This window comes from Bacillus sp. SYZHCR11 (assembly GCF_057196865.1).
In genome coordinates this window covers 917,604-975,274 of sequence record NZ_JBXUND010000002.1, presented here as the reverse complement: position 1 = coordinate 975,274, position 57,671 = coordinate 917,604, and the positions used below count along the sequence as shown (strand labels likewise).

The window sequence follows — 57,671 nt, the reverse complement described above, 5'->3', positions numbered from 1 at the left end:
AGCCGGAGGAAAGAAAAAGTGAAGAAGGTGACTGCTGCGGGACGGAATGTCGAAGAAGCAGTTCAATCAGGCCTTCAGGAACTTCAACTGACGAAAGATCAAGTAGAAATAACGGTGGTGCAAGAAGAATATAAAGGGTTTTTGGGTATTTTCGGAAAAAAGAATGCGATCGTAGAACTGGAAGAGAAAAGAAATCCTGTTCAGGAAGCGAAAGCGTATTTAGAAGAAATCATCCATTCCATTGCCGGGCCTTCTGAGATTGTTACGGAAGAAAACAAGAAAACAGTCTGTTTTCACATTAAAGGTGAAAAAGCGGCGCTGCTTATTGGCAAAAGAGGACAAACACTCAATGCCTTGGAAACATTGACGCAGCTTGTTTTGAACCGCGGCTCCGGCCAGTATCGCCAAGCCGTTGTCGACGCTGAGAATTATCGGCGGAAAAGAAGAGAAATTCTGGATCAGCTGGCAAACAGGCTGGCCAAGCAAGTGTCGAAAACGAAAAAAGAGGTGCATTTAGAACCGATGCCGTCAGGTGAAAGAAAAATCATCCATGACGCGCTGTCAAAGCATCCAAATATCAAAACGTTTTCTACCGGTGAAGGCCGGTACCGCCATCTCGTTATTTCCCATAAAGATAGCAGAAAACCGAAGTCCGGGTAAAATCGGAACTTCGGTTTTTTTATTGGTAAAAATGGCTCTATTCCTGAGCAGAATCGCATTTTTTGCGTTTAAGTTTTTTCTTTTTCGGTCTATGCTGTTGATAAAAAAGGTTTTAGGAAATAAAATTAATTGTTATTCACATGTGGATAAGTTAAAGTAATAAGGGATGAATTTCTGCTTTTGTGGATAACGTATCTTCCACTTCAAACCAAACTATGTTATCTTTTAATTTTGGCATAAATAAATTTTTTATATAGATGGAAACAGAGATAAAGAGAGGTGAACAGCATGGATACAATTGCAGCGATTTCAACTCCGATGGGTGAAGGCGCGATTGCGATCGTTCGGCTGAGCGGCCCGGAAGCCGTAAAGATCGCCGACAAAATGTACAAGGGTCCGAAAGGCAAAACGCTCAGTTCGGCAGAATCGCATACCATTCATTACGGGCATATCGCGGACAGTACGACGGGACGGATTATTGAGGAAGTCATGGTGTCTGTTTTAAGAGCGCCCAGAACATTCACAAGGGAAGATGTCATTGAAATCAACTGTCACGGGGGTATTGTGACGGTTAATCAGGTGCTCCAGCTTGCTTTAAGAGAAGGTGCGAGACTGGCAGAACCCGGTGAGTTTACGAAGCGCGCATTTTTAAACGGACGGATTGACCTTTCACAGGCGGAAGCGGTGATGGATCTGATCAGGGCCAAAACGGACCGTGCCATGAATGTCGCCATGAACCAGATGGAAGGACGGCTTTCCGCGCTTGTCCGCCGTCTGCGTGATGAGTTGTTAGAAACACTTGCCCATGTTGAGGTGAATATAGATTATCCGGAATATGATGACGTCGAAGAAATGACGCATCAGCTTTTAGTGGAGAAGGCAAGCGGCGTGAAGAAAGAAATCGAGGCGCTGCTCCGTACGTCTGAGCAGGGGAAAATTTTGCGTGAGGGACTGTCTACCGTGATCATCGGCCGTCCGAACGTCGGGAAATCCTCTCTGCTTAACAGCCTTGTCCATGAAACGAAGGCGATCGTAACCGATATTCCGGGAACGACGCGTGATGTGATTGAGGAATATGTCAACGTGCGAGGCGTGCCGCTTCGGCTTGTCGATACCGCCGGAATCCGTGAGACAGAAGACATCGTCGAAAGAATCGGTGTGGAACGGTCACGGCAGGTTCTGAAGGAAGCGGATCTCATTTTGCTTGTGCTTAACCACAGCGAAGCGCTTTCTGAAGAAGATGTGAAATTGTTTGAAGCGGTTGAGGGAATGGACGTCATTGTCATTATGAATAAGACGGACCTTGAGGCTAAGATTGACGCTGAGCGCGTCAAGGAACTGGCGAAAGGCCGGCCTGTCGTCACGACCTCATTGCTGAAAGAAGAAGGCATTCAAGATTTAGAGGAAGCGATTCAGTCGCTATTTTATACAGGAGCGATCGAAAGCGGAGATCTCACCTATGTCAGCAACACCCGTCATATTTCGATTCTGCATCAGGCAAAGCAAGCGATTGATGATGCGCTGAACGGGATTGAACAGGATGTTCCGATTGATATGGTGCAAATTGATTTGACAAGGTGCTGGGAACTGCTGGGCGAAATCATCGGTGATGCCGTCCACGAAAGCTTAATTGATCAGCTCTTTTCACAATTTTGTTTAGGTAAATAAAAGGGAGGAAAAAACCATGGGGTATGAAGCAGGCCAATACGACGTGATTGTCATCGGCGCCGGGCATGCCGGTGTTGAGGCTGCCCTCGCATCCGCGCGCCAGGGAGCCAAAACGCTTGTTTTGACGATTAATCTTGATATGGTTGCGTTTATGCCATGTAATCCGTCTGTCGGCGGCCCCGCGAAAGGGATTGTCGTCCGCGAAATTGACGCACTCGGCGGAGAAATGGCTAGAAATATAGATAAAACTCATATTCAAATGAGAATGCTGAATACAGGAAAAGGTCCGGCCGTACGGGCGCTGCGTGCGCAGGCGGATAAATTCCAATATCAGCACGAAATGAAGCATACGCTGGAAAAAACACCGAATTTGACACTTCTTCAAGGGATTGCCGAGCGTTTAATCATTGAAGACGGAGAGTGCCGCGGTGTCATTACGCAAACCGGTGCTGAATACAAGGCAAAAACGGTCGTGCTGACAACCGGAACGTATTTAAGAGGGCGGATCATTCTCGGGGATCTGTCTTACTCAAGCGGTCCGAATAACCAGCAGCCGTCTATTAAACTTTCTGAGCACTTAGAGGAGCTCGGTTTTGATCTCGTCCGTTTTAAAACGGGCACGCCTCCTCGTGTCTCAAGCGATTCCATTGATTACAGCAAAACAGAAATCCAGCCGGGGGACCCGGTTCCGCGCGCTTTCTCATATGAAACGGTTGAATACATTACCGATCAGCTGCCTTGCTGGCTGACTTACACGAGTCCTGAGACTCATGAGATCATCGACAGCAACCTGCATCGTTCGCCGATGTATTCCGGTATGATTAAAGGAACGGGACCGAGATACTGCCCTTCGATTGAAGATAAAGTCGTTCGGTTTAATGATAAACCGCGCCATCAGATTTTCCTTGAGCCGGAAGGCAGAAATACGCAGGAAGTATACGTTCAGGGTCTATCCACGAGTCTTCCTGAGGACGTGCAGCAGCGGATGCTGGCGACCATTCCGGGACTGGAAAAGGTGCAGATGATGAGAGCCGGATACGCGATTGAGTATGACGCGATTGTACCGACGCAGCTCTGGCCTACACTGGAGACGAAAAAAATCCCTAACCTGTACACAGCCGGTCAAATTAACGGTACATCAGGTTATGAGGAAGCAGCCGGGCAAGGAATTATGGCAGGGATCAACGCAGGCCGCAAAGCGCTTGGAAAAGAAGAAGTGATCCTCAGCCGTTCCGATGCTTATATCGGTGTATTGATTGATGATTTGGTAACGAAAGGAACCAATGAACCGTATCGTCTGCTGACTTCACGGGCGGAATACAGACTGCTGCTCCGTCACGACAACGCGGATCTTCGCCTGACGGAAATCGGCCATGAGATCGGCTTAATTTCTGATGAGCGCTATGAAGCGTTTGAGAAGAAAAAAGCGGCGATCGAGGCAGAGAAAAAACGTCTCTGGTCTGTTATTATCAAGCCGTCTCCTGAGAATCAGGAATATATCCGTTCACTCGGCGGAAGCGAGCTGAAAGACGGAGTGCGCGGCACAGATTTAATGAAACGTCCGGAAATGAACTATGAAACAGTGACAAAACTTGCGCCTGCAGATTCTCCGGTTCCGCAAGATGTGGCGGAACAAGTGGAAATTCAGGTGAAATATGAAGGATATATCGAAAAATCCTTGCAGCAAGTGGAAAAGCTGAAGAAAATGGAAAACAAAAAAATCCCTGATCGGATTGATTATGACGCCATTAAAGGAATTGCTACTGAAGCCCGTCAAAAGCTGAAAGAAGTGCGTCCTTTATCAGTTGCTCAAGCGTCCCGTATTTCCGGCGTCAATCCGGCAGACATTTCAATCCTGCTGGTATACCTGGAGCAGGGCCGTATTGCCAAGGTAGCTGAATAGAAAGGATGACGGCATGAATATAGAGGAATTTACATCCAGTTTAGCGGAGAAAGGGATTTCCCTTTCTGACCGCCAGCTGGAGCAATTCGAGTTGTATTACCGGATGCTCGTGGAATGGAACGAAAAAATGAATCTGACATCCATCACTGAGAAAAAGGAAGTTTATCTCAAGCATTTTTATGATTCGATAACGGCGGCATTTTATATTGATTTTGAAAAGGTCACCACTCTTTGTGACGTCGGCGCCGGCGCCGGTTTTCCAAGCCTGCCCGTCAAAATCTGCTTCCCGCATCTGCATGTCACCATCGTCGATTCACTGAATAAGCGGATTACGTTTTTGGAAACTCTCTCTGATGCTTTACAATTAGAGCATACGACATTTGTCCATGACAGAGCGGAGACATTCGGACAGCGGAAAGACGTACGGGAAAGCTTCGATCTCGTGACGGCCCGTGCAGTGGCGCGTCTGTCAGTCCTGAGTGAGCTTTGTCTGCCGCTGGCCAAGAAAAACGGTATATTTGCGGCACTAAAAGCTGCAGCCGCTGATGAAGAGCTGAAAGCGGGGCAAAAGGCGATTAAAGTATTGGGAGGAGAGCTTGAACAAGTTCATTCCTTTACACTTCCCGTTGAAGAAAGTGAACGGAACATTATGATCATTCGCAAGACGAAAAGCACTCCGAAAAAATATCCGAGAAAACCGGGTACTCCAAATAAATCGCCAATTGAAGGGTAATTTAGACAGCCTGATGTGACAATTCCATCATATTTTCTGCAAAATTGATGAAGATACAGCAGGAAAAACCATGAGAAAATAGAATTATAAAAATGGCAGTTTTTAAAGGTGGTGTAGGTACATGAAGCATTCATTCTCTCGTTTCTTCGGGTTTGGTGAGAAGGAAGAGGAACCGGAGATAGCTGAGCATGATACAAACAAAGAAGAGATACTCGAAATACCGGTACATGCTATCGTTCCCAACCGTTTTCAGCCACGCACCATTTTCTCAGATGAAAAAATCAAAGAGTTAGCAATGACTATCCATACACACGGCATCATTCAGCCGATTGTTGTCAGACATACAGAAGATGAAGGACAATATGAGCTCATTGCGGGTGAAAGGCGCTGGAGAGCGGTACAGACGCTTGAATGGGAGAAGATTCCCGCAATTATTAAAGATTTTTCTGATACGGAAACAGCATCTGTCGCTTTGATTGAAAACCTGCAAAGGGAAGAATTGTCCTCCATTGAGGAAGCTCATGCGTACGCAAGGCTGTTAGAACTTCATGATTTAACACAGGAAGCCTTGGCGCAGCGCTTAGGAAAAGGCCAGTCAACGATTGCGAACAAGCTCCGATTGTTAAAGCTCCCGGAACCCGTCCAGGATGCGATTATGGAGAAAAAAATTACGGAACGTCATGCAAGAGCACTGATTCCGCTCAAACAGCCGGAGTTTCAGGTCACATTGCTTGCGGAAATCATTGAGAAAAGCTTAAACGTCAAGCAGACAGAAGACAGAGTGGTGAAAATGCTTGAACAGAATAAGCAGAAACCAAAGCCGAGACGCAAAGCGTTCAGCAGGGATACAAGAATTGCGATGAATACGATTCGTCAGTCACTGTCCATGGTGGAAGACAGCGGCGTCAGGCTGAACACTGAAGAAGAAGAATTCGAAGAGTACATCCAGCTTACCATTCGGATACCTAAATAAAAACTCTCCTGATCAGCAGGGGAGTTTTTATTTTAATCAAAAAACTATTTTGAGATAATAATAGATTTATTGTGCACTATACATTACATATGTAAAATTTTATCTTTTTGTGTCGTGAATTGTCTTTTTACAGTCAAAAAAGTCACTTTATCGGAGAACTTATATTAGAAAGTGTCTTTTTCGTTTACATTTTTTTCACTTGCTGATAAACAAATTATGAAAAAAATAAAACGCTTTACTCTTTTTTTGATAAGATAGAAACAAGACAGTACATGTTCATGTGAAGGTAGGTGACATCGTGGGAAAAATCATAGCAATTACGAACCAAAAAGGCGGAGTCGGGAAGACGACGACTTCTGTTAATCTGGGGGCTTGCTTGGCTTACATAGGTAAAAGGGTTCTTCTTGTTGATATTGATCCGCAGGGCAATGCAACGAGCGGATTAGGGATTGAAAAAGCCGATGTGGATCATTGTGTGTACGACATTTTAGTAGATGATGCAGATGTTACAGATATTATTAAACCGACTTCAGTAGAGAACTTAGATGTCATTCCGGCCACGATCCAGCTTGCGGGAGCGGAAATCGAATTGGTTCCGACAATCTCACGGGAGGTCAGGCTGAAAAGAGCATTAGAATCTGTGAAACAAAATTACGATTACATGATTATTGATTGTCCTCCGTCTCTCGGGTTATTAACGATTAATGCGCTTACCGCTTCAGATTCAGTCGTTATCCCGGTTCAGTGCGAATACTACGCTCTTGAAGGATTGAGTCAATTATTAAATACAGTTCGGCTTGTGCAAAAACATTTAAATACCGACTTAATGATAGAAGGAGTGCTTCTGACGATGCTTGATGCCAGAACGAATCTCGGCATTCAAGTGATAGAAGAGGTAAAGAAATACTTTAGAGATAAAGTGTATCAAACCATTATTCCTCGCAATGTCCGTTTAAGTGAGGCGCCGAGTCACGGCAAGCCGATCATATTATACGATCCGCGTTCGAGAGGTGCGGAAGTATATTTAGATTTAGCAAAGGAAGTGGCAGCGAATGGCTAAAGGCGGGCTCGGAAAAGGGATTAACGCGTTGTTTAATCAGGTTGATTTGTCTGAAGAGACAGTGGAAGAAATTAAAATCAGTGATTTACGCCCCAATCCTTATCAGCCAAGAAAACAATTTGATGATGAGTCATTAGCTGAACTGAAGGAATCCATCATTCAGCATGGCATTCTTCAGCCCATTATCGTGAGAAAATCATTGAAGGGCTATGATATTGTAGCCGGCGAACGCCGTTACCGCGCCGCAAAACTTGCCGGTAAAGAGACAGTGCCGGCTATCGTGCGGGATTTATCTGAATCGCTGATGCGGGAAATCGCTCTTTTGGAAAACCTTCAGCGTGAAGACTTATCACCGCTTGAAGAAGCTCTGGCATATGACTCACTGCTGAAGCATTTGGATTTAACCCAGGAACAGCTCGCTAAACGGCTCGGGAAAAGCAGGCCTCATATTGCCAACCATTTAAGACTGCTGACGCTGCCGGAAAGCATCCAGAACCTCATTGCAGAAGGTACGTTATCCATGGGACACGGCAGAACCTTGCTTGGCTTGAAAAATAAAAACAAGCTTGAACCGCTTGTGAAGAAAGTGGTTGAAGAACAGCTGAACGTCCGCCAGCTTGAGCAGCTGATTCAGCAGTTAAACAACAATGTTCCACGTGAAACAAAGAAAAAAGAACCTGTTCAAGATGTTGTGTTAAAAGAGCGGGAATCGTATTTGCAAAATTACTTCGGAACAACAGTCAATATTAAGAGACAAAAGAAAAAAGGGAAGATTGAGATTGAGTTTTTCTCAAATGAAGATCTTGAACGTATCCTGGAACTATTGTCCGAAAGAGAAGCGTAAAAACCATCTTTTTAAAAAAAGATGGTTTTTTATATACGTCTTGTCAGCTTATGAAACGGACTGAGCCGTTCCTGCCGGCCTTCTGATTTATCTGTCAGCTGTAACCCCTCTGCTAAAACATTTGCCATGCTCATAACAAGATGAAGCCTCGTATTCTGCAGGACAAAATACTCCATAAACCCGCTGACATTGACGATTCCATTGATATGGACGTCACCGATTTCAGGAAGGTCTTTTTGAACACCTGCTCCGGGCTTCAGCGGCCCATCGCCGATTTGAAATGAGCCTACGCTTTTGACGCGGCCTAAACAAGCATCAACCGCTATAATAAACGGATTTTTATGTAGATGTTGAATATCTTTCAGCTTGTCTTTCATATTGACGGCGTGAACAGGATCTGACAGCGTGCCGTAAACGTGCAATCTGCCTAAATTCATTTTTTCTAACTTTGTTCCTACGAGCGGACCTAATGAATCTCCGGTCGACCGATCTGTACCGATACATACGGTGACTAACGGTCTGCCGGCTGCTTTACGTAAAGATGAAGTAAGGATTGCTTGTATTTGATTCGCAGCAGAAGAATCCGTATGAGAAACATATTGTTTTGCCCGTTCTTGAGAAAAAAGCCCGCCTTTTCGATTCATAAGGTTCACTTCCTTGTCATGTCATACGAGTATTACATTGTTGTTTTTGGTGATGTATGGTTGTTTACAGTATATCCAGCGCTGCCTTTTTTTATGCTTATGTCATGATCAGCATGCCGGTTGTTTGAAAAGAGCGGGATAGAAAAAAAGAACCCAGAGCAGTTGTTCTCTAAGTTCATGAAAGAAGTAAGACCATTTGATCTACATCAACATATTGCTGATGATCTAATTTCAGCGCTCTTTTTTCTGCAGAGAAGAGGATAAATCCTAACTGAGCGCAGAGTTTTTTGCGGGTTCATTTGTTGAAGTAACAGAGAGATGGAGCTGTTCTGTGTCTTTCATCTTTTTTGCTTGGCTGATGGCTTCCGTCATTAAAGCTTTTCCCGCGCCTGACCCTCGGTGTTTGGGGGAAATATACATAGAACCAATAACCGCAATGTGTCTTAGTTTAAACAGCGAATGCTTGGAGATCTTGAGGATTCCTATCAGTCTGTCTTGTTCAAAGGCGCCAAGCAAGATGGCATTGCCGGCTTCAAGCCTGGCTTTGAATTTTTCGGACGGCCTCATAGCTGACGGCGATTGCGTCCGGGTGATCTTTTAAAGCTTTGAGCCTGAATCGGAGTAAGGCTGGGTATCACTTGCGATTAAACGCCGGATGTCCATGATTTGAGCGCCTAACTTAAATGAAGTTTCTGAATAGTCAATCGTCGTTATCATACCATATTTGTCCCAATTGTATGAATGTTTGCCGCTGTCACTCAATATAGTAGCAATATGCGGAGATGATCAGAAATTTTATGAGGTGATGAGGGTGTGGAGAGCCGGGATGAAGTGGATGCTGCTCATATTAAGCAGCCAGATTGGGGCCGGGTATGCAAGCGGGCAGGAAATATGGCAGTTTTTCGGTGTCGAAAGCGGACTGGCTATTGTATTGTTTACAGTCATGTTTACGATTTCGGCTTATATTGTGTTGAAGATCAGCTATCGGGTTCAATCAACGCACTTTTTACCTGTGCTTGAGCATCTGATGGGGCCGGCTCTTGCTAAAGTCTATGATATGCTTATTATGTTTTATTTGTTTTCAATGACGATGGTTATGATTGCCGGCGGCGGTGTGACGCTGCAAATGTACAAGCTGCCGTTTTGGATCGGTATTTTTCTTCTTTGCATTGTGACCGTGGGTTTATTCTTTTGGGATATAAAAGGGATATTATCTCTGAATAGTATTTTGATACCGATTCTTGTAGCGGGGCTGTTATATGCATTGGTCTTTTTTCAGACAACGCATCATTACACGTGGACGATAGACTTGACCCGCCAGTATAATTGGCCGGCAAGCATTACCTTCACGTCCTTAAACATTCTTTCTGTTGTTGCTGTTCTTTCTTCAATCGGGAAAGATATGAAGGGACTGGGAGAAGCCAAAATCGCAAGCGTTGCAAGCGGGCTGATTTTCGGTATGATTTCATTTGTTTACAATGAAACGCTTGTACAGCTTTCAGGCAGTCTTACACAATATGAGATTCCTCTTTTCGCCGTCCTTGAAGGCGCTCCTTATCCGTTATTTCTTTGTATGGCCGCCGTGCTTTTTTTAGCCATCTATACGACAACGGTGACCGGTCTTTTCGGGCTGTCCAGCCGCATGCTTGCATTTGTGAAATTGCCGAGATGGACGCTCGTATCTCTTCTTTTAGCTGTGATGGTGCCTTTTACGACAATCGGTTTTTCAGATTTGATCGCCATTTTATATCCCATTTACGGGCTTTTAAGTCTTTATTTGCTGGTATGTCTTCTTCTTTACCCTATTTTAGGGAGATGGAAAAAAGTATAATGCTCATTTTGAGTGCGGCCGTTGCTCTTATCCTGTTTTTTTTTGTACAATAAATAAAGCAGTCTATGGAGAGAGGTGAAGGGTCTTGGCGGATAAAGACTTTGGCCTGAATGATATTGTTGAAATGAAGAAACCGCATCCTTGCGGTGAAAACAGATGGAAAATCATTCGGATGGGAATGGATATTCGGATCAAATGCACGGGTTGTTCCCACAGTGTCATGATTCCGAGAAGAGATTTTGAGAGAAAGCTGAAAAAAGTACTCGTCAAGCATGAGGAGCCTACATCATAAGGGCTGGCGCTCATGCTTTTTCATATAGAGGAGAGGAAGAGGCCCGATGAGCAAAGTGCATCAGTCAGCGTGCCCGCTGAATTGCTGGGACAGCTGCGGCTTTTTGGTGACAGTTGAGGATGGAAAGGTGACGAAAGTAGACGGAGACCCGAATCATCCCATTACGGAAGGGAAAATTTGCGGCCGGGGCAGAATGCTGGAGACGAAAACGAATGCGCCGGAACGGCTTCGTTTTCCTTTAAAAAAGAAAGACGGCGAATTTGTCCGCATTTCCTGGGAGCAGGCGTTAGATGAAATTGCTGAAAAAATGGCGGTGATTAAGGAGACGTTGGGCACTGCCGCAGTGCTGCACAGTCATGACTACGCCAATAACGGTCTTTTGAAGGCGCTCGACCAGCGTTTTTTCAATGGATACGGCGGTGTAACCGAGATTGCGGGCAGCATTTGCTGGGGTTCCGGCATTGAAGCGCAGCGCTGGGATTTCGGGCGTTCTTACGGGCATGGACCGCTTGATATTTATCACAGCAAGCATGTGATCGTATGGGGCAGAAACGTGTCCCGGACGAATATGCACCTCTATCATCATCTGCAGCAGGTGAAGAAAAAAGGAGCGACACTGACGGTCATTGACCCTATTTTTAACCCGACTGCAAAGCTTGCCGACCGGTATATATCCGTCAAACCCGGCATGGATGGCTGGCTTGCGGCGGGTGTTTTAAAAATATTATGCCAAACCGGCAGAACCGATTCTGATTTTATTCAAAAGCATTCGGTCGGTTTTGAGGAAATAGACAAGCTTCTGCAGACGATTTCTTTTGAGGAGATTATTGAGAAAACAGAAACGTCTTTAGAAGCGCTTGAATATCTTGCCGATTTATATGCTGACGGTCCCGCCTCCACTTTTATGGGTCTTGGGATGCAGAGATATAAAAACGGGGGCGGGACGATACGGTGGATTGACGCTTTAGCTGCGGCGAGCGGAAATGTCGGTATCAAAGGCGGCGGCGCCAACTTCGGAAATGTGCAAGTCGGTGAAAGCTTTGCAAAGGCCGAGCTCACTCGTCCTGATTTGAAGAAAAGTTCGAGAACGTTTTCGATGATGACTCAAGCTGAAGAGGCGCTGAATGCAGCCGACCCGCCGATTGAGATGATCATCGTGACGTGCGGCAATCCGCTGACACAGGTGCCGAATACAAAAAAAGTGAAGGAAGCGTTTGAAAAAACGCCGGTCACAGTGGCCATTGATTCGGTCATGACCGATACGGCGAAGCTCTGTGACTATGTGCTGCCGACGGCCGTTGTTTTCGAAGAGGAAGATATTTATTATTCCAGCATGTATCATCACTATGTTCAATATGGTAAGAAGCTTGCGGAACCGCAGGGAGAGGCAAAATCAGACCGCTGGATCTGGACGGAACTCGCAAAGCGTCTCGGATTCGGGGAGCTGTTTGATTACAGTGCGGAAGATTTCTTAAAAATGGGGCTCTCTTCTTTGGAGAAAGAAGGAATCACCCTTGAGCAATTAAAGGAAAAAGGACATATGCCGCTTCCGGTTAAACAGGTTCCGTGGAGTGATTTTCAATTTTTAACCCCGAGCGGAAAATTTGAATTCGTCTCGTCACTGGCAGAAGAGAAAGGATACAGCGGCCTCCCTCAATTGGAAGTGCCGGAGGAGTCCGTTTATCACGACGCCGGACTGGCCGGGAAATATCCGTATACGCTGCTGTCCATTCACCCGCAGCGCTCCAATCATTCACAGCACGTGCCGTTTATTGAAAAGCTCCAGCAGATTCAGGTGGACCTGTCGCCGGATATCGCCGAGGAGCTTTCACTTCAAGACGGAGATACGGCAGAGGTATACAATGACCGCGGCCGTCTGCGCGGCAGGGTGAAAATCATGAAGCAGGCTCACCCGAAGACGGTGAATATAGATGAAGGCATGTGGGCGGCATTCGGAGGCTCCGTCAACATGCTCACAAAGGATTCAAATTCCGATAATGGAATGGGAAGTACGCTTTTTGACTGTCTGGTAGCGGTTAAAAAAGGATAATCTAAGGAGAGAGAGGGCGGGAAATGCTTTTTTCTCAGCTTGTCTTTTCCTATGAACCTCCTTATAATTGCTCTAGGTTTACAATACGTTTATACGATGATGGTTTGATATAGAGGAGATGAAAGAATGGCTTTAACTGCTGGAATTGTCGGTTTGCCGAATGTCGGAAAATCGACGTTATTTAATGCAATTACCCAGGCTGGTGCCGAATCAGCCAACTACCCGTTCTGTACAATTGATCCGAACGTGGGAATCGTGGAAGTGCCGGATGAACGTCTGCAAAAGCTGACTGAATTGGTGAACCCGAAAAAAACAGTGCCGACTGCGTTTGAATTCACTGATATCGCGGGGATCGTAAAAGGCGCATCTAAAGGTGAAGGACTCGGAAATAAGTTTCTTTCTCATATCCGTCAGGTTGATGCGATCTGCCACGTTGTACGTGCATTCGCTGATGACAATATTACGCACGTGTCAGGGAAAGTCGATCCGATTGACGATATTGAAACGATCAATCTTGAATTGATTCTTGCCGACATGGAGACAGTCGAAAAACGCATCACGCGTGTAAGCAAGCTTGCGAAGCAAAAAGACAAAGAAGCGGTTTTTGAATTTGACATTCTGTCTAAATTGAAAGAAGCTTTCGAACAAGAAAAGCCTGCCCGTTCCGTTGAATTTACGGAAGAACAGCAAAAGCTTGTGAAGCAGCTTCATTTGCTTACGTCAAAACCCGTGCTTTATGTGGCGAATGTAAGCGAAGATGAAGTGGCTGATCCTTCAGACAATGAATACGTTGCGAAAATCCGTGAGTACGCCGCGGGTGAAAATGCCGAAGTTATCGTCGTCTGTGCGAAAATTGAGTCTGAAATTGCTGAATTGGAAGGCGAAGAAAAGCAAATGTTCCTTGAGGAGCTCGGCATCGAAGAATCAGGTCTTGATCAGCTGATTAAAGCGTCATACTCTCTTCTCGGCCTTGCGACATACTTTACGGCGGGCGAACAGGAAGTGCGCGCATGGACATTCAGAAAAGGCATGAAAGCTCCTGAGTGTGCGGGTATCATCCACACTGACTTTGAACGCGGCTTTATCCGCGCTGAAACGGTTGCTTATGAAGACCTTTTGGCAGGCGGCGGAATGTCCGGAGCGAAAGAAGCCGGAAAAGTGCGTCTGGAAGGTAAGGAATATGTAGTCCAAGACGGAGATGTCATTCATTTCCGATTTAATGTATAGGACACAGTTGTAAAGGGACAAGAGCTTTGGTATAATATAAACTTGTGAGTAATAGAATTATTGCTCCTTGCCCATTATAGGGCCGCTTAGACCAAAAGGAGGTGCAAACAGATGAAAAAGTACGAAGTTATGTACATTATCCGTCCGAACATTGACGAAGAGTCAAAGAAGGCAGTTATCGAGCGTTTCAACAACGTATTGACTTCTAACGGAGCGGAGATCACTGGAACAAAAGATTGGGGTAAACGTCGTCTTGCTTACGAAATCAACGATTTCCGTGACGGTTTCTACCAAATCTTAAACGTTCAGTCTGAAGCTGCAGCGGTTGCTGAATTCGACCGTTTAGCTAAGATCAGTGACGATATCATTCGCCACATCGTTGTTAAAGAAGAAGAATAAGCAATTTGAAATATATAATGTTAAAAGGTGGTCTTTCATATGCTTAACCGAGTTGTATTAGTCGGAAGACTGACAAAAGACCCAGAGCTTCGTTATACGCCAAGCGGTGCGGCTGTCGCCACGTTTACTCTTGCTGTGAATCGTACATTCACGAACCAGTCCGGAGAACGTGAAGCCGATTTCATTAATTGTGTCACTTGGAGAAGACAAGCCGAAAACGTTGCAAACTTTCTTAAAAAAGGAAGCCTTGCCGGCGTAGACGGCCGACTCCAGACAAGAAATTATGAAAATCAGCAGGGACAGCGTGTCTTCGTGACAGAAGTCCAAGCTGAAAGTGTTCAATTTCTTGAGCCTAAAAACAGCGGCGGTTCTGGATCAGGCGGATACAACGAAGGAAACAGCGGCGGAGGCCAATACTTTGGCGGAGGCCAAAATGATAATCCGTTCGGCGGAAATCAGAACAACCAGAGACGAAATCAAGGGAACAGCTTTAATGATGATCCATTTGCCAACGACGGCAAGCCGATTGACATCTCGGATGATGATCTTCCGTTCTAATAGATTATCGCTATATTCATAACGAGAAAGGTGGGAAATGACAATGGCAGGAGGACGCAGAGGCGGTCGTGCGAAACGCCGTAAGGTTTGTTACTTCACTTCTAACGGCATTACGCACATCGATTACAAAGATGTAGATCTTCTTAGAAAGTTTGTTTCTGAGCGTGGTAAAATCTTACCTCGCCGTGTAACTGGAACAAACGCGAAATACCAACGTAAATTGACTATCGCGATCAAACGCGCACGTCAAATGGCTTTACTTCCATACGTAACTGGCGAGTAAGCCGAAAGAAAAGAGCAAGAGCCTGCGGGCTCCTGCTCTTTTTTTATATCAGCCCCCCTCCATTCTGCCGAAATGTTTCACATGAAACATGGAAGTGCTTCTTACACCTTTGTTATCTTGCTCCTCTATTCAAATACGCGTACTTATGCAATGAATTTGTTTATACTGAAGAACAGGGGGTGGCTGAGATGGAGACAGACAGAAATATCCTGACTGATGAAAAGTGGAGCGCAATCATACGCAATGATGCTTCTTATGACGGGGCATTTTATTATGCAGTAAAGACGACGGGGATTTTCTGCCGGCCTTCTTGTAAATCGAGAGTTCCGAATAAAGAAAACGTGCTGGTGTTTGATACGGCTGATGCAGCGCTTGATAAACATTTTCGTCCCTGTAAAAGGTGCCGGCCGAACGGTCTTCGTCTTCCTGATGAAGAATGGATTGCTCAAATCATTGAGTACATTGAACGCCATTATCACGAATCTCTGACTCTGAGTGTACTGGCCGAAATGTGTCACGGCAGCCCTTATCATTTACAGCGGACATTTAAAAAAATCAGGGGAATATCCCCGATTGAGTATATACAGAACATAAGATTGGCGAAGGCGGAACACCTTTTAAAGCATACTGATATGACAGTCATGGAGATTGCTCTGACGGTCGGAATTCCAAACACAGCGCATTTTGCCACTCTTTTTAAAAAGAGAACCGGGAATTCGCCCACAGAATACCGAAAAACTGCCGGAATGGGACAGGGAGGTTCAATATGAGTAAAGAGACAATGGTCTATTGGACACTTTTCACACGGAATGATTGGAGCCTGTATACAGCCGCCACATCTAAAGGGCTTTGCTTTATAGGTTCAAATCATGGAAGCTTTGAAGAGCTTGAGCAGTGGGCAAAAAAATCACTGCCGCAATACCGATTGGCACGTGATGATGAGAAGCTGGCGTCTTACACGGCAGAGCTGTCCGAGTACATCGAAAATGGCAGATCAGCTTTTTCAGTGCCGGTGGATCTTTACGGGACAGAATTTCAGCTTGCTGTATGGAAAGCGCTTATGGACATACCGTACGGCGAGACATACTCCTATTCGGATATAGCAAAAATGATTCAGAAACCGGCAGCCGTAAGAGCCGTGGGCGCCGCAATCGGGAAAAATCCGGTATTGATTACAGTTCCGTGCCATCGCGTCATCGGAAAAAACGGAAAACTGACCGGATTCAGAGGCGGTTTAGAAATGAAAAAGCAGCTGCTGGCATTAGAGGGCGGAAACATTGAAACACTGGAATGCCGGCTGAGCCGGACAGGGGGGAACACATGAAACTGATTTCTTGGAATGTAAACGGCTTACGTGCCGTGATGAAAAAGATAGATATCAATACTTACGTTCAGGAAACGAAAGCCGATATTTTATGTCTGCTAGAAACGAAAGTACAGGACGGACAAGTATCATTACAGCTTGAAGGGTATCATGACTATTGGAACTACGCGGTGAAAAAAGGCTACTCAGGCACGGCTGTTTTTTCGAAAGAAAAGCCGCTTCACGTGTTTTATGGACTGGGAATTGACGATCATGATCAAGAAGGACGGGTGATCACACTTGAATTTGAGAACCTGTTCGTCGTCAACTGTTATACGCCGAATGCCAAACGCGGATTAGAGCGAATTGATTACCGTCTTCAATGGGAAGCCGATTTTAAGGAGTATCTGCAGAAGCTTGACCGGAAGAAGCCCGTGATATTATGCGGCGATCTGAATGTCGCACACAGGGAGATAGATTTAAAAAATCCGAAAGCCAACCGGAAGAACGCCGGTTTCTCGGATCAGGAGCGGGAAGCGTTCAGCGCCCTGCTGAACACCGGGTTTACCGACTCATTCCGCTATTTATATCCTGATCGGGAAGGCGCCTATTCCTGGTGGTCTTACAGGACGAACGCACGTGAGAAAAACATCGGCTGGCGGCTTGATTACGTCATTGTTTCAGACAGACTGAAGCCGCGGATCAGCGAAGCGGCCATTTGCGCCGATATCATGGGTTCTGACCATTGCCCTGTTGAAATGACAGTGGATTTATGATGAGATAGCAGTAAGAGAAATCCACTCTTGCTGCTTTTTTATCACCAAAAATGGAGGAGCACATGGCAAATATAAAAGAGATTGCGAAACTGGCGAATGTGTCGGTGGCTACCGTATCACGCGTATTAAACCGACACCCGTACGTATCTGAGGAGAAAAGGCGTCTTGTGAATCAAGTGATGAAGGAGCTGGATTATACCCCTAATCGAACCGCCATTGATCTGATTCGAGGAAAGACCAATACAATCGGCGTGATTTTGCCGTACAGCGACCATCCCTGCTTTGACAAAATTGTAAACGGTATCACGAAGGAAGCGTTTGCCCATGATTACGTGACAACCCTTCTCCCCACCAACTATGACCCCGCTATAGAGATGACCTATTTCGAACTGCTGAAAATGAAAAAGATTGACGGACTGATTGTCACGTCCCGCGCGAATGAATGGGAAACCGCTGTGCCTTATCTGGAGTACGGTCCCATTGTCGCTTGTGAATATACGCAACATCAAGAGATTCCCTGCGCTTATAATGACAGGCAGGCAGCTTACAGAGAAAGCTTTTTGTATTTGAAAAACCGCGGGCATCAAGATGTTGCTTTTACATGTGTGCGGGAAGCGGAAAAAAGCCCGAGTACGGCCGACAAGGTAACCGCATATAAGGCGGTTTTCGGCTCTCTTGATGAAACCCGCATTCTGATCGGATGCCATGATATGGACGACGGAAAGCGGGCAGGTGAACACTTCTGGGGTTTCGACAAGGCGCCGACGGCCATTTATGCGCACAGTGATGATGTGGCTGCCGGCTTGTACCAGTTTGCGAAAGAACAGAAATGGGACGCGGAGATCATCGGCGAGGGAAACCTGAGCGTCAGCCGGGCATTGAATATCCCATCTCTGGAACTTCATTTGGAACGGGTCGGAAGGGAAGCATTTTTGCTGTTTTTGCACGGAGAAACGGTTAAAAAACAAATTATGCATCAATTTCAGCGGAAAAAGTCTTGAGCTGAAATGGGTTTCATGCTTTATAACTAGATTGAGAAAAAAAAGGAGGCGGACATATGCGAATTGAACATGCGGCCATATGGGTGAAAGATTTAGAACGGATGAAAGAATTTTATGAGAAATACTTCGGCGCCAAGGCCAATGACCTTTATCATAATGAGAAAAAAGATTTCAAATCGTATTTTCTTTCGTTTGACTCCGGATGCAGGCTGGAACTTATGAAAAAAGGCGGCATTGATGAAGCTCCGTCACAGAATATGACCGGATGGGCGCATCTCGCATTTTCTACAGGCAGCAAGGAGCGGGTGAATGAATTGACGGAGACGTTTAAAAATGACGGATTTCAGGTTGTAAGCGGCCCGCGCGTGACGGGTGACGGATATTATGAGAGCGTGATAGAGGATGGGGAAGGCAATTTGATAGAAATCACAGTGTAACAGTGCGGGGGAACCCGCACTGTTTTATTGATTAAATTTGCTGTGCATTAGTTTTCGGACCGAAGAGGATTAACAAAACGGAACATAGAAGCCAGCAGCCGCCGATGAACAAAAAGACGCTGATGTAGCCGAGCTTAACGGCAATAAATCCGACGAGCAGGGAGCCGAATATATTGGAAAAACGGCCGAGCCCGTACGCCAGCCCGCTCCCGGCCGAGCGATATTCCGTAGGATACGGCTCCGATGTATATGCGTATAAGTTTGAGGTGAAAACCCGTTCCGTGACATTGACGACAAATCCAAACACAATAATCATGACGGGAATAAACGTCATGCCGTATAACAGTCCGGCAATGGCAGTCAGAAAAGCGCTTGCGGCCAGAATCCATTTCCTTTGGAACGTCTCGGATATCATGGAACCGAGCAATGCGCCAAGCGGTGCGCCGACAGAGTGAAGCACATTGTACCACAGCGTTTTTTCCATGGTGATGCCGTTGCTTTTCAGCAGGCTGGGCACCCATGAAGCAAAGCCGTAAAAGCCAAAGGTTTCAAGAATCCATACCGTTGACAGGATGATGGTGATCTTTAAATTCCTGCCCTGAAACAGCCCTAAGTAGCCTGCGTGCTTCACTGTATGTACTTCTGCCGCCTCTTTTGGCGCGGGAAGCGGGCCTTTTTCTTTCTCTATACGTGCTTCAAGACGGTTCATAATGGCGTTTGCCTGATCATATGCGCCCCGATTTTCGTGCCAGCGCGGCGATTCCTCAAGCCGGCGGATAAAAAAGAAATAAATGAGACCGGCCGCCCCCCATACGAATACGAGCCGCCACCCCCATGAGCCTAAAGGAATGACAAAAGCGGAAACAACGTTTGTGACGGGAACGCCGATCAGTCCGATCATGGCGCAAAAGGAGATGTATTTTCCCCGTACGGATGATGGAAAAAATTCCGCCAAATAGCTGTTCGTCACAATCATGGCGGCCGCGACGCCGAGCCCGGTCAAGAAGCGGAAAATCATTAAGGACGGAATGTCCCATGCCAGTGCATTCAGAAAAGATGAGATCGAAAAGACAAGGACAAAACAATTCAGCGCTTTTTTCCTGCCGATCCGATCGGACAGTCTTCCGCCGATGGAGGCGCCTAAAAACATGCCCAGGAAGGATGCCGCCGTGATGTCGGCAATGACGGACAGCTTCACGCCCCAATGCTCAATCAGCGCCGGAGCCACGTTGCTGAGCGTAAACAGATCAGCGAGATCGAAAAAATAGATGATTCCGAGAGCGGTTAATACTTGATAGTGCACACGCGAAATGGGGAGACGGTCTAATCGGTTCGCTACATTTGAGAATGTCTGATGTTTCATAAAAAACCCCCTGACTTAGCAATTGTAATCAGAAAATACTGTAAATTCATCTGACGAATACATTATAAAGGTCTTTTTTTGGCAAAAACAGAGTGTAAATAACCAGAGCCAAAGGAAACGGCATAGCGCTTTCTTCTTAAAATATATAACATTTTCTATATCTGTTTCTGTTTATATTGTAAAATGTTGAAGGAAAGGAAGTTGATGCATAAATATGAATACGTTTGTACGGCCCGCAGAGGGAAGAAATAGTGTATCGAGATATCTTCTTTCTCTGTTGCTCATTGTGGGTTTGTTCTTTTTCGGAAGCATACTGACCGTGTTTTATATGTTTCTCACGTCCGCTTTCAATCCTTCACTGACGATAAATTGGGATGAGGCGGCATTAAGTGACCCGCTGGCGGATATTTATTTACAGCATATCGTCTATTTCATAGCGATTCCGGGCATTTGGATAGCGGTTCGTTTCATTATGAAGCGGCGGTTTTTATCCATCATTACACCGAATCAGTCGCTGAACTGGAAGAGAATTTTCTTTGGATTCGGCACATATGTTGTGCTGATGTTTGTCGCGGGGCTGATTGATTTTTTAATTCATCCGGATCGTTTCACGCTTCAGGAATTCCATGCTTCGCGTTTTCTGCTGCTGTTAGCGGCGGCCGTCTTGTTGGTGCCGATTCAAACCTCTGCGGAGGAATTTCTCTTTCGCGGTTTTCTGCTTCAGTTTGCCGGAAAATTGACGGCAAACGCGGTGGTTCTGACGGTCATTATCGGCGGATTATTCGGCGCACTTCATTTCGGAAATCCGGAGATGGAAAATGGAGCTCTCTGGGCGGGAATCGGATATGTTACCATCGGCATGATCTGGACCTTTATCACGATTAAAACGGGCAGTCTGGAGATGTCCCTTGGCGGTCACGCTGCCAATAATATGTTTTTATTTATCTTTCTCACAGAGGATCATTCGGTATACGGCGGCATTCCGTCGATATTTACAACAGCAGCCGGCGGCTATGAAATATACGATTGCATATCGACTCTGGTGATCAACATCATCTTCGCATGGCTCGTATTCCGTTTTGTGAAAAAAGAAAAGCAGCAGGCCGCCTAGGCTCTGCTGCTGATTTGTAAGGTGTTCATCGCTTCATCAATATCCGTCGTCGGCCTCCGGCAGGCGAAATTCTCACAAATGTAGACCGTTGTCTTCCCATCGATCATTTGATAACCCGCGGCAAAGTCAGAAATGCCGGCAAGCTCATCCGGATGTTCTGCGGCGAGAATCGTATAGGCGGGAGTGAAATGCTCCTGAAGCGCCTCAATGAAACGTTTTCTGTCCGGGTCATCTTTCCTTCCGAACAAAACGATTTCTTTTTGGGGCATTGTGTGTGCCAGTACGCTTTGCATGAAGAAAGCGCTGCTGCTCGGATAGGCCTCTATTTCCCGTTTGAACACGGAAAACATCGCTTCGGCTTTTTCAATCAGTGATACATCACCCGTCAGGCGGCCGAGACGAAGCAGCTGTACGGCAGCCGCGCTGTTTCCGGAAGGCACGGCTCCGTCATAAACTTCTTTTTCCCTGACAAGAAGAGTCTCAGCATCATTCCCCGTAAAGAAAAAACCTCCGTGCCGTTCATCCCAGAACAGCTCCAGCATGCTTGTACATAACGTTTTCGCTTTCTGCAGATAAGACGGATGAAAACCCGCTTCATACAATTCAAGGTAACCCCAGATGAGAAAAGCGTAATCATCGATAAACCCTTTGTTTTTCACTTCGCCCTCGCGGTATCGGACCATGACGCGCCCGTCCGGCATGAGGTGACGTTCGAGAAAGCGGATCGCTGTTTCCGCCATGCTGAGAAAGTCAGGCTCGTGAAATACCTTTGCGGCTTTTGCCAGCCCGGCAATCATGAGCGCGTTCCATGAGGTCAGCACTTTGTCATCTGTATGCGGATAGCTTCTGTTTTCACGCGCTTCCAGCAATTTTGTTCTTGCCTCTTCAAGGCGTTCGGCCAGCTCATGTCCGGTGAGGCCGGTCTCTTCGAGGATGGCCTCACGCCGCGTGAAAATGAGGTGCGGGATGTTTTCGCCTTCAAAATTGCCTTGATCTGTGATGTTATACACCTTGCAATAAAGCGGGCCGAGTTCATCACCGAGAAGATTCATGATTTCTTTTTTGGACCATATGTAATATTTCCCCTCACGGCCTTCGGTATCAGCATCTAAAGCTGAGAAAAAGCTGCCGTCTTCATGCATCATTTCTCGCTGAATAAACGTTACGATCTGCATCGCAATCTGTTTGTAGCGCTCATTACCCGTGACTTGATAGGCTTCCGTATAGGCAGTCAGGAGAAGGGCGTTGTCATACAGCATTTTCTCAAAATGCGGCACGAGCCATTCATTATCAGTCGAGTAGCGGGCGAATCCGAACCCGATGTGATCAAAAATTCCGCCGTTCGCCATGCCGTCGAGTGTCTTGGTTACGCCGGCCAAAGCCTGTTCCTTGCCCGTATAGCTGTAGTAGCGAAGCAGAAACATGAGCATATGCGGCATCGGAAATTTCGGAGCCTGGCCGAATCCGCCGTACACCGTGTCAAACCCGCCGGCCAGCTGGCGATACGTGTCATGAACCGCCTGTTCGCCAAGCATGCCCTCAGCCGGGTGAATCTTGACTTCAAGATGAGCGGCGGCGTTTTCGGCGATATCCTCGACATGCTGCCGGTCATTCGCAAACGTTTCGGACAGATGTTCAAGCACATCGATAAAGCCCGGACGGTTAAATTTGCTCGTCTTCGGAAAATACGTCCCCGCATAAAATGGCTTCTGATCTGGTGTGACGAACACGTTCAGCGGCCACCCGCCCTGCCCCGTCATCAGCTGGCAGATTCTCATATACACGGAATCCACATCAGGGCGCTCCTCACGATCAACCTTGATGGCTATGAATTTATCGTTTAACATACCGGCAATCTCTTCGTCCTCAAAGGACTCGTGAGCCATTACGTGACACCAATGACACGTCGAATAGCCGATGCTGACAAGAACCGGCTTGTTTAAGCGTTTCGCTTTTTCGAAGGCTTCTTCTCCCCAAGGGTGCCAGTTTACGGGGTTGTGGGCGTGTTGGAGCAGATAGGGGGACTTCTCCGTGATTAAACTGTTGGGTTTACTATTGTTTGGCATGGGCTCACCTCTTTCATAAAACAAATGATCATTTCGAATTTATTTTTCCATAATTTAATGTATTTTATTCTTTTATGATTTCGTGAAAGGCTTCATTAAGTATAGAAGAGGAATTCTTATAAACAATTATATCCTTTCGGGTAAATGATGTTTATACATCTCGATAGCATTTTTATGTTCTTTTAAAACTGCAATTGTTTTTGGATGTGGTCTTATATAAATCAAAGGATAGTCGATTTCATCAAATTCTTGTCGAATTGGGAATGCTAATCTCTCTTTATCAAGTGAAAATTGAGCGTCAATTCCTATTTTATTACCGCGAGAATCTAATCGAATCCATTTTTTAAGTGAATGAAAAAATACAGCATTTAATGCGTGAATACAATATCCCTTATCTGGCGTGTTAAACAACATTAAACGCTGATAACAAAAGCCTGTCGGTATTCCTTCTGAGCGCAATAGGGCAGCTAATAGGTTTGACTTTGCATAGCAAATTCCCTCTTTAAAGGTTAATACTTCTGAAGCATTACAAGTTACTCGCTTTGATTGAATATCCCAAGTATGGGATATTTCATCTCGAACAAATTCATAGGCTATTTTTACTTTTTCTATTTCTGTCTGCAAAGGATTGAAAAGTTCATTTGCAAGTGCACAAATAATAGGATTAGAATAATCAACTTCATTTAATTCAAGTAAATAATCATCAAAGTTTTTAGATTCACATGTCAAATTCATTTCTTCACTCCCCTCCCCACATTTTAACGAATGATACTACAGTATAGAACATGATTGGAAATATATTAAGAAGAAAATAAGAGATTACTTAAAAGCATAGTTTGAATATTTATAAAGTGTATATGAACAGGTGTAACACAAATTATGATTAGTTCTCTGCCTTAAAAATATGTAATGGCACCAATTTTTGGTCTTAACCACACTGAATGTTAGGTTCTCTTAGAGCCTTCACAAAAAATGAATTAGTTAAATCAGGAAAATTTGAAAGACCCAAGACATTGTTTATAAATAAGATAATGGCAAAAACAGCTATCACTATAATCATTATCATGTTTTTAAATGGTTCTTTAACGCGCACCATTGCCAAAGTTCCGACTATAGCAAAAATTAGAATCAGAAGTGAACCGAATGCAATCCAGCTTGTATCCCAATAACCGATAATTAAAGCTGCTAATTCATAGACACCTGTGAACACACGAAACCATTGTGGTAGTCTCAGTATATTAAATTCTTCGATAGCCGTTTATCGCCTGTCAATTTTCTGAAACTTGTCATAAGAAACATAAATATAGAGAACGTTTGCATAACAATCATGACAATATGCATATTTAACATCTCCTTGTGATCATTAATAGATATTAGAATAGTATTATGATTTACAATGATATCCCTTACTCTGGAATCCGTGCGTACGAGACCTGCTAAGAGGGCAAAAATCAAATTATGCCCATAAGTTTGCACTTACTAGTACCGTAGGGTATATGCGGCTCCAATACGAAGCTTGTAATATCCCCCATTCAATTAAATACATCTGTCGTACTGTCATCGCTTATTCTTTCTCGCCCTCTGCTGCCTGTCACTGATAGATAAAAAATTTTACTTATGTCCTAATGTCCGGTTATTATAAGAGTCATGCCACCAAGTGCATGTCAGGAATTCAATCCATGTGATAAATGGTTAATTTTAAAACTTGTTGAACCGGAATGCAAAGAGTGACAAGTCAAAGATATATAAGAAAGTTTTAAGGAGATTAGAATTTTCTAATCTCCTTAAGCATCGACCATTTTTTTTGCAATTAGCTTAAAATCTTTTTCACTTATTTCAAAATGTCCAAATCGAAAAGAATACCCCCAACGCTGCTCGTCTTTAATGAAAGAAAGCTTTGGGATTAATGGGCGAATCGGTGTTTCTGTGCAATGAATAAAACTTATTTTTCTCCTAAAAGGTTTGAAGTCATTTCCCATTTCAAACTGAAAAATATTATTATCTACAACTTTACCTAAAGCAGTAAATTTTTGATGTGGAGTACTTTCCTTAAAATGTACCTTTGGAGAGTAATAAATGATCCAATCACCTTTATTCATCTTTTTTAAAGGTGCCTCTTTGCCATGACAAAGCTGAGCAAACCCGCCTTGGATTGCTTTCATTACATGGTCTCGAGAAGCAACCCCAATCCAGTATCTTTCATTTCCCACTAAATTCAACACCCGCAATTATCCGGTATGTTCTTGTCTTGAACTGGGTTTGTGACAGGAAAGTTCATTTCTTTCCATGCTGCAATACCCCCGGTCAGCTCTTTCACTTTGTATTCATGTTCTAATAAAAACTTTGCAACTTTGGCAGCTGTATTGCACCAGACATCCCAACAGTAAACAATAATTTCTTTTTCTTGCGGTATTTCGTTTAAACGAGATTGCAGTTCTTGTTCAGGAATAACATGAGCATCTTCAATGGTTACATTTCTTACATGAATTGGACCGTTTCTCACATCGATTAAGTAGTATTTCTCAGGATTCATTTGCTTCGCTTTCAAATAATCCATAGGGCTTATCGTTGCGTCGAGGCGTGCGTTAAAATAATCGAGAGCTTGCATATTGTAAAACCTCCTGTTTTTTAGAGTGATCTCCAGATTTTAATAAGAGAATTTTTAAGTAATTGTCTTTCTTGCTGGTTTAATGGAGCTAATACTTCTAATTCTGTATTCATTAAAAACTCCCAGCGTGAATCCAATACATCGTTACCTTTTTCGGTAATCTTAAGGCTGTAGGATCTTCTGTCATTAGGATTCTTTGTTCTCTCAACGAATCCCAAATTTTCCAAATGATCGATATGACTCACCATCGTTGTCCGATCGATTTGAAGATTTTCAGAAATCTCTTTTTGTGATGAGTAAGGATTTTCTTTGATAAATAAAAGAACTCCGTATTGTCTTGCATTAATCTCGTATGGGATAAGCCCTTCGGCAAATTTACTTTCCATGCGCTGAAGAACTTTTCCGAGTAAAAAACCATAGGATTGATTCCATTTCTCCAAATAAATTCACCTCTAATGATAATCACTTAACAATATAATCAGTATAACTGATTAATCTTCAGGAAACAAGGTTAAAGTTTTATGTTTGGTAAGGTATGTCTAACTTGAAAACGGAATAGCCGATGCTGATAAGAGCCGGCTTGTTTTCGCGTTTTACTTTTGCATTAACGATCAACTATTCCCTACATCTGCCCAATGATTGCTTTGTCAAACTGTATTGTTTTTTTATCAAGCAGGCTCAAGAGGTAAATCAGTTTGAAATTATTTTTACATACATCCCTTCCTCAGCTTTTTTCTTAGCATTTTCGTTCATCGTTTTGATTTCATTTGATAATGCAGAGGAAGCGATAAGTTTGTCATCATAGAATACAGACGGATCAATAAGCCTCAATTTATTCTTACGATGCAAATGATAATCAGCCTTATCTTCTTTAACAATGACTCTTCGATGTAAGCGGCTTACAAGATTTTTCACATCTATATCCCCGGAAGAACGCAAGATGTTCATTACTTCTTCATCTGTTCCGAGCAGTGTGTTTATGTTAATGATTTCTTTATCCAAGGCGGTTTTTAAAGTCTTAGCCAAATAATCATAACCGTAAATATTAAGAGGGTTCATAAAGAAATCAATAACTTCTTTATAATAAGTTCTTACAAACCATTCAGCAGTTTTTATATTTTTTAAGTATATTTTTCCTTCTTTAATTATTAGATGATCTAAGAAATGATCAACTTCCTCCATTGTGATGTTTTCGTACTGATACATATCTCTTAAGGTATAATCGATTCTGTCAGCGCATAACTCAGGAGCTGGCTGTTCGAGCAAATTCCAATTAGAGGTGTCTAATAGAATGTCCTTGTAATTTAATCCATATGTACTGAGAATATGGGGGATTTCTGAATCAGTTATGATTTGATGATAAATGTTTTCGTGATAATCCTCATTTTTATTGTTAAACACAAAATCAATAACGTATGAAAATGCAGTATGAGATACATCGTGAAGTAAACCTGCGATTTGTTCTTCTAAAGAACCGCCAAGCTTTTTTATGAGGAGCATTACGCCTATGGAATGTTCATACCTCGTGACATTCCACTTTTGATTCACAACATAACTTGCTCCTCCTTGTAAACCCCTTTTAGTCTTTGTACTGGATGACTGAAAATAAGCTCTTCAAGAATTCCATCTATTTCATCATCGCCATAAATACTATCTGTTATCTTCATTTTCCTTACACCCCTTTGATGCGCTAATTGCAGAAACTGAAAGTCAAGCATGGCAAAGAAGTGCAACCTATCGCATCATGGATTTTCTTCCCTTTAATATTGATATACTTAACATATCACAATTCTGAAAAATTCATTTGAGCCTAATTTTATTTGCTTTCAGATAAGTGAAACACACCCCGGCGACTGTAACCATCCCGCCTGTCAGTGCAATAAACGTGGGTACTTCACCTAACCACACCCAAGAAATGACCAAGGTTATGGCTGGTGTTAAATAAAGTGAAATGGCTGCTTCTGAAGCACCGACGAGTGAAGTGACATACGCAAGTGCAAAGTAAGGCACAACCGTTGGCAATAAGCCTAAGTAAACGATAGACAATGTTGAGTTCATGGAAGCGTTCAAAAACTCTTCCCCTAAGCCAGGCAGAAATACAAGCATAGGTATTGTCCCGCCCCAAATAGTGAATGTAACGAATGGGATAAATCCATATTTTTTTATATAGCGGGCTTGAAAAACGAAATAAATACTCTCCGAAAAAGCTGCCAGCAGGATTAACAAAATGCCGTTCACTGAATTTGTATAGTTTCCTGCCCCGAAAGAAATGATCGACACACCCAATAAACTTATGATAGAGCCAATCCATTTATAAAGCCCAAAATGTTCACCAAAAAACAGACGAGATAACATTGCAGAAAAAATAGGTGTCATGGTCACGAGTAAGCTTGCTACCCCTGCGCTGACGGTTTTTTCTCCGATATTCAGCAAAATGTGATATAGTGCAAAACCTAAAAACCCTAACGATAAAATAGCGGGGATATCCTTCATGTCAGGCAAACGCATATGAGTCAAAACAGCAAAAACCAACAATGCCATTGACCCAATCAACAAGCGAAACAAAGCGAGGTGTTCCGGCGTGTAACTCTCAAGACCCGCGCGAATTCCCGGGAAAGCTGATGCCCACAACCCAATCATCAGACTGTAAGATATGCCGATTCGAACTGTTTTCTTTCTCATCTTTCTCACTCCTCTTTACAAAAACCAACCAGTTATTTAATGTTTTTCTATATTAATAAAGATTTGATGAGATGACTTCAACCAGTTAAATAGATTTTGACCCAACCACTTTAGTTTTTAAGGAGGACCCTTTTAATGAGCGCTCCAGAAGAAAAAAAGATGAGAAAGCTTCCTAAGTACATACAAATCATTCAATTTATAAAAGAGAAAATAGGAAATGGAGAATGGCCGATCGGAAGTAAGATTCCAAGCCAGCGCACGCTTGCCAAACACTTTGAGGTGAACAGGAGCACAGTCATTACAGCTTTAGAGGAATTGACGGCGGATGGATTAATCGAAGGCAGAATGGGCAAAGGGACAGTTGTTACGAACAATACATGGACACTTTTGGCTAAGAATTCCGCTCCCGATTGGGATCAGTATGTAACCTCCGGAATTCAGCAGCCAAGCCAAAAAATCGTTCAAGAGATCAATAAATCAGAATCAAATTCTGATCTTATACAGCTCAGTAAAGGAGAACTTTCACATGAGATTTTTCCTTTAGCTGTTATGAAAGAGATCATGGGAAAGGTATCCCAAAACATAGAGGCATTCGGATATGAGGAACCAAAAGGATATTTGCCTTTGAGAGAGGCATTAAGCGGCTATTTAAGAACAATCGGCATTCAAGCTTCTCCTTCTTCCATTCTTATTGTTTCGGGCGCACTGCAAGCCTTACAGCTTATATCAATGGGGCTTTTACAAAGGGGATCGACCGTTTATCTTGATCAGCCTTCCTATCTTTATTCATTACACGTATTTCAATCAGCCGGTATGAAGCTGACTGGAGTTCCTATGGATCATGATGGACTTTTGCCGGAACATATCCGCATGGCAAGGGGGGAGCGGGGGAGGGCTATATTATATACAAATCCTTGTTTTCATAATCCGACAGGTATTTTAATGTCAAAAAAGAGACGAGAAGAAATCCTTGCGGCAAGTGAGAATACACAGCTTCCCATTATTGAAGATGACATTTATCGTGAGTTATGGATAGATGAGATTCCCCCAGATCCTATTAAAACAATAGATAAAAATGGGCATGTGCTTTACATAGGCAGTTTATCGAAAACATTAAGTCCGGGCTTGAGGATTGGCTGGATTGTCGGGCCGGAACCAGTGATTGAACGTTTATCCGACATAAAAATGCAAACAGATTACGGCTCCAGTTCGTTATCCCAGAGAGTAGCGGCAGAGTGGTTTATATCCGGTGAATACCAGCAGCATCTAGAACAGGTGAGAAGTCAATTAAAGGTGAGAAGAGAATTGGCCTTGAGTGTTTTAGAAACTCATTTGAAAGATGTGGCGACATGGAATATCCCAAAGGGAGGATTCTTTGTCTGGGTAAAAATATTGCCTTCCATATCCATGAAATTACTTTATACCAAAGCCTTATCAAAAGGGATTCTGCTCAATCTCGGCAGGATCTATGCTGAGGAAAAAGGGAATTATATTCGCTTATCATATGCTTATGCATCTCTTGAAGACCTTCAAAAGGGAATTTATGAATTGGGTTTGATGATTAAGGAATTGGCAAGCAGATAAATTTATCATGATTACTTTAATAGAAAGAGACATGACACCAATGACACGCGGATTGTTCGCTGACTACGGTTGGGGTGCTGGTTAAAAAATACTTAGGAGAACTTGATATTCAAAGAGCTGTAAGAGAGAGATTATCTTTAAAACCGTCACTAGCAGAAGTCTTCAAAATTATTTAAGTTAATATACCGGTCTTTATTGAGATTTGTTTTAAATATGCATTTGAAGGTCAATTTTCTTTATGATGACTAAGAACTAAGAATTACACTACTTTATAACCGTAATTTATTAATGAAATATTTCCCGAAAAACTTTGATTTTTAATTGCAGATTGATATAACAGCCAACCATTGAAGATAAATTGAAGCAGAATAGTATTAATTCTACTCTGCCGGATGCTCATGCTGCTGAGATGAAAAGTGCGGGCGCATTATGGGGAGAGGGGAATCTTACACACTTATCTGCAGCTTCACCCACATACTTTGTGAAAGCCCCAACAGCTTCTTCGCATTCTGCAAGACAACAACTATTCCGTTGCTTTTTAACATTTTCACATTACAGGATGCAGGATAAAAAAGCCGCCAACAGGGCGGCTTTTCTTAAGTTAATATACCAAATATATATCAAACTTCAATCTGTATAGCTATGTCTTTCCTAAAAAACCATCGGCTTGGTTCTTGAAGAGTAAATCATTTAATCCAAAGCACTATTACTCCTGCAGATGAAATTTAGATTATTGGGCTGTATAGCCGCCATCCATTACGACGGCCTGCCCTGTAACTCCTTTAGCTTTGTCACTGGCGAGGAATACTGCGTAATCAGCGATTTCTTGCACGGCTAACAAACGTTTTTGAGGAACCAAGGGGTAAATGACTTCTTCAAACACCTTTTCTATAGAAATGCCTCTAGTCTCTGCAATATCTTGTAACTGGTTTTGTACCAATGGAGTGTCGATATATCCCGGACACAAGGCATTGACAGTAATTCCGTATTCCGCTCCTTCTAATGCTGATACTTTAGTTAAACCGATCAAACCGTGTTTAGCGCTGCAATAAGCTGCTTTCCCTGCAAAACCAATTAAACCATTTATGGAAGCCATATTGATGATGCGGCCAAATTTTTGTTTTTTCATCAAAGGGAACGCTCTTTTTGTCGCACTAAAAGGAGCAGTAAGCATTAATTTCAGCATAAATTCAAATTTATCAGTCGGGAAGTTTTCTATATCGGACACATGCTGAATCCCCGCATTGTTTACCAGAATATCCAATCGCCCAAAGGTTTCAAGTGTCTTAGAGAAACTTTTTTCAACTTGTTCTTCGTTTGTTACATCACAAACCGCAGGCAGGACTTCATATCCTTGTCCCTTAAGTTCCTCAGCTGCATGATGCACGGCTTTTTCGTTCAAATCGGAAATTACCACTTTTGCGCCTTCTTTAGCGAATTCACGTGCAATTTCTAAACCAATTCCGCTAGCCGCGCCTGTCACAAGAGCAACTTTACTTTCTAATAATTTACTCATAGTAACCCCTCCAGGAAACATTTTGGTCTCCTAAAAGTTTACACCCGGCAGTTGTATAAGTAAAATGAATAAAAAGAATATAATGTATTCGTTAAACTTATGGAATGGAGAACATACGATGGATATACGCCAAATCACATACTTTCTTGAAGTTGCTAAATCCAACAGTTTTACTAAGGCATCAGAAAATCTGCATTTGTCACAGCCTGCCTTAAGTAAGATGGTTAAAAGTTTGGAAGAGGAATTAAAGGTTGAGCTCATTGATCGATCCGCTAGACAAATCGCTTTGACAGATGCGGGCGAAATTGTATTTGAGCAAGGCCAAATGATTATGAAGTCATTAGATGACTTGTCGACGAACTTATACGATCTTTTGCATTTAAAAAAAGGAAAAGTGAAAATTGGAATACCGCCGCTGATCGGTGTCTTGTTTTTTCCTAAAATCATTAGAGGGTTTAAACAATTGTATCCTGATGTGAACATCAAGCTGATAGAACATGGAGGAAACAAGGTGAAAAAGGAGGTTGAAGATGGAGTACTGGATCTTGGCGTGGTTATTGAACCAGTGGACAAAGAGCAGTTTGATATCATTCCATTGCTTAATGAAGAACTGATGCTCTTCGTTCATTCCGCTCACCCGCTTGTTCATAAAGAGATTGTGGAAATGCAAGACTTGAAAAATGAACCTTTCATCCTGTTTAGTGAAGACTTTTCTCTTCACGATCGGATTATTCAGGAGTGTATTAGAGCCGGTTTTCGTCCAAATATTGTTTATGAAAGTTCTCAATGGGATTTTATCAGCGAAATGATTGGAGAAGAACTAGGTATTTCCATTTTCCCTCAGTCGATAGTGAAAAAGACTGATCAAAGTTTAGTTAAGGCAATCTCCATTGTTAACCCATCCATTCCTTGGAAAGTGGCGATTATTTTAAAAAAAGGAAAATACGTTTCACACGCAGTACGCGAATTTATCCGGTATATTTCATCTTTTTGTAAGAGTAATTACGTAGACTAAGATCACTCATGAAAAAAATGAATGGTTTTTATAGTTTTTATGTATTTTACGGTTAGAGAGGGCTGCGATATATTATCTTATGTCAGGAAATAAGTACCTTTCAGGAGGAATTTCAAATGGATCAAAGCCGTTACCAGCAAGGTTTAGACAAATTAATGGAGTACACTTTAACAAGCGATGATAAAATTTCTACGCATTTAAAGATTTCTGAAGACTTGAAAGATATCGCTCCAGATGTAAGTAAGTACATTATAGAATTTGCTTACGGAGATATATATTCACGACCGGGATTAACCAATCAACAACGTGCGCTTGTTACCATTTCATCCCTTGTAACGCAAGGAACCGAGCCGCAGCTTGAACTTCATATCAATACAGGGCTTACATCCGGATTAACACCGACTGAGATTGTAGAGAGTATCACCCAATTGGTTCCTTATACAGGCTTCCCGCGTGTACTTAATGCTCTTTCAGTGGCTAAGAAGGTGTTTGCACAGCGGCATGTAGAAAGCCATTGAGAAATAAAGAGCTTGTATGGAATGCGGGATGAAGTAGTATAAACTCATCAATAGAATATACACAAAACGACAGCCTATAAGGCTGTTTTTTAACACAAATGTCTGACCTCTTTTTTGTTTTCGGCTGATCATATGTAAAAGCGATTATATGAATCGCTTTTTGATACTTAGAAACATGCTAACCTTCGACCTCTTTATCAGTAAGCACTTTTAAAGCATTTCTTACTTTTAAGGCGAAGTTGACAGGTTTATCAATCGCTTCGAAATGAATATACATCAGTCTCGGTTTGTCAAACAGCCAGTGATTGTGTAGAGACGTTACAATCAGATCATGTTTCCGAAGAGCGCTGATAAATGGATTGATTTCTTTTTGCAGAATTACAGTTTCTCCGCTGCAAAGAGCACGGCCGTCTTTTGTCATTGATTCAAATGAAAACATTTGCGGAATGAGCAAAAATGATCTTCCGGGCCGTCCCAGTACAACCGGTTTTATATTCGTTCGTGATCTCATTACTGTACAAATTCCATTTTCAAACGTATGCATGGTTCCGCCCAGAATATCGTTGAATTCGTCACAAAGACCATGCCGTTCAATCATTTCCCCGTCAGTTTTTGGTACCGCACGCACAGTTTTAGCAGTCAGAACTCTTAGGGCCTCTCTTACTTTTCTTGCAAAATTGAGAGGTTTGTCAATTGATTCAAAATGCATAAACATCAGACGCGGTTTATCAAACAGCCAATGGTTATGAACGGCAGTTACGATGATACCGAATTTGCGCAGTTCACTCATTAATGGGTTCACTTCTTCTTGCAGTAAAACAGTCTCACCTAAACATAAGGCTCTGCCTTCCGAGTCCATGCTCTCAAATGAAAAGGCCTGAGGAATAAAAGGAAATGCCTCGGCTCTTCTTCCGAGTACCACCGGGTGAATGTTGCTTCGAAATCTTGTCGCCGTACATACGCCATTTACGACACTGGGCGTTGAATTGAGAATTCTTGCAAATTCTTTGCAGAGTCGTGATGGCTCCATACTCGTTTCTTCCACTTCATATCTCCTCCTGAAATCAATTTAAACGTACTTAATAGTAAAGATATGTGAAGATAGAAAAAATGTAACGCGGCAGGAGTCCATAATAGAGAGAATCAGCTTTTTTCACCATCTCTTCAACTGTTAATTATTAATAGATTTTAATCGGACTATTTAAGATGTGATAAAAGCCTTCCGCATGTGTTTGTCCATTCAGTTTACATTGGGTGATGCCTTTTTCTTTTACCATGTTTTCTCATTCGCTTATGATTACTTTGCCCAACCCGTATTTACGGTAAGGTTTCAGGATGCAGATTCGTTCGAGCTTGCCTGTTTGGTTTACGATGCGGACGCGTCCTGTGCCGGCAGGCTGATTTTCATGATAAACCAAGACATGCCCGCACTGTTCCTCAAGCGCATCGAACTGATCAAATTCATCGGATTCAGGTACTTGCTGTTCCTCAATGAATACTGCTTTTCTAATCTCAAGCGCTGCTTGTAAATCAATTTCTGTTGTATCCTCATGATCAACCAACCCTTTTCACATATTAGTCTGGACTGCACCGCTTGCTTGTGGTCTTATAGAAGTAACGACAAAACATTTATATTGCAAGTGCAACAAAAACATGAAGGGTTTGAAAAGATATGACTGATATTTTGCGTGAAATCGGCATGATCGCACGGGCATTGGATTCCATCAGCAATATTGAATTTAAAGAATTAGACTTAACAAAAGGGCAGTATCTCTATCTTGTGCGTATATGTGAAAACCCGGGAGTGATACAGGAAAAACTGGCGGAAATGATTAAAGTTGATCGAACAACAGCGGCGAGAGCGATCAAAAAACTGGAAATACAAGGATTTGTTGAAAAGCGTCCTGATGATCAAAATAAAAAAATAAAAAAACTTTTCCCGACCGAAAAAGGGAGAAAGGTTTATCCGTTATTGCAAAGAGAAGGAGAGCACTCTGCGGAAGTAGCCCTGTCCGGCTTTACGTCTGAGGAAAAAGAAACCATTTTCAGCCTTCTTCAGCGGGTGAGAAAAAATATAGAGCATGATTGGGAATATGTGAAGAAGGGAAACAAAAGAGACTATTAATGGATGATAATTCCTTTTACTGAATGATTGCGTTGTGAATGATTAAAGTCATAAATGGATACGTTATCTGTGAAATCTCCTTCCTCGGTTCCTGCTTCAACTAGCCGATAGGCTTATTTTTAACGAAAAGTATCAATTATGGTATATTTAAATAAGACAAAATAATTGAAGCGGGGAATGATATGAGTACAATCGAAAAACAAAGACGTAAGAAATTCAGAGCCAAATCAATCGTACGGGCCATCATGGTCATCATCGGCGGAATTATTGCCGCGTATGGACTGGAAACCGTACTGATTCCGAATAGTGTATCTGACGGCGGTGTAACCGGGCTCAGCATTGTCGGTTCACAGCTCTTTCATTTGCCTCTTGGGATCTTGATTGCGGTGATTAATATACCGTTTGTCTGGTTAGGATATAAGCAAATCGGGAAAGGTTTTGCGTTTCTATCAATTATCGGTATTGTCTCACTTGCCGCGGGCACGAGTTTTTTCCACCACACGCCGGCTATCATTGAGGGAGATACCCTGTTAATCACCGTTGTCGGCGGGATTATTCTCGGCTTGGGAATGGGATTGGCATTGCGCAACGGCGGCGCCTTAGATGGAATTGATATGCTGGCTGTGCTTCTGTCACGGAAATTGCCGTTTGGCACGAGCGATCTCATTTTATTTTTAAACATGTTTGTGTTTATTTTTGTTTCTTTTGTATTCGGGCTGCAAGGCGCATTGCTTTCCGTCATTGCTTACTACATCGCATCCAAGGTGATCCATGTGGTTGAGGAAGGCTTAAGCGGTTCTAAAACATTTCAGATTATCACCAACGAGCCTGCATTAATGGTAGAGACCATTCGTGAAGAATTGGGCCGGAGCGCTACGTATAAAGAAGCATACGGCGGTTTTTCTCATGAAAAATTCAAAGAAATCACATGTGTCATCAACCGTTTGGAAGAAACCAAACTGAAGGAAATTATTAATGACATTGATAATCAAGCCTTTGTGACGGTATATGATGTCGCTGAAGTAAAAGGCAGTAATTTCAGAAAAATCCATAATCATTAAGAAGGAGCTGCCGTTCACCGGCAGCTTTTTTTAAAAAGGAGAAAACACTTGCAAAAAAAGAATAACGGATGTATATTATTGATATATCAAACATTGACTAGTCAATTAATTGCGCAAAAGAAAGTAGGGATGGGTTTTGACAGCATGTTGTTCAGAGGAAGGCGAGATTTTGTATCAGCTCCAATCACTGCACAAAGTGATCGGCACGAAGTTTGAAGCGTGCACCGGAATCAGCCAATCCCGCCTTGAGCTTCTCGCCGTGCTTTTTTACGTCGATGAGATCAGCCAAAGCGATCTTCAGAAAAAGGTGAATATTGACGGCGCAGCTGTGACAAGACACTTGAAACAGCTTGAAGCCAAAGAAATGGTCACAAGAAGGCGGAAGCCTGAGGACAACCGAATTATACTTGTCCGGCTTACTGATCAGGGGCGGGAGAGAATTGAGGCTTCCAAAAAGGAGAAGGAGCGTTTCATAAAGGAAATGCTTGCCGGTGTCAGCGAGGAAGAACGCAGTATGTTAAAAAACGTATTGTCACAGATGCAGAATAATATAGAAAATATGAAAGCATAGGAGTGTTTTACACATGAAAACAGAACTGAAAACAAACGATTTTATGGACATTATGAAAGGCCGCCGTTCCATTCGGAATTACGATCCGGCTGTAAAAATCAGCAAAGAAGAAATGACTCAAATATTGGAAGAAGCAACGACAGCGCCGTCTTCAGTTAACGCGCAGCCATGGCGTTTCCTCGTCATTGACAGCCCTGAAGGAAAAGAAAAACTCGCGCCGCTTGCCAGCTTTAACCAAACACAGGTCAGCACATCATCTGCGGTGATCGCGGTTTTCGCAGATATGAACAGTGATGACTATTTAGAAGAAATTTATTCAAAAGCGGTCGAGCTGGGCTACATGCCGCAGGAAGTAAAAGACAGACAAATCGCTGCGTTGACGGCGCATTTTGAAAAACTGCCGGAGCAAGTGAACCGTGAAACGATTCTGATCGACGGAGGTCTTGTTTCCATGCAGCTGATGCTTACGGCACGCGCGCACGGCTATGATACAAACCCGATCGGCGGCTATGATAAAGAAAAGATTGCCGAGGTTTTCGGAATGGATAAAGAGCGTTATGTACCGGTCATGCTGTTATCAATCGGAAAAGCGGCAGACGAAGGATATGCTTCCTACCGTCTTCCTATCGAAACAATCGCACAATGGAAATAAGGTTGAAGTGAAGCTGAGAGGAGAGGGACAGTGGACATAATTGCGGCTGTTTTCGTCGGAATTGTAGCTTTAGAACATATATTTATCATGATACTTGAAATGTTTTTTATCAATTCGAAGGCTGCCAAGCGGTCTTTCAAATTGCCGAAGCATTTAGAAGGTGATCGGAATGTGGCGGTCATGTTTGCAAATCAAGGTCTGTATAATGGATTTCTGGCTGCCGGCCTCATTTGGGGACTGATCCTCGGAGCTGATCCGATTGGCCATATGATTCAAATGTTTTTCGTCATCTGTGTGGTCATCGCGGCCATTTTCGGAGGCTTTACTTCAAACAAATCAATTATCGTAAAACAAGGACTTCCGGCTGTTTTAGCGCTTATTTTTCTTTTATTGGCGTAGCAGACGGAGTGAGTGAGGGCTTCCGGAAAGGAAGCCCTCTTTTTTTATTCTGTTTTGAAAATCATTTCTTATATACATCACTATAGATTGGGGATGTCAAATCAGCTGTTACTCCTTCTTAATTGTTATTTGCTGAAAGTCTTCTTTCTGCTAATAAAGCCTAATAGATGGAGTGGATTCCATGTCAATCTGTTTTTTTAAAAAAAGCTGATCGGCAAATATGGTATGATTTACATAATCAGGGAGTGGGGTTGCAGAGGATGAATATGAAGAGAGCGTATTACGCTATTTTATACAGCCAGACCGCTATCAACTTGGGGTTTTCACTTTATACGATGGCCGTCATCTTGTTTTTGTTTACAAAAACCGGTTCGACGGCGATGGCCTCTCTTATGACGCTCGTCAGCATTGTATGCCGCGTATTGGGCAGCGCCGTTTTGCCGCTGGTCACCGGTCGGTTCACGCTTCGTTCTTTGTTAATCAGTTCTCAATTGATACAGATCACACTGTTAGTCTGTTTGTTTTTTGTCATCCAAACCGGTTCATCCGCATTCTTTTTTCTGCTGTTTTGTCTGATCGGAGGCATTTCTTTTTGCAACGGATGGTTTGCTCCGATAAAAAGCGCGCTGATTGGGGAAATCATTCCTCCTGATCGAAGGGCGAAAGCGAACAGTTTATTATCGGCGGCGGATCAGACCGTTCAGTTTGCGGGGTGGTCTCTGGGCGGCGTCATCATAGCGTTCCTGGGAGAGAGCGATACAATGATCGTCACTGTCATGTTATTGGTTTCTTCGGTGTTGGGCATCATTCTGTTTCTTCAAGTACGCATGTGTGCGCCGGCAGCAGTCAGGGAAAGTTCCCTTTTTGCAGATGCGGCAAGCGGCTGGGTGTATTTATTTCAGCAAAAACAGCTCAAGGTTCTCATTGTGATGGATGTGATCGAATCGTGGGCAGGCATGATATGGATCGGGTCTGTGTCCTTAACTTATGTGCATGACGTCCTTCATAAAGGAGAGGCTTGGTGGGGGTATGTCAACGGAGTCTATTATGCAGGGACGATGATCGGCGGACTGATCATCTATAAGTTATCCGGTAAGCTTCAGCATCATCTCATTCCGCTTATGCTGACGGGAGCCTTGGCATATGGAATGTTCACGTTTATTTACGGGCTGATCACAAGCGCCGTTACGGCCCTTTTTCTGGTGCTGTGTATGGGGCCGGCTTGTGTATTACGAGATCTCACGCAGGAAACATTACTTCAAAATATCACGACCGAAAAGACACGGGTCAATATATTAGCGGCGAGATCAGCTTTAGTTCAGTTCATTTTTATGTTTTCCATTATCGGAACGGGGATTATCTCGGATGTATTCGGCGTGCGGTTTATTTATATTGGCGCAGGCCTTCTCTTATTAATTTCGGCTTTTATCGGATTTTCTCAGCTGCGAATGAAGAAAATGGTACAGAGCGGCATGTAGTGTAGTATAATTAGGAACGTACGTTCTATATCGAGAGAGGAGAGGGTAATGTGGGACATCTGGCACTGCAATTGTATGATTATCATCTTTGGGCAAATCAGCAAATATTCACCCGGCTTAAAGAGCTTCCGGAGGATGTGTACCGTAAGGAGATTCAAAGTGTCTTTCCGTCGATAGCCGGTGTATTGACTCATGTGTATCTGTCGGATAAGGGGTGGTTTGATGTGTTCTCCGAAGAGCGTCTGGAGGATACGCTGAAATCAGCTGAACAGCAAAAAGAGGACATCTTGTCTAAAGAGATAGAAGAGCTGGAAGATCTATTTTTGGAATTATCAGACCGATATCGACTATTTTTGCAAAAGGAGGAAAATATCAGTCTCCCCCTTGAAATAGAGCATCCGTCAGGTGACATCATGAAAACCGCAGCGGCCGATATGATCCTCCATGTTGTGAACCACGGAACGTATCACCGCGGGAATATAACAGCCATGCTCAGACAGATGGGGTATGCTTCTGTGCCGACGGATTACGGTATTTATTTATATATAAACAAAAAGTAAACAAGACAGCCAACGCGGCTGTCTTGTGATATCCGTAAAAGAGCCAAATCATATGAGTGATTTGGCTTTTTCGTTTGCTATGCCATGTTTTGCAGCCGTTCTAAACTGTTTTTCCAATTCGCTTCAATCGCTGTAAAAGCAGCGGCGGCATCTTGCTGTTCTAATGCGTGAATGATATCAGAGTGTTCATTATATGATCTGTTTAAAGCGCCATTTTCACTGAAATAGCGGATTTCCAGTCTCTGAATTTTGACTTTCAGGCTTACTAGCAATTTGTGAAGTTCAGCGTTGTCCGCAAGCAGAATGATGCGATGGTGAAATGCATTATCCGCTTCCAGAACGGCCATTTTATCGCCGTCTTTCATCGTTTGAAGAAGATTTTCATTCAGCTGTTTCAATTCTTGAATCACGGCATCGTCCATACGCGGGAGGGCTTGCTGCAATGCGAGTTTCTCAAGCGTCCAGACGATGGAATACAAGTTTTCCGCTTCTTTTAACTCAATCGGAGCGACAAGTGTCCATCTGTTCGCTTTTGTTATCACCAAGCCGTCATCTTCCAGCCGCAATAAGGCTTCCCGTATCGGGGTGCGGCTGATTCCCAATGTTTCCGACAAATCCTTGTCCTTTAACTTTGTTTCCGGTTTGAGCTTGCCCGTTATGATCCAGTTTCTGAGTGTGCGATACACTTCGTCCCGCATGATGGTTCTTTTCAGCACAGGTTCTTTGTTTTGATTATCCAATGGAACACCTCATGAATCGTAGTATACATATTTGCATTTTACCACAGTCCGGGCGCCGGTTAGAAATGAAGAGGGACGTCTAAGAATGAATCGAACCGAGATGCTTCATCTCAATATGCTGAAAGTCAGCGGAGCCGCCTTCAGAAAAGAGCGTGATTCCCTGATCTTCGTGTTTTGGGAACACTTCATTTGTCAAAACGGTTTTTCCGTCGTCTGCAAATACTTCAATACTGGTTTTATCCACGAGAATTTTCAGATGGACGCGCCCTTTGTTTCCGTCAAATGGAGCTTTGCTTTCGACGTATGCGCCGGTTTTATCAGGCTGGTCTGTAAACGATCTGTTCACATAGGCACAGCCGTCTTCTGCTGAAATACCGACATCAATATGCCGGCTTTGGTCTGCTGATTCTCTGAGTCTGACGCCTGCATTTTTGATATCTGACCAAGCGATATCCATATCAAGCTGATATGTATCACCTTTGATCGGCAGTGTCTCTGAACCGTTCACCTGTTTGTGTTCTATGCTGTCAGTTGAAGAAGTTAATTGGTTCAATGCTTCAATCGGCTCTGACACAAGGCTGTATGTGCCGCCGTCCTGCTGCTGAAGACGGATTTCACGGACGATAGAATCCGTGCCGTTAAAGCCGTTTTTTAGTGTCGGTGTTTCATTCGGATAATCCCAATTGTTCATCCATGCCAGCGCATAGCGTTTTGTCAGCGGATCTTCGCTATTACCGTCTTCAAATGTGACGCCGCCGTACCAGTCAAAGCCGTAATCAAGCCATTGCGGTTCTTCTTGATCGGCGGTAAATTCCTTCCCGTCAAAGTTTCCGGTCCAATACGCGTACGTATTCGGTTTGCCTGCGGGTTTGCCGTTTGCGCTTGCGCCCAGAACCCACTTGGCTGTGCCGTCATCTGCACGCATCATATAAAGGTCGGGGCATTCGATGAGGCCGATCTGCTGAGTGATAAAACCGCCCGTGTATTTCCAATTTTTTAAATCGGGTGATTCATAAAAACCGATTTTTTCTCCTTCGGCCATGGCCATCACCCATTTGTCATCCTGTTCATCCCAGATCACTTTCGGGTCCCGGAAATCCTTAGTTCCCGGGTTTTTCATAACGGGCTGATCACTATAGGAAGTAAACGTTTTTCCTTTATCCGTGCTGTACCATAAATATTGTTCCTGGGCTTTTGTTTTGGCTGTCGGCTGCGTTGTGACGGCGACCAGCGCGTTTTTGCCGAAGCCCGCGGTGTTGTGTTTATAAATGACGACAGAACCGGACCAGATATCGCCGTTTTCGTTGGTGTATTTCGGAATAGCCGTGCCTTCGTCCGTCCAGTGCACCAAGTCCTCTGATACGGCGTGCCGCCATTCTGTGCCGTTGCCGTTCGGGTAATCCCGATTATAAAGATAGTAGTAATGATATTTCCCCTCGAAAAAAATGGGCTTTTGAGGGTCGTTTTTCCATTTGTCCGGAGTCGTAAAATGATACGCCGCCCGGTAATCCTTCTTATGCTCCGTGTTGTTTGTGTCAGAGGAATTGTGGTTTTTGTTCGGCAGTAAGCCGACAAACAGGAACGCACCCAAAAAGATCAATATTACAACGGGCCATTTTCGTGCCATGATTGAATTCACCATCTTATTGAGAAATAAAAGAAAATGCCAATGAAGTATCGGCATTTTCTTTTTGTTGTTATTAGTTGTTAACCGTAAGCTGTCCTTGTTCAAGGATGCTGTTTTTAACAACGGATGTTTTCTTGCCTTTGATGTTCATTAAGAAGCTTGGCGCAAATGTCGCCTTTTTATCCTCAAAGAAGCCTCTGTTTGTCATGTAGCTTGTGATCACGACATTGTTGCCTTTGGCTTGCGGCACTGCGAAGTGAGAGTAAGTGAACGTTACATCGTTAGGATCAAGACCCATTTGCAGGACAAGACCAGTTTTGTTCAGCGGCTTGTAAGGACCTGTTAAAGAGTTTGATACATAACCAAGCATGTAAATATCGTTTGAGTTAATACCGTCGATCGTCATTTTTGAACCGCGTGAATCAGTGAACAGGTACCATTTGCCGTTCATTTTGAAAATATTCGCGCGCTCGATTTCATCAGTTACCGTGTTTGAAGTGATCAGCGGCTTCATGACTTTTTTCAATGTGTAATCATCGTTTAACTCTACCATACCGAGGGCGCCGTTCGCTAATTCAGCATCGCGTTTTTTAGCGCTTTGCTGAAGCTTCTGACTTTCTTTACGGAAGAAGTTTGTGCTGCCGCCGTAGTACGCTTTGTTAAATAAAGATTCTTCGCCTTGGTATCCGTTTTCTGTTCCCGTGTTGGCTTCGAATACAAGGTATTTATGTCCTTTGTCTTCAACGTAGTGAGGGTCTCTCAGCGTATGGTTGTCGCCGGATGTATAGTTCCCTTCATCGATAAACTGCTGAACGTTTTGATATGTTTTTCCGTCGCCGTCAAAAATCGTTTTATGATCTTCCACTCCGTTGATCTTGAGCGTGTCATCAGATTTTGACACATTTACCTGCGCCGTTGTCAGGCTTTGTTTGCCGTAATGTTTACCGGAAAAGTCAGTGTAGAATAAACGGATTTTTCCGTCAGATGTAAAGGTTGCAGAACCGGACCATTCTTGTGTCTGTTCTTTCAGGATTTCATCGTTGGCGTCGAACTTATCGCTGTCTTTAAAGACACGGCCCGCGTTTTTCCAGCTGTCGATCGAGTTGTCGCCGACTTTTTGGTAAAACATGTAGATGGATGTGTCATCAGCGTCTTTCGGGCTTCCGGCAAGAGCAAACACGACGTGATAGCCGTTGTATTCAGCTACTGTTCCGTCAGCGTTTTGGAGCGGCCAGCTGTCCCACACATCCAGTCCTTTCGCGGACTCGATATTTTTAATTGTTGATGGGTCGAATTGAGGCACTTGGTATTTTTCACTTTGCTGCTGTTTAGGGATCTGCAGCATATCATGGCGTGTGATATGAGAGACGCCGTACGTTTCTTTGTAAGGTTTTTGGGTATTTTCTTTCGCGAAGGCTTGAGTCGCTCCCCCTGCCAGAAGTGCAGTCGTAAAAGTTAGAACTGTGGCTCGTTTTGCAAATTTTTTGATGTTCATGTTCATGTCTCCTTTTGTATGTACCTTTTTTTGCGATCTGCCGATTCGATCCTCCTGCATTCATGGATGACAGGTTTGTTACAGAAAAAAAGACCTAAAATATGTATGGGGTGACGCCAAAGAATACACTTTGCCCTTAACACATTTTAGGTCTTGCCTGCTTTATCAGTAACAATCCTGCATGATTTACTTGTCGACATCATTCTATTAGACTCTGATTCTATTGACAACTGGTCTATTTTCCTCTTTTGGATGATAGTAAAATGAAAAAAGGCCTTTTAATATATGGGTAATTGAGCCTAAGGGGTGCTCTGGCCCTAGGAAAAAACCTCTCTAAAAAAGAGAGGTTATTTTTTCTTGATAGATAATAAAGCGATGGTGGTTAAAATCAGCAAAGTACCCAGCCATTCTGATATTCCGAAGGGAACATGCAGCCAGATAACAGTTAAAAAAGCTGCCGACAGCGGCTCTGCACAGGCGAGCAGGCTGGTTTCAGAGGCACTCAGATATTTCAGGCTTTCCAAGTAGCAATAAAAAGCGATGAGCGTTCCGAAAATGATGATAAACACAATCGCGGCATATGCAGGAAAGGACCACTCGCCTTCAAATGTCCAGGGCGGGCGGATCAAGCTGAGGGCGGCTCCGCCGATCAGCATGCCCCATCCTACAACAATGGCGGATCCCCATTTCTTCAGCAGACGATGCGGCTGAAGGGTGTAAAACGCCAGTGCAAACGCCGAACTGATTCCCCAAAAGACGGCCAGACCGGATATGGACAGGCTTCCGACATTACCGTGCGTGACCAAAATGAATGTGCCGGCAACCGCCAATAAGACGGCGAGCAGCTCTTTTCCTGAAGGAATTCTCTTTGCGCGAATCGCTAAAAAGCATGTAATGATCGCCGGTCCTAAATACTGAAGAACGGTAGCTGTTGCCGCGTTGCCATGCTCAATTGCCGCGAAGTAGGTGTATTGAACACCTAACATTCCGAAAATCCCGAATAAAAGAAGGGGAATTCTGTCCTGTCTGTCTTTCCAAACAGCCCATATCCGTCCTTTTTCTTTGAGGTACGCGATTCCGAGCAGAAGCGCCCCTGACACCAGAAGGCGCACCGAAGTCAGCCATTCTGTATTAAAATGGCGGTGCTGGAACAGATACTGGGCAACCGTTCCCGAGACCCCCCATAAGATAGCTCCTGTAAGCACAAGCCAAATGCCTGTTGTTCGTGAATAAGAAAGAGCAGCGTGTTTTTCCAGGATAGACACCCCCGATTCTGATGTTGTGATAGCAACTTACAATAATTAGAAAAAAGAACGCCTTACATGTGATATATTATATATTGTATATTAATAGGCGTCAAAATAATTTTAGAGTAAGCGCTTACAAAACGGACGTCTGATGAAAGAGCAGAAAAAAACACCCCGGCTGGTTGCCGGGGTGTTTTGGTTATTCTGCAATCGCGTCTGTTAAAACAGGAACGACTTGTTTCTTTCTGGATACGACGCCTTTTAAAAGGGCCGTGTTGTTTTCTAACGTCACGTTGAATGCTTTTTCCACTTTTGACGCTTGATCACCGATGGCAAGCGCAAGGGAATCGTTTTCCAGAATATCCGTAATCACGAGAAGGAAGAGGTCAAGGTTCTTCTCGGCAATTACTTTTGAAAGAGCCGCTTCTAATTCCGGCTGCCGCTTTTTGACATCTTCAATATCAACTGTGTTGACTTGGGCGATTTCGACTTTTTTGCTGCCGAGCGTGAACTCTTTCGCATCAAGAGAAATCAGTTCTTCCACAGTTTTTTTGCTTAAGTCGGCGCCCGCTTTCAGCATGTTTAAGCCGTACTCTTCCGCATCTACGCCGGCAATTTCAGCAAGCTCTTTTGCCGCTGCGATATCTTGCTCCGTGCAAGTCGGAGATTTAAATAACAGAGAGTCGGAAATGATTGCTGACAGCATGAGGCCCGCAATTTCTTTCTCGATTTTCACGTTATTTTCTTTGTACATTTTGTTTAAGATCGTAGCCGTACAGCCGACCGGCTCAGCACGGTAGTAAAGAGGTTCCGCTGTTTCGAAGTTGGCGATACGGTGGTGGTCGATCACTTCAAGAACCTGAACGTCTTCGATATCTTTGATGCTTTGCTGGCGTTCATTGTGGTCAACAAGGATGACGCCGTTTACTTCGTTTGCGGCTGTTTCCACCAAACGCGGGCTTTCGTGCTTGAAATAATCAAGCGCGTATTGTGTTTCGCCGTTGACTTGTCCAAGGCGGACGGGCTCAGCATTGAAGCCGAGTTTATTTTTTAGATCAGCGTAGGCAATGGCAGAGCAAATGGTATCTGTGTCTGGGTTTTGATGTCCGAAAATAAGAATTTTTTCCATAATAACTCCTTGTCCTTTTTTGTAGTGTAAACAATCTTTTTATAGTTTAACACGTCTTGCGGAGGGTGTAATCTTCAAAACCTTAAAAATTGATGTGAAAAAGAAGCATTTTTGTTGAGCGGTGAGGAGGATTGCGAGTAAAATACTGGGTAAGTCAGATGCTAATCAGCATATAGTATCAAAAAAGGTACTATGGAGGATGAAAAATGAACATATATCCGAATAAAGAAGGTTGTCCGGTTGAACTGACGCTTTCTGTTATCGGCGGAAAGTGGAAGGGTATTTTGTTTTATCATATGATCGGCGGAAAAAAGCGGTTTAATGAGTTTCGGCGCATTTGCCCCAGCATTACGCAGCGTATGCTGACGCTTCAGCTTCGCGAGCTTGAGGCGGACGGCATCGTGCATCGCGAGGTATATCAGCAGGTGCCTCCAAAGGTGGAGTATTCTCTTACCGAATTCGGCAGGTCGCTGGAACCGATCGTTTTGCAAATGAAGAAATGGGGAGATGCCAACCGGGAGTTTCTCGAGACATACCGGGAAAAAACGTCGCCTCAAGATCAGTCCGCTCAAAAATAAGAAGCAGCAAAGGATTAAATTCCTTGCTGCTTTTTTTTATTTCATCGCGATGGCTTTTCTGGCGTTGCGCACATCATTCTTCAGCAATTCGCTCAGGTTGTAAGCAGGATATTGACCGCGTTCTTCCATATACTCAAAGACCATTTGATGCCACTTGATAGCCGCGTTTAAGTGCTTGACGAAAACGTGTCTTAATTGGGGGGTGGCCGTCTCTGTAATGGCTCCGGCGTAATTGCGCACAGACGTTTTGGCCATGCTCAGCAGGCCGCCGCTGTAAAACGCGGAATCAGCGCGCTCTTCTGTTTCATCCTCACGAAAAGCGGGAGCTTCAGGGAAGAAAGGAAGCAGTTCACGCAGATTTTGTTCCAGCGAATGGATGGAAAATCGGTAAAGCTGTTTTAATCTGGCATCGCTTACGTCCCGCTCTGTTCTTTTTAATTTCACAAGTCCGTTTGCCTGGAAAGCCACTAACTCATGCAGTTCTAACGTTTCATGCCATGCTAATGTTCTCCGCTCGGTCATAGTGTAAGAATCTCCTTTATCCTTCATTTTCACTTTCAGCATATGCCCCGGTCCCGATGTTGTTCCTGATGTTTTGAAGTTTCCAGAAAGGGAAACTCAATGTAAAGGAAATACGAAATAGAGGTGAAACTATATGTGGGACATGATAAAGAACTTCTTCCTTTTCAGCAGCGGGGTTTTACAGGCGACCACTCTCTTACTTATCGTTATCGTCTTGTTATATGTACGAAAAACCAAAAAGAAAAACAGAGATACTTCTGGTTTCATGGATGATCAGGATCACTGATACAACGGGCATTCTTTCACGGGGATGTCCGTTTGTCTGTTTTCATGTTTCACATGGAACATTGCGGCTGTCCGCGCTCATTTTACTTGCGATTTCGACTTATGTTAAAATATATACGTGTATTTTGGAGAGTTTATGGAAAATTCAGGTCTTGAAAGAGACATTGCGGCGTCAAAAGAGCAGTCGTCTAAGCTGCTCTTTTCTATTCGTATGTTCGAATGATACAAGGTTTGAGGTGAGTAAGTGAAAAATACAAGGGCTCTAATAGAAGGCGCCATTTTGATCAGTATTTTTGCAATCATTTCCCTTTTGGTCGTGTACCTCCCTTTACTGGGGGCAATTCTTCTCTTTGCTTTGCCGCTGCCGATCATTCTTTACACCATTCGGCACGGTCTGAAGCCCGGGGTATGGATGGGGCTTGCCAGCCTTCCTGTCAGCTTTATTGTAGGTTCGTTTACCGGGCTTACAGGCGCTTTTACGGCGGCCTGTACGGGAATCGCCATGGGATATTATTTTAAAAAGAAACAGCCCGGCTATGCGGTTGCTGCCGGCGCTATGGCGTATGTGCTGTGCGGCGTCGTTTTTTTTGTGGTCAGCATCGTGTTTCTTAATATGAATGTGATCGATACCACCATGTCCCAGCTTCGGGAGTCGATGTCTTTAGCAGAAACCATGTCAAAGCAGCTCGGTTACGGAGATCAGTTCGGGAAGCAGATCAAGCTGATGGAAAGTCAGCTGAGCACGGTTCAATATCTTTTTCCGACAGTGCTCGTATTGACCGGCATCGTTTTTTCTTTCCTCAGTTATGCTATGGCAAGGCCGCTTTTACGGCGATTTTCCCCTGATCTTCCGAAGATGAAGCCTTTTAGAGAGCTCAAACTCCCGCAAAGCGTTGTCATTCTGTATTTTATTGTGACGATATTAGGGTTTCTGCCTTTAGAAAAAGGGCATATGCTGTATTCGGTTTCATTGAATGGGGGATTTATTCTCAGCTTGCTGATTTGTATTCAAGGGTTAGCGTTTATTTTTTTCTATTGCCGCGAAATGGAGATGCCGAAAGCCGTTCCTGTTTTAGCAATTGTGCTGGGTGTGCTTTTTCCGCTCATCTTGTCCGTGTATCTCCTCTTAGGCATCATTGACATAGGCTTTAACATAAGAAATAAGGTGACGCGAAATTGAGTGTGACTTACAGGTGGGGAGTTGATAGAAATGCCTAGTTTTTATGAAAAACCGTTGTTTCGGTATCCCATCTATGCATTGATTGCATTGTCAATCATCATAATCCTCATCAGCATTTACTTTAACTGGCTGATAGGAGCCATCAGCGTTGTGCTGCTCGCCGTGATCCTGTTTTTCATTAAGCGTGCGGATTCTCTGATCAGAAAAGAAATTGATGATTATATCTCCACGTTATCGTATAGATTGAAAAAAGTAGGCGAAGAGGCATTAATGGAAATGCCTATCGGGATTATGCTGTTTAATGATCAATATTACATTGAGTGGGCGAATCCGTTTTTGTCTTCCTGTTTTAATGAAAGCACGCTCGTCGGGCGCTCGCTGTATGACACATGCGAGGCCGTCGTGCCGCTGATCAAGCAGGAGGTCGATTCGGAAACGATCACCTTGAATGAGCGGAAGTTTAAAGTAGTGATTAAAAGAGATGAGCGCCTGCTCTATTTCTTTGATGTGACAGAACAGATTCAGATTGAAAAGCAGTACGAAAATGAGAGAACCGTGCTGGCATATATCTTTTTAGATAACTATGATGACGTCACACAGGGGCTGGATGACCAAACGAGAAGCACGATGAACAGCCAGGTCACCTCATTATTAAATGCGTGGGCGCAGGAGTACGGCATTTTCCTGAAACGGACGTCCTCGGAGCGGTTTATCGCGGTGTTAAATGAACACATTTTAACGGAGCTTGAAAACGCGAAATTTTCGATTTTGGATGAAATCCGTGAAAAAACATCCGTTCACACTGTATCTTTGACCCTCAGCATCGGGATCGGCGCATCGGTTTCTTCCTTGAAGGAGCTTGGAGATCTGGCGCAGTCCAGCCTCGATTTGGCTCTCGGCCGCGGAGGCGACCAAGTGGCGATCAAAATGCCGAACGGCAAGGTGAAATTTTACGGCGGCAAAACAAATCCGATGGAGAAACGCACAAGGGTGCGCGCCCGGGTGATTTCTCACGCGCTCAAGGAGATTGTCTCAGAAAGCAGCAATGTCATTATCATGGGGCACAAATTTCCTGATATGGACGCAGTCGGAGCCGCAATCGGAATATTGAAGGTGGCGCAGGCCAACGGCAAAGAAGGCTACATCGTCATTGATCCGAACCAGATCGGATCAAGCGTTCAGCGTCTGATTGAAGAAATTAAAAAATATGAAGAGCTGTGGTCGCGGTTCATCACGCCGGAAGAGGCGATGGAGATTTCAAATGACGACACGCTGCTTGTCGTCGTTGATACACATAAACCGTCCCTTGTGATGGAAGAGCGTCTCATGAACAAAATCGAGCACATCGTTGTGATTGACCACCACCGCAGAGGCGAGGAATTTATTAAAGACCCGCTGCTCGTTTATATGGAGCCATACGCTTCATCCACCGCAGAACTCGTGACGGAGCTGCTTGAATACCAGCCGAAGCGGCTCAAAATCAATATGATTGAAGCGACGTCCCTGTTAGCTGGTATAATAGTGGATACGAAGAGTTTTTCCCTTCGCACGGGCTCGCGGACGTTCGACGCCGCTTCTTATTTGAGAGCGAAAGGCGCAGATACGGTTCTGGTGCAGAAAGTTCTCAAAGAATCCGTCGGTTCTTATATCAAGCGGGCGAAACTGATCCAGCATACAGCTCTTTATAAAGAACATATCGCGATTGCTTCTCTTCCTGAGAACGAAGAGGAGTACTTTGACCAGGTGCTGATTGCGCAGGCGGCTGATTCCCTCTTATCGATGAGTGAAGTGGAAGCTTCATTTGCGGTAGCCAGACGGGATGAGCATACGGTGTGCATCAGTGCGAGATCGCTGGGCGAGGTCAATGTGCAGATTATTATGGAGGCGCTGGATGGCGGAGGGCATTTAACCAATGCGGCAACCCAGTTATCGGGCATTTCTGTATCAGAAGCGCTCGTCCGGCTGAAGGAAGCCATTGATGAATATTTTGAGGGAGGCGTTCAGAGATGAAGGTTATTTTCTTACAAGATGTAAAAGGTAAAGGAAAAAAAGGCGAAATGAAAAACGTAGCAGACGGTTATGCACATAACTTTCTCATTAAAAAAGGCCTCGCTGTCGAAGCAAATGCGACAAACATCAGCGCATTGAAAGGACAGAAAGAAAAAGAGAAAAAAGAAGCGATTGCCGAGCTTGAAAGAGCGAAAGATTTGAAAGAAACGCTTGAACAGCTGACTGTTGAGCTGAGTGCCAAATCCGGTGAAGGCGGCCGCCTGTTCGGGTCTGTCACAAGCAAGCAGATTGCAGAAGCGCTGCAAAAAACGCATAAGATTAAAGTGGATAAACGGAAACTGGAGCTCCAAGACGGTATCCGCACACTGGGATATACAAACGTTCCTGTAAAGCTGCACCCTGAAGTTCAGGCTGTGCTGAAGGTTCACGTAAAAGAAGAAGCGTAATACACAATGAAAAACCCGCCGATCCGGCGGGTTTTTTTCATGCAGCAGACGGCGCAGCGCAAGAAAATGATGAGATTGTTTCATTTCCGATCGTTACCAGATTGCATATTATATTACATCATAACGAAGGATGTGTCGGTATGAAACGATTTTTTTCTGAAACATATTTTAATAATCCGGAGAATAAAAAGGCGCTGGAGCATTATCCGCTGATCGGAGACGGAAAAGACGGGGAAGTCTACCGCTTAACACACAACAAATGCATAAAATACTTCTTTGAAAAAGGGACATGCAAGAAGGAATTGGCAGCTTTAAAGACCGGACAAGGTTCCCCGGTGATTCCAAGACTGTATGAATACGGAGATCGTTATATTGTGATGGAATACGTCCAAGGCACCTCTCTTGCCCGCCATATCAGAAAAGAAAAATCCCTGTCCGTCAAAATGACTGCTGATATTTTAAATATGCTGGATGAATTAAAAAGAATCGGTTTTACCAGATGGGATGCCGAAATCAGGCACATTCTGATCAATGAACACGGAAATCTTAAAGTCATCGACCATAAAAGAGCTTTTTCCGCTATTACCCGGTTTCCCGTAAAACTATTAAAAGGACTGGACAAATACGGCTTGGCGGATGAGTTTTTGAATACTATAAAAAAATTAAATCCGTCACGTTACCTGGAATGGCAGCCGCACATGTAAGTTTCTGAAAATCCGCACATGTAAGTTTCCTTTTTTTAGGGTCGTCATATGATATTTGTAACATTTGTTTGGTGGAGTGTGGAAAAAATGGCAGAATACATTATGGTTATCGGCGCTCATCCCGATGATGAACTATTGGGAGCAGCGGGCACCATAAAACGGCTGATCAATGAAGGATATAAAGTGATTTCCATTATTACGGCATTAGGAAGAAAAGAAGAAGCTCATCATATTAAACAATTAGGCGAACGCGCGAATCAAGAGCTTGGAATTGAGAAAGTCATCTTTTTGGAGCATACGAATTTAGAGCTGGAATGTATCCCTCTTCATAAGCTTGTCAAAGAATTAGAGCAGCTCATTCGCGTCTATCAGCCTGATAAAATCTTTACACATCATTACGGCGATATCAATATGGACCACCAGAGAACATTCCAAGCAGTTTTAACAGCCGCCAGACCGCTTCCGAATCAAAAGCCTATCGAACTGCTTACGTTCGAAACGCTATCTTCAAGTGAGTGGGAGAGGAATACGGCTGATAAACTCTTCAAACCTAATTACTTCGTTAACATCACAGACACAATGGATGCCAAACTCGCGGCGCTTCACCACTATGACGTAGAAATGAGGGATTACCCTCATCCCCGTTCATATGAAGGCGTTAAACATTTAGGAAGAGTCAGAGGGATGACGGCGGGTGTGGAATACGCTGAAGCTTTTGAAGTCGTGCGGAGGATCTGGAAATGATCAAGACATTTTCCGTCCCGTATCCGTATATGGTTCAGACGCTTGACCGCTACTATGGGGTCAAAACGCGCCCTCAAAAAAAGGCGGCAGTAAAGACACAGTTGAAACATGAACATCATATTCCGCGGTTATACAGGAAAAAAAAGAAGTTATCCATTTTGATTGCCACGTTTTGGGACTACCCGCACACGGGCGGTTTATCAAACTATATTAAAACGCTTAGTGAAGGCCTGAAAAAGAGAGGTCATAAGGTGGATGTCATCTCCCCTAATCTGTTTCCGTCCGCACAGGTAAAAGAACTGCGGGCGGCTGTTGTTCCGAAATTAAAAGATTTCTTTAAAGACAGATATGGGGATTATAACGATCATATTTTGAAAAATAATCGGCTGATGTTTATATACGAGCAAATGCTTCAAAAGATTCATTTGGAAAGATATGATGTGTTCCACGCTCAAGATTTATTTACAGCCAATATGTTAGGCAGGTTCAATCAAATCTATAAGAAACCTTTATTTTTCACACCGCATGGCATGTTTACTTTCAACAGACTTAAATTTCACATCTTTAAAAAAGGCTCGGTAGAAGAGTTTTATTATAAAAAACTAGAGATGAAAGCCATTGAATACGCAGATCGCCTGATTATTATCAGCGATACGTTCCGCAGCCCGCTCATGAAGCTCGGAGCCGAACAGGAAGACATGACAACGGTGATCACAGGAATCGATTACGATGCAAAAACAGGCGGGAAAAGAAAAATCCCGCTGCCGAAAAATAAGATCATCATCTCGTGTATTGCAAGATTAGGCCCGAGAAAAGGACATAATCATTTGCTTGACGCACTTTCACGAATTCCGTCTGATGTGCTTGAACATGTTCAAGTGCTGATCGCGGGCGACGGAGAGATGAGGAGCGCCTTAGAGGAACAGGCTCGAAAACTGAATCTATCTATGGTCTCCTTTTTAGGAAAAAGAGATGATGTTCCCGCTATTTTGAATATGACGGATATATTCGTACTGCCGACCATTAATGATAGTCTGCCCATCTCGATTATTGAAGCGATGTTCAGCGGCTCGGCTATCATCGCGACCGATTGCGGGGGTATTCCGGATCTGATCCGCCATAACAAAACGGGACTTATTGTCGAGCCGGGAAATGCAAAGGTTCTTGCCCGGGCTTTAGCGTTTTTTATCACTAACAAATCTGCGCGGGAGAAGGCTGCTTCAAACGCAAAGGCCTACGCGGAGAAATATTTAAGCAGTGAGACGATGATAAAAAATATCGAATCGATTTATCAAAATACCAACAGCTCGGAGGGAGATCATGAAACATGAACATGCAGCCGTTGTACTTGATTTCAGTGCCAACGGGATTGGGATCATTCGCAGCCTGGCCCGAAGAGGAATCGATGTTTACGCGTTTGACACGGAGGGACCTTATCGTATCGGAAAATCAAGATTGGCAGATTGCGGGATATGTCCCAGCCCTTTAACACAAGAGGAAGAACTGCTGACATTCCTGACTGATTTCGGGAAGCGATTCCAAGCAAAGCCGGTTCTGTATGCAGGTTCTGATGATTATGCGGGATTTATATCTAAATTCCGCGAGACATTAGCCGGTTTTTTTTTATTTTTGCTCCCGAGCCGCTCTCTGTTAGAAACGGTCTTAGATAAAAGCAAAGCATATGAATTAGCGGTCAAGCATAACATCCCCTGCCCGAAAACCTTTTTTCCGAACAACCGGGATGAGCTGGAAGAGGCCATCGCCAATATTGACTTCCCGTGTATTTTAAAACCGGTGGCCGGCCATGAATACAGAAAAAAAGTAAACAAAAAAGCAATTGTAATGAAGGATGCCGCACAATTGCGCAAGGAGTTCAGCTCCTACAGAGAAAATGGAGAACTGCTCGTGCAGGAGATCATCCCCGGAGACAACCAGTGTTTTTATAAAGTCGCCACTTTTTATGATGACCAAATGAAATTAATGGGCTTATTCTCTCTGCAAAAGAACCATCAATTCCCTGCTGATTTTGGCGCGGGGGCCCACGTCGTCAGCAAACGGCTTCCTGATTTAATCGAGAAGACCCTGCCGTTTTTTGAAGCGATTCAGCTGAAGGGAGTAGGCATGGCAGAATTTAAAAAGGACCCCCGGGACAATGTTTATAAGTTTATCGAAATTAATCCGCGCTTTTGGCTCAGCCATAGCCTGACAGAACCGGCAGGCATTCATTTCGTTTACATGTACTATCTGTATTTGACCGGACAACATGTGAAGCCCCAGCTCGAACAAAAAGACGGAATCAACTGGATTTATGAGGTGCGTTACTTCTTAACGTTTTTGAAGAAACGAAAAAGAGGAGAAATGACGTTCCGGGATTTTTGGAAAGGATTTAAAGGAAAAAAAGAGTACGCTCTGTTTGCTTGGAATGACCCGATGCCATTTATCAGAAACACTTGGTCTCATCTCAAAAACAGCTGGAAACGGAAGCGGAAGGAAGATCGGCATGTATGAAAAGGATCTTTTGTATGACGCATTTCAAAAACTGAGAATTGACGAAAAACTGTCGTATTCGTTCGGTGAAAGGGCCGCGGTGAATCCGGATGACATCACATGCCTGAAATCAACAGACAGAAGCGCCATTTATAAACTGTTTGTAAAGAAAAAATCCGGAATTGTTCCGCTGATATTGAAGGTGTATAAATCTTCACGTGAAAAAAACAAGGTCGAGATTAATATATACGGGAAAGCCCGTTCTGTTTTAGGGGATTTGCTGCCGGACATCTATCTTATAGAGGAAAGTGACCATGAAACGTGGATATTTATGGAGTTTGTCAGCCAGATCAGAGGACAGCTTACATTTCATCCGAAGCATTTCAAGTATATTATTCCGTCTGTCGCAGAACTGCACAGCCGCACCTTTGAAAACAAGGCTGTTTCTGACGGTAAATGGCGGTCGTGGCTGCCGGTATACGAATCGGAAACCATGAGAAAAGGGCGTAAAAAGCAGATCAAAAAGACAGCGGAATTATTGGATAGAGCTCTTAAAGATGAGCGCACAAAAGATATCGTGAAGCCTCATTATCGGCAAATCACAAACTTGCTGGAGCAGGAGGAGCCGGATTTTTTCCCTGAATTGATCCAAAACGGCTCAGCCATCACACACGGTGATCTTCATATGCAGAATATCTGCACCCACGATGCGTCCGGACATGAACCGTGGGATATTCAATTCATCGATTGGGAATCCGCAAAGTACGCGCCGGTTTGGTTTGATATGACGGTGCTGGTCGAAATTCTGCTCGGCTTCAGAAAAGACTGGAGCCGGCACGCAGAAGATATTCGGACGTATTGCGTAAAAGTGTATACGAAAGAAATGAAAAAGCGGGGCATTCATTTTCAGACCCCTCCTATGACGCTTTATAAAATGGCTTATTTGCAGAGAACACTTGAGAAAGGGCTTCATACCCAATTGCGGAGAATCTTCGACAATCGGGGAGGAGAACTGCTGCCGTATCATGTTGACAAAGTGTCAAAATGGGGACGGGAATTAGGATTATAAGTTTAAGAGAGGGGGAGCGGATTTGAAAGGAGAGATCGGCAAGCCGAACGGTCTGGTGCCTCTTGCCTTATTGCGCGTCATGGATCAATTTTACGGGATCGAACATCAAAGTGAGCCGGAGATGCTGTATTCGTTCTGTGCGGAAGGAAAAAGCTCCCCCAAACGAAAAAAGCCATTGCGTATTCTGTACGCAACCTTTCTCCGTTACCCGAATGTCGGAGGACTGGCGAGTTATATCACGTCAATTAAGACGGGTTTTGAGCGCATCGGTCACCAGGCGGATGTCATCTCGCCGCTCCAAATGCCGCCAACTTTTTTTCAGGAAGATATCCCGCGGGCCGCTGACGAGATCAGAGCGTTTCTTGTTGGCAGATACGGGGCCGCAAACGAAAAGTTTGTGAAGAATCTCAGCTATTTACATGTCTTTCAAAGATTTTTGAAGGAGAAGGACTTAGAACAATATGACCTGTTTCACACGCAGGATTTATTTGCGGCATTTTTGCTGGGATACCTTAATCAAACGTATCGGCGTCCGCTTTTTTTCACGCCGCACGGACATTTCACGAAAAGCCGGATGAAGTTTCATAAAATCCAAAAGGGTTCAATAGAAGAGGCATATTTCAGTGAAATAGAAAGGCAGGGTATTCGGGCTTCGGATAAAATCATTACAATCAGCGACTCCTTTCACGAGCCCTTGCTGGAGTACGGAGCGAAGGAGGCTCAGCTGACGACTGTTCATACCGGCATTGACATCCGGGTTGCACCCGAGCCAAAACGTGCTGAAAAGGTCGTGATTGCGTGCGTTTCCCGTCTGACCGAGCGAAAAGGACATGATGTGCTGCTGGACGCTCTCGCCCGCATCCGGCACCATTTATCCGGAGTGGATATATGGATCATCGGAGACGGAAACATGAGAGGGTTTCTGGAAGAGAAGAGACGGAAACTGGGCCTCTCAAACGTGTTTTTCCTCGGAAAACGACATGATGTGCCGGCGCTTTTGGCTGAATCATCTATATTTGTCCTGCCCACATTGAATGATAATTTCCCCATAGCGATCATCGAAGCGATGTTCTCAGGTCAAGCCATTGTCGCAACTGACTGCGGAGGAATCCCTGAGATGATCCGGCATGAGGACACAGGGCTTATCTGTCAGCCTGGCAACAGCCGTGAACTTGCTGATGCCCTCGTAAAGCTGATTACGGATCAGTCTTTCAGGGAACGGCTTGGAAAAGAAGCGCGCTCCTATGCCGGCCGGCATCTGCGTCAGGAACTGATGGTTTCAAAAATAGAAAGGATTTATCAATCATTTTTCTGAATGATACCGGCGCCGCATGGCAGGTGCTTCAAGAGCAAAATAAAGAGGCCGGTGTTTAACTATCCAGCCTCTTTCCGAGCTGTTTTTTCATCTCATACAGAGTCTGCTGACTTTGTCCGCCCGGGCCGCCTGTCATTCTTCA

At 43.9% G+C, this 57,671-nt stretch carries 59 protein-coding genes and 2 pseudogenes (1 of these 61 only partly in view); 42 read left to right on the top strand and 19 right to left on the bottom strand.

The features are described from left to right. From spoIIIJ to AC2CGA_RS11625, 8 genes are all read left to right on the top strand, one after another. Positions 1-22: the 3' end of a YidC family membrane integrase SpoIIIJ gene (gene spoIIIJ, locus AC2CGA_RS11660; RefSeq protein ID WP_007409906.1), read on the top strand. 728 nt of this gene lie to the left of the window's left edge; 22 of the gene's 750 nt are visible here — the last part of the coding sequence; the start codon falls outside the window, past its left edge; the stop codon is at positions 20-22. Next, a complete protein-coding gene (gene jag, locus AC2CGA_RS11655; RefSeq protein ID WP_004392953.1) occupies positions 19-660 on the top strand; it encodes an RNA-binding cell elongation regulator Jag/EloR in 642 nt (213 codons plus the stop codon). The genes spoIIIJ and jag overlap by 4 nt, the downstream gene beginning before the upstream one ends. Before the next feature lie 288 nt (positions 661-948). Next, entirely contained in the window at positions 949-2,328 is a 1,380-nt protein-coding gene (gene mnmE / locus AC2CGA_RS11650) for a tRNA uridine-5-carboxymethylaminomethyl(34) synthesis GTPase MnmE (protein ID WP_004392954.1), read from the top strand. 16 nt (positions 2,329-2,344) lie between these two features. Then, positions 2,345-4,231, top strand: coding sequence for a tRNA uridine-5-carboxymethylaminomethyl(34) synthesis enzyme MnmG (gene mnmG, locus AC2CGA_RS11645; protein ID WP_004392959.1), 1,887 nt, complete (start codon positions 2,345-2,347; stop codon positions 4,229-4,231). Positions 4,232-4,244: 13 nt separating this feature from the next. Continuing rightward, positions 4,245-4,964: a 16S rRNA (guanine(527)-N(7))-methyltransferase RsmG gene (rsmG, locus tag AC2CGA_RS11640; RefSeq protein ID WP_014306213.1), complete on the top strand. Its 720-nt coding sequence runs from the start codon at positions 4,245-4,247 to the stop codon at positions 4,962-4,964. Between the two features lie 121 nt (positions 4,965-5,085). Beyond that, positions 5,086-5,937, top strand: a complete 852-nt coding sequence (gene noc, locus AC2CGA_RS11635) for a nucleoid occlusion protein (RefSeq protein WP_007409900.1) — start codon at positions 5,086-5,088, stop codon at positions 5,935-5,937. Between the two features lie 298 nt (positions 5,938-6,235). Continuing rightward, positions 6,236-6,997 (top strand): sporulation initiation inhibitor protein Soj, encoded by a 762-nt coding sequence (soj, locus tag AC2CGA_RS11630; protein WP_007409899.1) that lies wholly within the window; start codon positions 6,236-6,238, stop codon positions 6,995-6,997. Next, positions 6,990-7,841 (top strand): ParB/RepB/Spo0J family partition protein, encoded by an 852-nt coding sequence (locus AC2CGA_RS11625; protein ID WP_004392966.1) that lies wholly within the window; start codon positions 6,990-6,992, stop codon positions 7,839-7,841. Before soj ends, AC2CGA_RS11625 begins: the two co-directional genes overlap by 8 nt. 29 nt (positions 7,842-7,870) lie before the next feature. Here the strand turns inward: AC2CGA_RS11625 and yyaC are convergent, their stop codons facing one another. Next, on the bottom strand, positions 7,871-8,485 hold the full coding sequence (yyaC, locus tag AC2CGA_RS11620) for a spore protease YyaC (protein ID WP_004392969.1): 615 nt from the start codon (positions 8,483-8,485) through the stop codon (positions 7,871-7,873). A 267-nt stretch (positions 8,486-8,752) separates the two neighbouring features. Further along, the gene (locus AC2CGA_RS11615; protein ID WP_242522363.1) at positions 8,753-9,052 is read right to left on the bottom strand and encodes a GNAT family N-acetyltransferase; all 300 of its coding nucleotides are present in this window, start codon (positions 9,050-9,052) and stop codon (positions 8,753-8,755) included. Positions 9,053-9,290: 238 nt separating this feature from the next. Here AC2CGA_RS11615 and AC2CGA_RS11610 point away from each other — a divergent pair, with 238 nt between their 5' ends. The 12 genes from AC2CGA_RS11610 (at position 9,291) to AC2CGA_RS11555 (ending at position 18,642) form a co-directional block, all read left to right on the top strand. Continuing rightward, on the top strand, positions 9,291-10,316 hold the full coding sequence (locus AC2CGA_RS11610; RefSeq protein ID WP_139885513.1) for a YkvI family membrane protein: 1,026 nt from the start codon (positions 9,291-9,293) through the stop codon (positions 10,314-10,316). Positions 10,317-10,401: 85 nt separating this feature from the next. After that, positions 10,402-10,608, top strand: a complete 207-nt coding sequence (locus AC2CGA_RS11605) for a DUF951 domain-containing protein (protein WP_004392973.1) — start codon at positions 10,402-10,404, stop codon at positions 10,606-10,608. A gap of 46 nt (positions 10,609-10,654) precedes the next feature. Then, positions 10,655-12,658 carry a molybdopterin-dependent oxidoreductase gene (locus AC2CGA_RS11600; RefSeq protein ID WP_014306209.1) on the top strand — a complete coding sequence of 668 codons (2,004 nt, stop codon included), beginning with the start codon at positions 10,655-10,657 and terminating at the stop codon, positions 12,656-12,658. Positions 12,659-12,784: 126 nt separating this feature from the next. Beyond that, on the top strand, positions 12,785-13,885 hold the full coding sequence (ychF, locus tag AC2CGA_RS11595) for a redox-regulated ATPase YchF (protein ID WP_004392975.1): 1,101 nt from the start codon (positions 12,785-12,787) through the stop codon (positions 13,883-13,885). A gap of 111 nt (positions 13,886-13,996) precedes the next feature. After that, entirely contained in the window at positions 13,997-14,284 is a 288-nt protein-coding gene (gene rpsF, locus AC2CGA_RS11590) for a 30S ribosomal protein S6 (protein ID WP_004392977.1), read from the top strand. 39 nt (positions 14,285-14,323) lie between these two features. Then, positions 14,324-14,842: a single-stranded DNA-binding protein SsbA gene (ssbA, locus tag AC2CGA_RS11585; protein ID WP_004392979.1), complete on the top strand. Its 519-nt coding sequence runs from the start codon at positions 14,324-14,326 to the stop codon at positions 14,840-14,842. Positions 14,843-14,885: 43 nt separating this feature from the next. After that, complete coding sequence (gene rpsR, locus AC2CGA_RS11580; RefSeq protein ID WP_004392983.1) at positions 14,886-15,125, top strand: 30S ribosomal protein S18; 240 nt, start codon at positions 14,886-14,888, stop codon at positions 15,123-15,125. 188 nt (positions 15,126-15,313) lie between these two features. Next, a complete protein-coding gene (locus tag AC2CGA_RS11575) occupies positions 15,314-15,895 on the top strand; it encodes a bifunctional transcriptional activator/DNA repair enzyme AdaA (RefSeq protein WP_069449132.1) in 582 nt (193 codons plus the stop codon). Further along, positions 15,892-16,449 (top strand): methylated-DNA--[protein]-cysteine S-methyltransferase, encoded by a 558-nt coding sequence (locus AC2CGA_RS11570; protein WP_014306207.1) that lies wholly within the window; start codon positions 15,892-15,894, stop codon positions 16,447-16,449. Before AC2CGA_RS11575 ends, AC2CGA_RS11570 begins: the two co-directional genes overlap by 4 nt. Then, positions 16,446-17,204, top strand: coding sequence for an exodeoxyribonuclease III (gene xth, locus AC2CGA_RS11565; protein WP_484480201.1), 759 nt, complete (start codon positions 16,446-16,448; stop codon positions 17,202-17,204). Before AC2CGA_RS11570 ends, xth begins: the two co-directional genes overlap by 4 nt. A 62-nt stretch (positions 17,205-17,266) precedes the next feature. Continuing rightward, the gene (locus tag AC2CGA_RS11560; protein ID WP_024086045.1) at positions 17,267-18,205 is read left to right on the top strand and encodes a LacI family DNA-binding transcriptional regulator; all 939 of its coding nucleotides are present in this window, start codon (positions 17,267-17,269) and stop codon (positions 18,203-18,205) included. A 56-nt stretch (positions 18,206-18,261) separates the two neighbouring features. Further along, on the top strand, positions 18,262-18,642 hold the full coding sequence (locus AC2CGA_RS11555) for a VOC family protein (RefSeq protein WP_004392999.1): 381 nt from the start codon (positions 18,262-18,264) through the stop codon (positions 18,640-18,642). Between the two features lie 31 nt (positions 18,643-18,673). Here AC2CGA_RS11555 and AC2CGA_RS11550 read toward each other — a convergent pair whose 3' ends face one another. Next, positions 18,674-20,005 carry an MFS transporter gene (locus AC2CGA_RS11550; protein WP_088037180.1) on the bottom strand — a complete coding sequence of 444 codons (1,332 nt, stop codon included), beginning with the start codon at positions 20,003-20,005 and terminating at the stop codon, positions 18,674-18,676. A gap of 214 nt (positions 20,006-20,219) precedes the next feature. On the opposite strand from AC2CGA_RS11550, the gene AC2CGA_RS11545 reads away from it, so the two are divergent. Next, complete coding sequence (locus AC2CGA_RS11545; protein ID WP_069449129.1) at positions 20,220-21,116, top strand: CPBP family intramembrane glutamic endopeptidase; 897 nt, start codon at positions 20,220-20,222, stop codon at positions 21,114-21,116. On the opposite strand, the gene AC2CGA_RS11540 is transcribed toward AC2CGA_RS11545, so the two are convergent. The 7 genes and pseudogenes from AC2CGA_RS11540 to AC2CGA_RS11510 all read right to left on the bottom strand — a co-directional run bounded on the left by AC2CGA_RS11540 (position 21,113) and on the right by AC2CGA_RS11510 (position 28,472). Further along, positions 21,113-23,182 (bottom strand): thioredoxin domain-containing protein, encoded by a 2,070-nt coding sequence (locus AC2CGA_RS11540; protein ID WP_139885512.1) that lies wholly within the window; start codon positions 23,180-23,182, stop codon positions 21,113-21,115. The genes AC2CGA_RS11545 and AC2CGA_RS11540 overlap by 4 nt on opposite strands. A 126-nt stretch (positions 23,183-23,308) precedes the next feature. Further along, positions 23,309-23,917 carry a transglutaminase-like domain-containing protein gene (locus AC2CGA_RS11535; RefSeq protein WP_077723116.1) on the bottom strand — a complete coding sequence of 203 codons (609 nt, stop codon included), beginning with the start codon at positions 23,915-23,917 and terminating at the stop codon, positions 23,309-23,311. A 1,049-nt stretch (positions 23,918-24,966) separates the two neighbouring features. Continuing rightward, a complete protein-coding gene (locus AC2CGA_RS11530) occupies positions 24,967-25,392 on the bottom strand; it encodes an EVE domain-containing protein (protein ID WP_101562611.1) in 426 nt (141 codons plus the stop codon). Between the two features lie 5 nt (positions 25,393-25,397). Continuing rightward, entirely contained in the window at positions 25,398-25,790 is a 393-nt protein-coding gene (locus AC2CGA_RS11525) for a rhodanese-like domain-containing protein (RefSeq protein ID WP_077723115.1), read from the bottom strand. A 20-nt stretch (positions 25,791-25,810) separates the two neighbouring features. Continuing rightward, positions 25,811-26,230: a MarR family winged helix-turn-helix transcriptional regulator gene (locus AC2CGA_RS11520; RefSeq protein ID WP_077723114.1), complete on the bottom strand. Its 420-nt coding sequence runs from the start codon at positions 26,228-26,230 to the stop codon at positions 25,811-25,813. A gap of 250 nt (positions 26,231-26,480) precedes the next feature. Then, positions 26,481-27,457 (bottom strand): annotated as a pseudogene (locus AC2CGA_RS11515) (HD domain-containing protein). Positions 27,458-27,590: 133 nt separating this feature from the next. Next, on the bottom strand, positions 27,591-28,472 hold the full coding sequence (locus AC2CGA_RS11510) for a DMT family transporter (RefSeq protein ID WP_139885511.1): 882 nt from the start codon (positions 28,470-28,472) through the stop codon (positions 27,591-27,593). A gap of 135 nt (positions 28,473-28,607) precedes the next feature. Between AC2CGA_RS11510 and AC2CGA_RS11505 the strand changes: the two genes are divergently transcribed. Next, on the top strand, positions 28,608-30,056 hold the full coding sequence (locus tag AC2CGA_RS11505; protein ID WP_043867600.1) for an aminotransferase-like domain-containing protein: 1,449 nt from the start codon (positions 28,608-28,610) through the stop codon (positions 30,054-30,056). A 730-nt stretch (positions 30,057-30,786) separates the two neighbouring features. Here the strand turns inward: AC2CGA_RS11505 and AC2CGA_RS11500 are convergent. After that, positions 30,787-31,572 carry a 3-hydroxybutyrate dehydrogenase gene (locus AC2CGA_RS11500; RefSeq protein WP_109567583.1) on the bottom strand — a complete coding sequence of 262 codons (786 nt, stop codon included), beginning with the start codon at positions 31,570-31,572 and terminating at the stop codon, positions 30,787-30,789. Between the two features lie 118 nt (positions 31,573-31,690). On the opposite strand from AC2CGA_RS11500, the gene AC2CGA_RS11495 reads away from it, so the two are divergent. Both AC2CGA_RS11495 and AC2CGA_RS11490 read left to right on the top strand, forming a co-directional pair. After that, entirely contained in the window at positions 31,691-32,587 is an 897-nt protein-coding gene (locus tag AC2CGA_RS11495; RefSeq protein WP_004393027.1) for a LysR family transcriptional regulator, read from the top strand. 116 nt (positions 32,588-32,703) lie between these two features. Beyond that, entirely contained in the window at positions 32,704-33,105 is a 402-nt protein-coding gene (locus AC2CGA_RS11490) for a carboxymuconolactone decarboxylase family protein (protein ID WP_007615035.1), read from the top strand. Between the two features lie 178 nt (positions 33,106-33,283). Here the strand turns inward: AC2CGA_RS11490 and AC2CGA_RS11485 are convergent, their stop codons facing one another. Further along, positions 33,284-34,150, bottom strand: coding sequence for a DUF1259 domain-containing protein (locus AC2CGA_RS11485; protein ID WP_004393029.1), 867 nt, complete (start codon positions 34,148-34,150; stop codon positions 33,284-33,286). Positions 34,151-34,283: 133 nt separating this feature from the next. After that, positions 34,284-34,667: pseudogene (locus AC2CGA_RS11480) on the bottom strand (GNAT family N-acetyltransferase). Positions 34,668-34,777: 110 nt separating this feature from the next. Here AC2CGA_RS11480 and AC2CGA_RS11475 point away from each other — a divergent pair. The 7 genes from AC2CGA_RS11475 (at position 34,778) to AC2CGA_RS11445 (ending at position 39,951) form a co-directional block, all read left to right on the top strand. Beyond that, positions 34,778-35,230, top strand: coding sequence for a MarR family winged helix-turn-helix transcriptional regulator (locus AC2CGA_RS11475; RefSeq protein WP_014306189.1), 453 nt, complete (start codon positions 34,778-34,780; stop codon positions 35,228-35,230). 182 nt (positions 35,231-35,412) lie between these two features. Then, positions 35,413-36,291 carry a YitT family protein gene (locus AC2CGA_RS11470; protein WP_015387425.1) on the top strand — a complete coding sequence of 293 codons (879 nt, stop codon included), beginning with the start codon at positions 35,413-35,415 and terminating at the stop codon, positions 36,289-36,291. A gap of 136 nt (positions 36,292-36,427) precedes the next feature. Beyond that, positions 36,428-36,862 carry a MarR family winged helix-turn-helix transcriptional regulator gene (locus AC2CGA_RS11465; protein ID WP_004393037.1) on the top strand — a complete coding sequence of 145 codons (435 nt, stop codon included), beginning with the start codon at positions 36,428-36,430 and terminating at the stop codon, positions 36,860-36,862. 13 nt (positions 36,863-36,875) lie between these two features. Beyond that, positions 36,876-37,514, top strand: a complete 639-nt coding sequence (locus tag AC2CGA_RS11460; RefSeq protein ID WP_004393039.1) for a nitroreductase family protein — start codon at positions 36,876-36,878, stop codon at positions 37,512-37,514. Between the two features lie 30 nt (positions 37,515-37,544). Next, positions 37,545-37,913, top strand: coding sequence for a DUF1304 domain-containing protein (locus AC2CGA_RS11455; protein ID WP_004393040.1), 369 nt, complete (start codon positions 37,545-37,547; stop codon positions 37,911-37,913). 260 nt (positions 37,914-38,173) lie between these two features. Beyond that, the gene (locus AC2CGA_RS11450; protein WP_484480200.1) at positions 38,174-39,391 is read left to right on the top strand and encodes an MFS transporter; all 1,218 of its coding nucleotides are present in this window, start codon (positions 38,174-38,176) and stop codon (positions 39,389-39,391) included. A gap of 50 nt (positions 39,392-39,441) precedes the next feature. Further along, entirely contained in the window at positions 39,442-39,951 is a 510-nt protein-coding gene (locus AC2CGA_RS11445) for a DinB family protein (protein ID WP_088037184.1), read from the top strand. Between the two features lie 77 nt (positions 39,952-40,028). On the opposite strand, the gene AC2CGA_RS11440 is transcribed toward AC2CGA_RS11445, so the two are convergent. From AC2CGA_RS11440 to AC2CGA_RS11420, 5 genes are all read right to left on the bottom strand, one after another. Further along, complete coding sequence (locus tag AC2CGA_RS11440) at positions 40,029-40,691, bottom strand: GntR family transcriptional regulator (RefSeq protein WP_088037185.1); 663 nt, start codon at positions 40,689-40,691, stop codon at positions 40,029-40,031. A gap of 79 nt (positions 40,692-40,770) precedes the next feature. After that, positions 40,771-42,330 carry a glycoside hydrolase family 32 protein gene (locus AC2CGA_RS11435; protein WP_484480199.1) on the bottom strand — a complete coding sequence of 520 codons (1,560 nt, stop codon included), beginning with the start codon at positions 42,328-42,330 and terminating at the stop codon, positions 40,771-40,773. A 61-nt stretch (positions 42,331-42,391) separates the two neighbouring features. After that, positions 42,392-43,813, bottom strand: a complete 1,422-nt coding sequence (locus AC2CGA_RS11430) for a glycoside hydrolase family 68 protein (protein WP_484480198.1) — start codon at positions 43,811-43,813, stop codon at positions 42,392-42,394. Between the two features lie 347 nt (positions 43,814-44,160). Then, positions 44,161-45,078 (bottom strand): EamA family transporter, encoded by a 918-nt coding sequence (locus tag AC2CGA_RS11425; protein ID WP_319941582.1) that lies wholly within the window; start codon positions 45,076-45,078, stop codon positions 44,161-44,163. Positions 45,079-45,259: 181 nt separating this feature from the next. Then, a complete protein-coding gene (locus AC2CGA_RS11420) occupies positions 45,260-46,189 on the bottom strand; it encodes a manganese-dependent inorganic pyrophosphatase (protein ID WP_024086034.1) in 930 nt (309 codons plus the stop codon). A 206-nt stretch (positions 46,190-46,395) separates the two neighbouring features. Between AC2CGA_RS11420 and AC2CGA_RS11415 the strand changes: the two genes are divergently transcribed. Further along, positions 46,396-46,767: a winged helix-turn-helix transcriptional regulator gene (locus AC2CGA_RS11415; RefSeq protein ID WP_004393054.1), complete on the top strand. Its 372-nt coding sequence runs from the start codon at positions 46,396-46,398 to the stop codon at positions 46,765-46,767. Positions 46,768-46,803: 36 nt separating this feature from the next. Here AC2CGA_RS11415 and AC2CGA_RS11410 read toward each other — a convergent pair whose 3' ends face one another. Continuing rightward, the gene (locus AC2CGA_RS11410; protein WP_004393056.1) at positions 46,804-47,289 is read right to left on the bottom strand and encodes a spore coat protein; all 486 of its coding nucleotides are present in this window, start codon (positions 47,287-47,289) and stop codon (positions 46,804-46,806) included. Positions 47,290-47,422: 133 nt separating this feature from the next. Here AC2CGA_RS11410 and AC2CGA_RS11405 point away from each other — a divergent pair, with 133 nt between their 5' ends. The 10 genes from AC2CGA_RS11405 (at position 47,423) to AC2CGA_RS11360 (ending at position 57,529) form a co-directional block, all read left to right on the top strand. Continuing rightward, entirely contained in the window at positions 47,423-47,575 is a 153-nt protein-coding gene (locus AC2CGA_RS11405) for a hypothetical protein (protein WP_004393059.1), read from the top strand. Between the two features lie 243 nt (positions 47,576-47,818). Continuing rightward, complete coding sequence (locus AC2CGA_RS11400; RefSeq protein WP_004393060.1) at positions 47,819-48,754, top strand: YybS family protein; 936 nt, start codon at positions 47,819-47,821, stop codon at positions 48,752-48,754. A 30-nt stretch (positions 48,755-48,784) separates the two neighbouring features. Further along, positions 48,785-50,764 carry a DHH family phosphoesterase gene (locus AC2CGA_RS11395; RefSeq protein WP_484480197.1) on the top strand — a complete coding sequence of 660 codons (1,980 nt, stop codon included), beginning with the start codon at positions 48,785-48,787 and terminating at the stop codon, positions 50,762-50,764. Further along, positions 50,761-51,210: a 50S ribosomal protein L9 gene (rplI, locus tag AC2CGA_RS11390; protein WP_004393063.1), complete on the top strand. Its 450-nt coding sequence runs from the start codon at positions 50,761-50,763 to the stop codon at positions 51,208-51,210. Before AC2CGA_RS11395 ends, rplI begins: the two co-directional genes overlap by 4 nt. 140 nt (positions 51,211-51,350) lie before the next feature. After that, complete coding sequence (locus tag AC2CGA_RS11385; RefSeq protein ID WP_015387431.1) at positions 51,351-51,914, top strand: protein kinase family protein; 564 nt, start codon at positions 51,351-51,353, stop codon at positions 51,912-51,914. Positions 51,915-52,001: 87 nt separating this feature from the next. After that, positions 52,002-52,658 (top strand): PIG-L deacetylase family protein, encoded by a 657-nt coding sequence (locus tag AC2CGA_RS11380; RefSeq protein WP_004393067.1) that lies wholly within the window; start codon positions 52,002-52,004, stop codon positions 52,656-52,658. Beyond that, complete coding sequence (locus tag AC2CGA_RS11375) at positions 52,655-53,989, top strand: glycosyltransferase family 4 protein (RefSeq protein ID WP_004393069.1); 1,335 nt, start codon at positions 52,655-52,657, stop codon at positions 53,987-53,989. Before AC2CGA_RS11380 ends, AC2CGA_RS11375 begins: the two co-directional genes overlap by 4 nt. Further along, positions 53,979-55,166: a carboxylate--amine ligase gene (locus AC2CGA_RS11370; RefSeq protein ID WP_004393071.1), complete on the top strand. Its 1,188-nt coding sequence runs from the start codon at positions 53,979-53,981 to the stop codon at positions 55,164-55,166. The genes AC2CGA_RS11375 and AC2CGA_RS11370 overlap by 11 nt, the downstream gene beginning before the upstream one ends. Beyond that, positions 55,159-56,214: a phosphotransferase gene (locus AC2CGA_RS11365; protein ID WP_014306175.1), complete on the top strand. Its 1,056-nt coding sequence runs from the start codon at positions 55,159-55,161 to the stop codon at positions 56,212-56,214. Before AC2CGA_RS11370 ends, AC2CGA_RS11365 begins: the two co-directional genes overlap by 8 nt. A gap of 22 nt (positions 56,215-56,236) precedes the next feature. Continuing rightward, positions 56,237-57,529: a glycosyltransferase family 4 protein gene (locus AC2CGA_RS11360; protein ID WP_024086032.1), complete on the top strand. Its 1,293-nt coding sequence runs from the start codon at positions 56,237-56,239 to the stop codon at positions 57,527-57,529. Positions 57,530-57,671: the final 142 nt, after the last annotated feature.

What these genes read in the sequence shown, in the direction of transcription:
- mnmE (WP_004392954.1), top strand. Translation starts at nt 949, where the DNA reads ATGGATACAATTGCAGCGATTTCAACTCCGATGGGTGAAGGCGCGATT.
- mnmG (WP_004392959.1), top strand. Translation starts at nt 2,345, where the DNA reads ATGGGGTATGAAGCAGGCCAATACGACGTGATTGTCATCGGCGCCGGG.
- rsmG (WP_014306213.1), top strand. Translation starts at nt 4,245, where the DNA reads ATGAATATAGAGGAATTTACATCCAGTTTAGCGGAGAAAGGGATTTCC.
- noc (WP_007409900.1), top strand. Translation starts at nt 5,086, where the DNA reads ATGAAGCATTCATTCTCTCGTTTCTTCGGGTTTGGTGAGAAGGAAGAG.
- AC2CGA_RS11625 (WP_004392966.1), top strand. Translation starts at nt 6,990, where the DNA reads ATGGCTAAAGGCGGGCTCGGAAAAGGGATTAACGCGTTGTTTAATCAG.
- yyaC (WP_004392969.1), bottom strand. Translation starts at nt 8,485, where the DNA reads ATGAATCGAAAAGGCGGGCTTTTTTCTCAAGAACGGGCAAAACAATAT.
- AC2CGA_RS11615 (WP_242522363.1), bottom strand. Translation starts at nt 9,052, where the DNA reads ATGAGGCCGTCCGAAAAATTCAAAGCCAGGCTTGAAGCCGGCAATGCC.
- AC2CGA_RS11610 (WP_139885513.1), top strand. Translation starts at nt 9,291, where the DNA reads ATGAGGGTGTGGAGAGCCGGGATGAAGTGGATGCTGCTCATATTAAGC.
- AC2CGA_RS11600 (WP_014306209.1), top strand. Translation starts at nt 10,655, where the DNA reads ATGAGCAAAGTGCATCAGTCAGCGTGCCCGCTGAATTGCTGGGACAGC.
- ychF (WP_004392975.1), top strand. Translation starts at nt 12,785, where the DNA reads ATGGCTTTAACTGCTGGAATTGTCGGTTTGCCGAATGTCGGAAAATCG.
- rpsF (WP_004392977.1), top strand. Translation starts at nt 13,997, where the DNA reads ATGAAAAAGTACGAAGTTATGTACATTATCCGTCCGAACATTGACGAA.
- ssbA (WP_004392979.1), top strand. Translation starts at nt 14,324, where the DNA reads ATGCTTAACCGAGTTGTATTAGTCGGAAGACTGACAAAAGACCCAGAG.
- rpsR (WP_004392983.1), top strand. Translation starts at nt 14,886, where the DNA reads ATGGCAGGAGGACGCAGAGGCGGTCGTGCGAAACGCCGTAAGGTTTGT.
- AC2CGA_RS11575 (WP_069449132.1), top strand. Translation starts at nt 15,314, where the DNA reads ATGGAGACAGACAGAAATATCCTGACTGATGAAAAGTGGAGCGCAATC.
- AC2CGA_RS11570 (WP_014306207.1), top strand. Translation starts at nt 15,892, where the DNA reads ATGAGTAAAGAGACAATGGTCTATTGGACACTTTTCACACGGAATGAT.
- xth (WP_484480201.1), top strand. Translation starts at nt 16,446, where the DNA reads ATGAAACTGATTTCTTGGAATGTAAACGGCTTACGTGCCGTGATGAAA.
- AC2CGA_RS11560 (WP_024086045.1), top strand. Translation starts at nt 17,267, where the DNA reads ATGGCAAATATAAAAGAGATTGCGAAACTGGCGAATGTGTCGGTGGCT.
- AC2CGA_RS11555 (WP_004392999.1), top strand. Translation starts at nt 18,262, where the DNA reads ATGCGAATTGAACATGCGGCCATATGGGTGAAAGATTTAGAACGGATG.
- AC2CGA_RS11550 (WP_088037180.1), bottom strand. Translation starts at nt 20,005, where the DNA reads ATGAAACATCAGACATTCTCAAATGTAGCGAACCGATTAGACCGTCTC.
- AC2CGA_RS11545 (WP_069449129.1), top strand. Translation starts at nt 20,220, where the DNA reads ATGAATACGTTTGTACGGCCCGCAGAGGGAAGAAATAGTGTATCGAGA.
- AC2CGA_RS11540 (WP_139885512.1), bottom strand. Translation starts at nt 23,182, where the DNA reads ATGCCAAACAATAGTAAACCCAACAGTTTAATCACGGAGAAGTCCCCC.
- AC2CGA_RS11535 (WP_077723116.1), bottom strand. Translation starts at nt 23,917, where the DNA reads ATGAATTTGACATGTGAATCTAAAAACTTTGATGATTATTTACTTGAA.
- AC2CGA_RS11525 (WP_077723115.1), bottom strand. Translation starts at nt 25,790, where the DNA reads ATGCAAGCTCTCGATTATTTTAACGCACGCCTCGACGCAACGATAAGC.
- AC2CGA_RS11510 (WP_139885511.1), bottom strand. Translation starts at nt 28,472, where the DNA reads ATGAGAAAGAAAACAGTTCGAATCGGCATATCTTACAGTCTGATGATT.
- AC2CGA_RS11505 (WP_043867600.1), top strand. Translation starts at nt 28,608, where the DNA reads ATGAGCGCTCCAGAAGAAAAAAAGATGAGAAAGCTTCCTAAGTACATA.
- AC2CGA_RS11500 (WP_109567583.1), bottom strand. Translation starts at nt 31,572, where the DNA reads ATGAGTAAATTATTAGAAAGTAAAGTTGCTCTTGTGACAGGCGCGGCT.
- AC2CGA_RS11495 (WP_004393027.1), top strand. Translation starts at nt 31,691, where the DNA reads ATGGATATACGCCAAATCACATACTTTCTTGAAGTTGCTAAATCCAAC.
- AC2CGA_RS11490 (WP_007615035.1), top strand. Translation starts at nt 32,704, where the DNA reads ATGGATCAAAGCCGTTACCAGCAAGGTTTAGACAAATTAATGGAGTAC.
- AC2CGA_RS11475 (WP_014306189.1), top strand. Translation starts at nt 34,778, where the DNA reads ATGACTGATATTTTGCGTGAAATCGGCATGATCGCACGGGCATTGGAT.
- AC2CGA_RS11470 (WP_015387425.1), top strand. Translation starts at nt 35,413, where the DNA reads ATGAGTACAATCGAAAAACAAAGACGTAAGAAATTCAGAGCCAAATCA.
- AC2CGA_RS11460 (WP_004393039.1), top strand. Translation starts at nt 36,876, where the DNA reads ATGAAAACAGAACTGAAAACAAACGATTTTATGGACATTATGAAAGGC.
- AC2CGA_RS11450 (WP_484480200.1), top strand. Translation starts at nt 38,174, where the DNA reads ATGAATATGAAGAGAGCGTATTACGCTATTTTATACAGCCAGACCGCT.
- AC2CGA_RS11430 (WP_484480198.1), bottom strand. Translation starts at nt 43,813, where the DNA reads ATGAACATCAAAAAATTTGCAAAACGAGCCACAGTTCTAACTTTTACG.
- AC2CGA_RS11420 (WP_024086034.1), bottom strand. Translation starts at nt 46,189, where the DNA reads ATGGAAAAAATTCTTATTTTCGGACATCAAAACCCAGACACAGATACC.
- AC2CGA_RS11415 (WP_004393054.1), top strand. Translation starts at nt 46,396, where the DNA reads ATGAACATATATCCGAATAAAGAAGGTTGTCCGGTTGAACTGACGCTT.
- AC2CGA_RS11410 (WP_004393056.1), bottom strand. Translation starts at nt 47,289, where the DNA reads ATGACCGAGCGGAGAACATTAGCATGGCATGAAACGTTAGAACTGCAT.
- AC2CGA_RS11405 (WP_004393059.1), top strand. Translation starts at nt 47,423, where the DNA reads ATGTGGGACATGATAAAGAACTTCTTCCTTTTCAGCAGCGGGGTTTTA.
- AC2CGA_RS11395 (WP_484480197.1), top strand. Translation starts at nt 48,785, where the DNA reads ATGCCTAGTTTTTATGAAAAACCGTTGTTTCGGTATCCCATCTATGCA.
- rplI (WP_004393063.1), top strand. Translation starts at nt 50,761, where the DNA reads ATGAAGGTTATTTTCTTACAAGATGTAAAAGGTAAAGGAAAAAAAGGC.
- AC2CGA_RS11385 (WP_015387431.1), top strand. Translation starts at nt 51,351, where the DNA reads ATGAAACGATTTTTTTCTGAAACATATTTTAATAATCCGGAGAATAAA.
- AC2CGA_RS11380 (WP_004393067.1), top strand. Translation starts at nt 52,002, where the DNA reads ATGGCAGAATACATTATGGTTATCGGCGCTCATCCCGATGATGAACTA.
- AC2CGA_RS11375 (WP_004393069.1), top strand. Translation starts at nt 52,655, where the DNA reads ATGATCAAGACATTTTCCGTCCCGTATCCGTATATGGTTCAGACGCTT.
- AC2CGA_RS11370 (WP_004393071.1), top strand. Translation starts at nt 53,979, where the DNA reads ATGAAACATGAACATGCAGCCGTTGTACTTGATTTCAGTGCCAACGGG.
- AC2CGA_RS11365 (WP_014306175.1), top strand. Translation starts at nt 55,159, where the DNA reads ATGTATGAAAAGGATCTTTTGTATGACGCATTTCAAAAACTGAGAATT.